43 protein-coding genes and 1 tRNA gene (1 of these 44 running past the window's edge) are annotated in these 57671 nt (G+C 41.7%); 32 read left to right on the top strand and 12 right to left on the bottom strand.

Annotation, left to right across the window (positions count from 1 at the left end):
* On the bottom strand, window positions 1-183 hold the 5' portion of the coding sequence (locus tag F9K23_13820; protein ID KAB2914500.1) for a hypothetical protein. It extends 930 nt beyond the left edge of the window; the window shows 183 of its 1113 coding nt (coding positions 1-183); the start codon lies at window positions 181-183; its stop codon lies off the left edge, out of view.
* The gene (locus F9K23_13815; GenBank protein KAB2914499.1) at window positions 180-1343 is read right to left on the bottom strand and encodes a DUF2029 domain-containing protein; all 1164 of its coding nucleotides are present in this window, start codon (window positions 1341-1343) and stop codon (window positions 180-182) included. Before F9K23_13815 ends, F9K23_13820 begins: the two co-directional genes overlap by 4 nt.
* Before the next feature lie 534 nt (window positions 1344-1877).
* Here F9K23_13815 and F9K23_13810 point away from each other — a divergent pair.
* From F9K23_13810 to F9K23_13795, 4 genes are read left to right on the top strand one after another with little or no spacing between them, the layout of a single operon-like run.
* The gene (locus tag F9K23_13810; GenBank protein ID KAB2914498.1) at window positions 1878-2255 is read left to right on the top strand and encodes a hypothetical protein; all 378 of its coding nucleotides are present in this window, start codon (window positions 1878-1880) and stop codon (window positions 2253-2255) included.
* Between the two features lie 9 nt (window positions 2256-2264).
* Window positions 2265-3293, top strand: a complete 1029-nt coding sequence (locus F9K23_13805; protein ID KAB2914497.1) for a glycosyltransferase family 2 protein — start codon at window positions 2265-2267, stop codon at window positions 3291-3293.
* Window positions 3294-3344: 51 nt separating this feature from the next.
* The gene (locus F9K23_13800) at window positions 3345-4274 is read left to right on the top strand and encodes a YegS/Rv2252/BmrU family lipid kinase (protein ID KAB2914496.1); all 930 of its coding nucleotides are present in this window, start codon (window positions 3345-3347) and stop codon (window positions 4272-4274) included.
* The gene (locus F9K23_13795; protein KAB2914495.1) at window positions 4271-5134 is read left to right on the top strand and encodes an aldose 1-epimerase family protein; all 864 of its coding nucleotides are present in this window, start codon (window positions 4271-4273) and stop codon (window positions 5132-5134) included. Before F9K23_13800 ends, F9K23_13795 begins: the two co-directional genes overlap by 4 nt.
* Window positions 5135-5174: 40 nt before the next feature.
* On the opposite strand, the gene F9K23_13790 is transcribed toward F9K23_13795, so the two are convergent.
* Window positions 5175-6824 (bottom strand): transcription termination factor Rho, encoded by a 1650-nt coding sequence (locus F9K23_13790; protein KAB2914494.1) that lies wholly within the window; start codon window positions 6822-6824, stop codon window positions 5175-5177.
* A 192-nt stretch (window positions 6825-7016) separates the two neighbouring features.
* Window positions 7017-8336: a UDP-N-acetylmuramoyl-tripeptide--D-alanyl-D-alanine ligase gene (locus tag F9K23_13785; GenBank protein KAB2914493.1), complete on the bottom strand. Its 1320-nt coding sequence runs from the start codon at window positions 8334-8336 to the stop codon at window positions 7017-7019.
* A gap of 93 nt (window positions 8337-8429) precedes the next feature.
* On the opposite strand from F9K23_13785, the gene F9K23_13780 reads away from it, so the two are divergent.
* Window positions 8430-10790: a T9SS type A sorting domain-containing protein gene (locus F9K23_13780; GenBank protein ID KAB2914492.1), complete on the top strand. Its 2361-nt coding sequence runs from the start codon at window positions 8430-8432 to the stop codon at window positions 10788-10790.
* Between the two features lie 84 nt (window positions 10791-10874).
* Here F9K23_13780 and gldA read toward each other — a convergent pair whose 3' ends face one another.
* Entirely contained in the window at window positions 10875-11789 is a 915-nt protein-coding gene (gene gldA, locus F9K23_13775; protein ID KAB2914491.1) for a gliding motility-associated ABC transporter ATP-binding subunit GldA, read from the bottom strand.
* Window positions 11790-11994: 205 nt separating this feature from the next.
* Here gldA and F9K23_13770 point away from each other — a divergent pair, with 205 nt between their 5' ends.
* From F9K23_13770 to F9K23_13735, 8 genes are all read left to right on the top strand, one after another.
* Entirely contained in the window at window positions 11995-13059 is a 1065-nt protein-coding gene (locus tag F9K23_13770) for an acyl-CoA desaturase (protein KAB2914490.1), read from the top strand.
* A gap of 78 nt (window positions 13060-13137) precedes the next feature.
* Window positions 13138-16440, top strand: coding sequence for a T9SS type A sorting domain-containing protein (locus F9K23_13765; GenBank protein KAB2914489.1), 3303 nt, complete (start codon window positions 13138-13140; stop codon window positions 16438-16440).
* A gap of 111 nt (window positions 16441-16551) precedes the next feature.
* Window positions 16552-19905 carry a hypothetical protein gene (locus F9K23_13760; protein ID KAB2914488.1) on the top strand — a complete coding sequence of 1118 codons (3354 nt, stop codon included), beginning with the start codon at window positions 16552-16554 and terminating at the stop codon, window positions 19903-19905.
* Between the two features lie 8 nt (window positions 19906-19913).
* Window positions 19914-22811, top strand: coding sequence for a T9SS type A sorting domain-containing protein (locus F9K23_13755; protein ID KAB2914487.1), 2898 nt, complete (start codon window positions 19914-19916; stop codon window positions 22809-22811).
* Window positions 22812-22921: 110 nt separating this feature from the next.
* Window positions 22922-25879, top strand: a complete 2958-nt coding sequence (locus F9K23_13750) for a T9SS type A sorting domain-containing protein (GenBank protein KAB2914486.1) — start codon at window positions 22922-22924, stop codon at window positions 25877-25879.
* A 156-nt stretch (window positions 25880-26035) separates the two neighbouring features.
* Window positions 26036-28936 carry a T9SS type A sorting domain-containing protein gene (locus tag F9K23_13745; protein ID KAB2914485.1) on the top strand — a complete coding sequence of 967 codons (2901 nt, stop codon included), beginning with the start codon at window positions 26036-26038 and terminating at the stop codon, window positions 28934-28936.
* An 88-nt stretch (window positions 28937-29024) separates the two neighbouring features.
* Window positions 29025-31436, top strand: coding sequence for a T9SS type A sorting domain-containing protein (locus F9K23_13740; GenBank protein KAB2914484.1), 2412 nt, complete (start codon window positions 29025-29027; stop codon window positions 31434-31436).
* A 124-nt stretch (window positions 31437-31560) separates the two neighbouring features.
* Window positions 31561-33498: a T9SS type A sorting domain-containing protein gene (locus F9K23_13735; GenBank protein ID KAB2914483.1), complete on the top strand. Its 1938-nt coding sequence runs from the start codon at window positions 31561-31563 to the stop codon at window positions 33496-33498.
* Between the two features lie 21 nt (window positions 33499-33519).
* Here F9K23_13735 and paaJ read toward each other — a convergent pair whose 3' ends face one another.
* Genes paaJ through F9K23_13720 form a run of 3 tightly spaced genes read right to left on the bottom strand, consistent with a single transcriptional unit; the run spans window position 33520 to window position 35223 of the window.
* Window positions 33520-34011, bottom strand: a complete 492-nt coding sequence (gene paaJ / locus F9K23_13730; protein ID KAB2914482.1) for a phenylacetate-CoA oxygenase subunit PaaJ — start codon at window positions 34009-34011, stop codon at window positions 33520-33522.
* A gap of 58 nt (window positions 34012-34069) precedes the next feature.
* Entirely contained in the window at window positions 34070-34828 is a 759-nt protein-coding gene (gene paaC / locus F9K23_13725) for a phenylacetate-CoA oxygenase subunit PaaC (GenBank protein KAB2914481.1), read from the bottom strand.
* Window positions 34829-34839: 11 nt separating this feature from the next.
* Window positions 34840-35223 carry a 1,2-phenylacetyl-CoA epoxidase subunit B gene (locus F9K23_13720; protein ID KAB2914480.1) on the bottom strand — a complete coding sequence of 128 codons (384 nt, stop codon included), beginning with the start codon at window positions 35221-35223 and terminating at the stop codon, window positions 34840-34842.
* 280 nt (window positions 35224-35503) lie between these two features.
* Between F9K23_13720 and F9K23_13715 the strand changes: the two genes are divergently transcribed.
* The gene (locus F9K23_13715) at window positions 35504-36001 is read left to right on the top strand and encodes a DUF4065 domain-containing protein (protein KAB2914479.1); all 498 of its coding nucleotides are present in this window, start codon (window positions 35504-35506) and stop codon (window positions 35999-36001) included.
* Entirely contained in the window at window positions 35982-36359 is a 378-nt protein-coding gene (locus F9K23_13710) for a hypothetical protein (GenBank protein ID KAB2914478.1), read from the top strand. Before F9K23_13715 ends, F9K23_13710 begins: the two co-directional genes overlap by 20 nt.
* 88 nt (window positions 36360-36447) lie before the next feature.
* Here F9K23_13710 and F9K23_13705 read toward each other — a convergent pair whose 3' ends face one another.
* On the bottom strand, window positions 36448-38688 hold the full coding sequence (locus F9K23_13705; protein KAB2914477.1) for a carbohydrate binding family 9 domain-containing protein: 2241 nt from the start codon (window positions 38686-38688) through the stop codon (window positions 36448-36450).
* Between the two features lie 62 nt (window positions 38689-38750).
* Window positions 38751-39398, bottom strand: coding sequence for an alpha/beta hydrolase (locus F9K23_13700; GenBank protein ID KAB2914476.1), 648 nt, complete (start codon window positions 39396-39398; stop codon window positions 38751-38753).
* 147 nt (window positions 39399-39545) lie between these two features.
* On the opposite strand from F9K23_13700, the gene metG reads away from it, so the two are divergent.
* A complete protein-coding gene (metG, locus tag F9K23_13695) occupies window positions 39546-41633 on the top strand; it encodes a methionine--tRNA ligase (protein KAB2914475.1) in 2088 nt (695 codons plus the stop codon).
* A 23-nt stretch (window positions 41634-41656) separates the two neighbouring features.
* Entirely contained in the window at window positions 41657-42079 is a 423-nt protein-coding gene (locus F9K23_13690; GenBank protein KAB2914474.1) for a hypothetical protein, read from the top strand.
* Window positions 42080-42095: 16 nt separating this feature from the next.
* Here F9K23_13690 and F9K23_13685 read toward each other — a convergent pair whose 3' ends face one another.
* Window positions 42096-42638, bottom strand: a complete 543-nt coding sequence (locus F9K23_13685; GenBank protein KAB2914473.1) for a hypothetical protein — start codon at window positions 42636-42638, stop codon at window positions 42096-42098.
* 119 nt (window positions 42639-42757) lie between these two features.
* Window positions 42758-43702, bottom strand: a complete 945-nt coding sequence (locus F9K23_13680; protein KAB2914472.1) for an NADP-dependent oxidoreductase — start codon at window positions 43700-43702, stop codon at window positions 42758-42760.
* A gap of 109 nt (window positions 43703-43811) precedes the next feature.
* Here F9K23_13680 and F9K23_13675 point away from each other — a divergent pair, with 109 nt between their 5' ends.
* The 15 genes from F9K23_13675 (at window position 43812) to F9K23_13605 (ending at window position 57658) form a co-directional block, all read left to right on the top strand.
* Entirely contained in the window at window positions 43812-44120 is a 309-nt protein-coding gene (locus F9K23_13675) for a helix-turn-helix transcriptional regulator (protein ID KAB2914471.1), read from the top strand.
* A gap of 90 nt (window positions 44121-44210) precedes the next feature.
* Window positions 44211-44561, top strand: coding sequence for a heavy-metal-associated domain-containing protein (locus tag F9K23_13670; protein ID KAB2914470.1), 351 nt, complete (start codon window positions 44211-44213; stop codon window positions 44559-44561).
* 52 nt (window positions 44562-44613) lie between these two features.
* Window positions 44614-45345, top strand: coding sequence for a hypothetical protein (locus F9K23_13665; protein ID KAB2914469.1), 732 nt, complete (start codon window positions 44614-44616; stop codon window positions 45343-45345).
* A 79-nt stretch (window positions 45346-45424) separates the two neighbouring features.
* A tRNA-Arg gene (locus F9K23_13660) sits at window positions 45425-45496 on the top strand.
* Between the two features lie 758 nt (window positions 45497-46254).
* A complete protein-coding gene (locus F9K23_13655; GenBank protein KAB2914468.1) occupies window positions 46255-47961 on the top strand; it encodes a multicopper oxidase domain-containing protein in 1707 nt (568 codons plus the stop codon).
* Window position 47962: 1 nt separating this feature from the next.
* Window positions 47963-48754 (top strand): T9SS type A sorting domain-containing protein, encoded by a 792-nt coding sequence (locus F9K23_13650; protein KAB2914467.1) that lies wholly within the window; start codon window positions 47963-47965, stop codon window positions 48752-48754.
* A 27-nt stretch (window positions 48755-48781) separates the two neighbouring features.
* Window positions 48782-49168 (top strand): hypothetical protein, encoded by a 387-nt coding sequence (locus F9K23_13645; protein ID KAB2914466.1) that lies wholly within the window; start codon window positions 48782-48784, stop codon window positions 49166-49168.
* Between the two features lie 12 nt (window positions 49169-49180).
* The gene (locus F9K23_13640) at window positions 49181-50302 is read left to right on the top strand and encodes a hypothetical protein (protein KAB2914465.1); all 1122 of its coding nucleotides are present in this window, start codon (window positions 49181-49183) and stop codon (window positions 50300-50302) included.
* Between the two features lie 40 nt (window positions 50303-50342).
* Window positions 50343-50903, top strand: coding sequence for a hypothetical protein (locus F9K23_13635; protein ID KAB2914464.1), 561 nt, complete (start codon window positions 50343-50345; stop codon window positions 50901-50903).
* Window positions 50904-50914: 11 nt separating this feature from the next.
* Entirely contained in the window at window positions 50915-51493 is a 579-nt protein-coding gene (locus F9K23_13630) for a DUF3347 domain-containing protein (protein KAB2914463.1), read from the top strand.
* Window positions 51494-51537: 44 nt separating this feature from the next.
* Complete coding sequence (locus F9K23_13625; protein KAB2914462.1) at window positions 51538-52044, top strand: hypothetical protein; 507 nt, start codon at window positions 51538-51540, stop codon at window positions 52042-52044.
* A 21-nt stretch (window positions 52045-52065) separates the two neighbouring features.
* Window positions 52066-53340, top strand: coding sequence for an efflux RND transporter permease subunit (locus F9K23_13620; protein KAB2914461.1), 1275 nt, complete (start codon window positions 52066-52068; stop codon window positions 53338-53340).
* Complete coding sequence (locus F9K23_13615; protein KAB2914460.1) at window positions 53340-55259, top strand: efflux RND transporter permease subunit; 1920 nt, start codon at window positions 53340-53342, stop codon at window positions 55257-55259. Before F9K23_13620 ends, F9K23_13615 begins: the two co-directional genes overlap by 1 nt.
* A complete protein-coding gene (locus tag F9K23_13610) occupies window positions 55246-56505 on the top strand; it encodes a TolC family protein (protein ID KAB2914459.1) in 1260 nt (419 codons plus the stop codon). Before F9K23_13615 ends, F9K23_13610 begins: the two co-directional genes overlap by 14 nt.
* Window positions 56480-57658, top strand: a complete 1179-nt coding sequence (locus tag F9K23_13605) for an efflux RND transporter periplasmic adaptor subunit (GenBank protein KAB2914458.1) — start codon at window positions 56480-56482, stop codon at window positions 57656-57658. Before F9K23_13610 ends, F9K23_13605 begins: the two co-directional genes overlap by 26 nt.
* Window positions 57659-57671: the final 13 nt, after the last annotated feature.

Genomic DNA, 57671 nt, shown 5'->3' with positions numbered 1-57671 from the left:
GTCTATTTCACCGTCTATGGTATATAGTTTCCAAAACCCGTCGCGTTTACCGTCTTTATAGCTTTCGCCTTCAGCCAGCAAAACCTTATTTGCAGAGTACTCTTTCTCTTTCAGTACTTGTGCCCACCCGGGTATTGTAATCACAAAAAACAATATGGCTATTATGATTTTATTGATTTTCATGCGTTTTTATATTTCTTAAACATCATTTGGTAAATAAGCACCCCCCAAATAAATATGCAGGGTACTGCTTTTAATACATACGGCTCTATGAATTGCTTGCGCACAGGCGGCGGAAACAAATCGGTAGGTGATAGTGAGGTGAATATAAATGCTAACGCTATCATTACTAATGCGACCGTGTTTTTAGGCTGCATAAAATACCAGAGAGCCGCACCCGCAATGGCTATCACAAACGTTGGCGACTCTGCCTTGTGGTTAAATATAATTACCCATAGCAGCACTGAGGCTGTTAGCAGTAAACGGAAGGTGTAATCGCTGTATCGTTGCACTTTTATCAACGGAAGGCAAAATAATGCCACACCACCCAATGTTATCAATGTTTTGCTACCATTGTAGCCAAACCACGTTTGTAACCACCCCATAACTGATAATCCTACGGATGCGCTGTGGTCTTCTTTCAGCATCTTCCACCAACTTTGGTATTGTGCCAGCAGCCCGTCGTAACCACTTACAACAATTGGTAATACCAACAATAATAGTGTCCACGCTATGCTCCAAAGTATAAACTTCGGCTTCTGCTTGTATAGCAAAAACAGTGCAAAAGCTACTAAGCCAAACAGTTTTATAAATACGGTAAGGGTGATAAACAACGACGACCACCGTACATCTCCGTTTTCCAGTTTGTTAAATGCCAATAGTATCAATCCTGCTATCAGGCCGTTGCTTTGCGCGTTTTGTATGCTGGTGAGCAACTCAATAAATACAAAAAGCAGCATAAAGGTTTTTTGCCTGTTAGTGGCTTGGGGTATTGTGGCAAAACCATACCACAGCACCATAGCATTTAGCAGGTTCCAAAGAGTTAGCCCTGCAATATCGGGCAGCCATGCAAACACCCCCATAAACAAAGCAAAGGCAGGGCTGTATTTAAACAAGTCCCAACACTCAGCAGGGTACATTATATACAAATCTTTACCATCCAACAGGTGAAAAAAGGCCTGTTTAAAAATGATGTAATTATTGTAGTTGGTGTATTCTCCTGTTTGCGGCTTAAAATATTGCGCCACCGAGGCCAAAATAAAAGCAATACCGTACAGCAAGGCGATGCGGTTGGGCGTTAGCCAATCCCACAGCCGTTGCAGGGTGTTTTTTGGTTGATTCATTTAATAAAACACAGTGGTTGGTAGTGCAAATAACCGAAAAATAGTTGGTATGGGGTAGATGATTAACCATGCCGCAAGGTTGCAAGGGACTAATCTGCTAAAAAACCAATTACACTAAACAAAAGGTTATTGTTTGAACGATTGTATAGAGTTTAGGGAAATGCACGAAAGCCGCGTTGATTGCGTAACAAAAATAACACCGTAACTGCGTAACGGCATAACAGTGTAACATTGCTTGTGAAGCTTGTGAAATTTGTAGATGGGGTTTAAACCCCATCCTGTTAAGATTACAACCTGCACGGGACTTAAGTCCCGTGCAGGTTGTAATCACAAAAGCGGTGGTTTTTAACCCGCCACAAACAGGTTACGACAGGATATAAAATCCTGTTCTTTTAAGGGTTTGTTTCAGGAGGGTTTTAAACCCTCCTGAAACATCGAGCAAATAGCGACGGGTTTTATACCCGTCGTAACAATTTTACCCCGTTCCTTATTTGACAGCAAAAAAACATACAAAACCCTACCTTTGCAGCCGCTATGCTTAACCACACTTGGGAAGTACAACTGCAACAACTGCGCGCTGAGTTAATTTTGATGAAAGAATCCATCAAAGAAACTTCAAGCGATATTATTAAGGGTGGTTACTCAAAACACCCCATCTTTATTGCTCATAGAGAAGACATTGAAATTGGCGAGGTAATACTTGATAAAGACGATATGTCAACCCATTGGAGCATTAGTGCATCTACTTTGGAGGAATTTGTTGACAAAGGAGTAGTACAGGCTGATAAGTCGGACTACTTTAAAGAGAACTTCAAAGACCCGAAAGAGTTTATCTGTATGTTTGTGATACACGGCACCGAAGCCCGTTTTGTGTTTATCCCCTACCGTGCATCTGCATTAGATAATAACTAATCACTAAAAATGCCACAGCCAAGGGTAGCCGCCGTAATATTAAACTATAACACACGTAAATGGCTCGAGGCATTTTTGCCTGCGGCGCTGAAAACCCGTTACGATAATTTTGAGGTAATTGTGGCAGATAATGCCTCAACCGACGACTCGGTCGAGTTTCTACGCCAATACTATCCACAGATACGCGTTATACAACTACCCGTAAACTACGGTTTTGCCGGGGGGTATAACGAATGCCTTAAACAAGTAGAGGCGGATTACTTTATCCTGCTGAACAGTGATGTGGAAGTTACTCCAAATTGGGTGCAACCCGTTATTGATTTAATGGAAACCGACGCAGTCATTGCGGCCTGCCAACCTAAAATACTATCCTACCACCACAAGGAGCGGTTTGAATATGCAGGAGCAGCGGGTGGCTACCTTGATACGCTTTCGTACCCTTTTTGCCGCGGTCGTATTATTGACCATACCGAGGTTGATGCCAATCAGTACGACACTGTTGAAGAAGTGTTTTGGGCCAGTGGGGCAGCCATGTTTATCCGTTCTGAAAAGTATTTTGAAGCGGGTGGATTGGATGCCGACTTTTTTGCCCACATGGAAGAGATTGACCTTTGCTGGCGATTGAAAAACCACGGGTATAAAATTATGGTGCAACCGGCATCAGTAGTGCACCACGTAGGCGGAGGAACACTATCTAGGCAAAACCCGCGCAAAACTTTTTTAAACTTTCATAACTGCATGGCCATGATGGTAAAAAACATGAACGGCACAGGATTGTTGTGGAAGTTACCGCTTCGGTTTTTAATGGACGATGCCGCCGCACTTATGTTTTTGGTGTACGGTAATTGGCGCGATACGCTGGCGGTGTTTAAAGCCCATACCACATTTACCCTGCAAATTGGTAAATGGATAAAACGCCGTAGTGAATACAAAGCCTATAAAACCCACCCCCACAACAATACAGGTGTTTATCACAAAAGCATCGTGTTCGATTTCTTTATCCGCAGGATAAAAGAGTTTTCTAAATTGGGTTTGTAGTTTAGCTACAACCTATGCTTTATAAAATTACTTTGGTGAGTCAGTAAACGAATTCCAAAAATCCCCGTATTTTTTCGCAAAGTTTTGGAACGCCGTACCCTCATATTCCACAATGCGTTTGCCGCTAAAGGAAAAAACCGCTTTGCACTTGCAAAAATTACCACCCTTTTGCAGCAAGAAGGTATTACCCACCGTGTAGTAGAAACCATTGCAGATGTAGAAGCCAACCGCTACAAGCTTACAAAAGCGTATGAAGAGTTTAATCCCACTGAAATTTGGGTAAGCGGCGGCGACGGTACCCTGCATTTATTTATAAACTCGCTGCCGGAAAATATGTGGCACCTGCCCGTAGCGGTAATCCCTTCCGGCACGGGTAATGATTTAATTAAGAATTATACGGGTAAACCGGCTTTTGAAAACTGTTTGGCCATTGCCCTAAACGGCAGCCCGCAACCCGTTGATGTATGGCAGTGCAATAACCGCTTATTCATACATGGGTTTGGGGTGGGGTTTGATGGTAGAATAGTTGAGAGCATGATGCACAGTCCTTCGTGGTTTAGCGGTTTCTTGGCCTACTATTACCACGTAATCAGGCATTTGTTTACCTACCGCGAGCAGGTATTTACCCTTACTGCAAACGGTAACACAGTTTCGTTTCCTTGCTTTATGGTTACCGTTGCTAATAGCACCACGTTTGGCGGCGGTTTTAAAATTACTCCAAAAGCTATTATTACCGACAATTTACTGGATGTTTGCGCTATTCATAAAGTAAGCATTATCAAACGCGGACGTTGCCTTAAAATGGTTGAAAAAGGAAAACACCTGCACTTACCCATCTTAAATTATTTTACTGCCGATAAGGTTGTGTTGAAGCTTCCGCAAACAATGCCTGCCCATATTGACGGAGAATTGTTTTACGATGATAATTTTGAAATAGCCCCCTTTGCCAAAAAGCTGCACATAAAAATGCCCACCCCATGATTACCATAAAGAATGAGTATTTAACAGCAACAATTAACCCTTTGGGTGCTGAATTAAAAAGCTTGAAAAACTTAAAAACGGGCTTTGAATATCTGTGGCAAGCCGACCCTGCCTACTGGAATCGTAGCGCACCCATTCTTTTCCCCATTGTGGGGGAGGTGAAAAACGGGACTTACAGGGTTGATGGTAACGAATACTCATTGAGCAGGCACGGTTTCGCCCGCGATAGTGTGTTTGAAATAACTAAACACACCAACGATGAAGTTTTATTAACACTAAAAAGCAATCCTGAAACCGTAAAGAAATACCCTTTTGAATTTGAATTTTCTGTTAGTTATCTTTTACAAGAAAACAGCATACTAACCACATTTACTATTCACAATCCAAGCACACAAAACATATACTTTTCAGTGGGTGCACACCCGGGTTTTAACTTGCCTGCAAAGCAACTGAAAGACTATTACATTGAATTTGAAAAACCTGAAACACTTGAGCGTTGGCTGTTAAAAGACAATGTTTTTTCGGGCGAAACCGAAACGGTAGTTAGTAATTCAAACCGCTTACCATTAACGGCTTCTTTGTTTGATAAAGATGCTATCGTGTTTAAAAATATGGCTTCGAAAAAGTTGAATTTGAAAAGCTTTAGCGGTGATTTCACATTAACAATGGATTTTGATGGCTTCCCCTATTTCGGCATCTGGACCAAACCCAACTGCCACGAGTTTGTTTGCTTAGAGCCTTGGTGCGGACTGGCTGATAATGCCAACTTCGAGGGAGAATTTAAGGGGAAAGAGGGGGTTATTGTATTAAGCCCTAACAATACATTCACAAGGCAATTTTCTGTAGAAATAAACAATTAGCCAATCTGTAAATAAACAGATTGGCTAATTGAAAATATTGTTATCCGTTCATCGAAATCAGGAATTCTTCGTGAGTTTGAGTTCCGCGCATATATTTCAGCAGCGTATTCATGGCTTCTTCGGGGTTCATATCGGCCAAGTGGTTACGCAATACCCATATTTTCTGCATCACAGCTTTGTCAAGCAACAAGTCTTCGCGACGGGTACTTGAAGAAAGTATATCGATAGCAGGGTAAATACGCTTGTTCGATAGTTTACGGTCAAGCTGCAACTCCATGTTACCGGTTCCTTTAAATTCTTCAAAAATCACCTCGTCCATTTTGCTACCTGTGTCAATCAACGCAGTAGCTATAATGGTAAGTGAACCGCCGTTTTCAATTTTACGAGCAGCTCCAAAGAAACGCTTGGGTTTGTGTAATGCATTCGCATCCACACCACCCGAAAGTATTTTACCCGATGCCGGTTGCACCGTGTTATAAGCACGCGCCAAACGAGTAATAGAGTCAAGCACTATCACCACATCGTGTCCGCACTCTACCATACGCTTTGCTTTTTCAAGCACAATGTTGGCCAGTTTCACGTGTTTCTCGGCAGGCTCGTCAAACGTACTGCTGATAACCTCGCCACGTACGCTGCGTGCCATATCGGTTACCTCTTCAGGACGTTCGTCCACCAAAAGCACAATCAAATACACCTCAGGATGGTTTGCGGCAATAGCGTTGGCAATATCTTTTAGTAAGGTGGTTTTACCGGTTTTGGGCTGCGCCACAATCAAACCACGTTGTCCCTTACCAATGGGCGAAATCAAATCGATAATACGGGTGCTGTAATTTTTAGGGTCGTACACCAAATTTAGCTTTTCATCAGGGAAAAGCGGTGTAAGGTGTTCAAAACCCACACGGTCGCGAACATCAGCAGGGTCTTTACCGTTGATGCTCTCTACCTTTATCAGTGCAAAGTATTTCTCGCCTTCTTTGGGAGGACGAACGGTACCTTTAAGGGTATCACCTGTTTTAAGTCCCAGCAATTTTACTTGTGAAGGAGAAACATAAATATCATCTGGCGAAGGCATGTAGTTGTAATCGCTTGAGCGAAGGAAGCCGTAGCCGCCGTCTTGCACAATTTCCAACACCCCTTGTGAGCTAACCACCCCTTCAACTTCAGCATAGTTAATAAACGCATCTACAGCATTGCTATACCTTGCTCCACGCTCTTCGCGGGGTTGTTGGTGGCGTTGCTGGCGTTGCGGTTGTGCTTCGGGCTGTGGTTGTACTTGTGGTTGCGGAGCGGGTTTAGTTTCTTCATCAGCTACTAAATCCGGATCGTTTAATATAAAATCCAACGACATATCATCGCCGGTATCAATTACAAATTCTTGGGGTTCTGGGGAAGTAACGGGCACAGCATCAGTATCGGCGTCTTCATCGTCTTTCTTGCGTTTGCCACGTTTCTTAGGTTCCGGCTTTGTATCTTCAACAACCGCCTGCTCTTCTTTCTCTTGGGCAGGTTTTTTGCGCCCGCGGCGGGGCTTATCATCATCTTCAGCGGGAGTGCTTACCGCTTGGTGTTCAAGTATCTTATATATCAGGTCTTGTTTTTTTAGCTGCTCCGAATCTTTGATGTTGAATTTCCGGGCAATCTCTCTCAATTCGGATAAGAGTAAATCATTAAGTGTAAGAATGTCGTACATGAGGTGTTGCGGTAAAGTGTTGACAATACAAAAACAGGGTTCTGTTCTTTGGTATAGTAGTAAAGTTTAGTTGAAAATTAAATTGAAACAGTGAAATGGATAGATATATCCTGTTGCAATAATACAGGGTAGCATTGTAATGCGCAAGCGGTTTTTTTGATATACCCTGCACAGGGTAAGCAGGTTGCCGTTTTATTCAAACGCCGCGGCAGCTTTTTCAAGTGCAATACCTCGTGAAGCTTTGAATAAAATGTAGCTGTTTTGAGGCTTTTGCACCAAAAAATGCTCTCTTAACAGGGTCGAGTTTTCAAAATGCCGCGCATTAGCAATTTGTGCATAGGGTGCAAAAATAGGTCCTACAAAATAGACCGTTTCAAACCCAAGTTGTTTGCAAAGGGTGGCCATTGCCTCGTGTTCAGCAGGGGCAAAACTACCCAGCTCAAGCATATCCCCAATTACAACGATTTTATTTGGTGTTTCAAAGCCTGCAAAGTTCCTCAAAGCAACCTCCATGCTGCTGGGATTAGCATTGTAGCAATCCATATACAGCACATTACTGCCTCTTTTCACCACTTGCGAGCGGTTATTGGTGGGTGCGTATACTTCAACTGCAGCTTTTATTTGTTCTGCCTCAACCTCAAAATAATGACCGATAGAAGCCGCTGCCATAATATTCTGAAAATTATATTCACCGCTAAGATTTGCTTTTATAACCCCTGCACCATAGGGCAACACGGCTTCTATAAATGGATTAACAGATAATAATTCACCTTTATAATCAGCACTGGTTATTTTACGCTGCTCGGTATCATACCCATATTTATACTGGCGTTCAAGCCTGCTTGCCATACGTACCAACCATTCATCATTAGCATTTACAAACGCTAATCCGTTGTGGTGTAGCAGGTGCAGGTACAACATACTTTCTTCCTTTGCAACACCTTCAATACCACCAAACCCCTCAAGGTGTTCTTTCCCGATATTGGTAGTAATACCATAATTTGGCTCAGCTATTTGACATAACAATTCCATATCACCGGGCTGGTTGGTGCCCATTTCAATCACAGCAATTTCAACCTGCGGGGTGATAGAAAGTAGTGTTAATGGCACTCCGATGTGATTATTAAGATTACCTCCCGTAGCCAGTGTATTATATTTTTTTGAAAGTACTGCTAACAACAACTCCTTAGTAGTAGTTTTACCATTACTACCGCCCACTGCAATCACCGGAATATTCAATTGCCTGCGGTGGTAATTAGCAAGCTGTTGCAAGGCTTGCAAAGCATCATCGGTTTTTAGTATACGCTCATCGGTTGTTGCAATTTCTTCATCAACAACGGCATAGGCTGCGCCCTTCTCAAGAGCATCAGCAGCAAATAAATTGCCGTTAAAGTTGGCTCCCTTAAGGGCAAAAAATATGCTGCCCTCAATTATATTACGTGTATCGGTACACACCTTATAACTGCGGGTGTACAACCCGTATAAATGCTGTATGGAAGGTAATAACTGCATGGCTTAAAAACCCCGCTATATTAAGCTAAATTTAGCGCTTATCGTTTTTTTGTTACATTGGGGCAACATTTTACTATTTAACACTATCTAACTATGTACTTAAACCCACGTGTGCGCATGAGAAAAACGTTTACCCTTTTGGCGACATTGGCCTTCTGTTCTTTTGCCTTTGCGCAAAGTCCTAAATTTTATTTAGACAATTCACTGGTGTTTAATTCTGCTCCGCAACAAAAAATTCCTTTTCCTTTTGTGGGCGGTTTGGTTTCTCCCCAATTTTCAAACATTGATTTAAATGCCGACGGTGTAAAAGACCTTTTTGTGTTTGACAGGGGCGGGAACAAAGTACTGACCTTTATTCGTAATACAGGTAATGGTGCCGATTGGATTTACGCTCCTCAATATGAATTTGGTTTCCCTAAAATAAATTCTTGGGCACTGTTAGTAGATTACAATAAGGATGGCAAAGAGGATATTTTTACGGCCGCCGACCCCTATTATTACTCTCAATCGATAATGGTATATAAAAACGTATCAGCCAATGGCATTCCTGCTTTTGAGGTTGCTAAAGAAGTGCTTGAATACGACCAAAACGTGGACGGTTTACCATTAGCCTCTATTTACAATATTGATATTGATATGCCCGCAATTTTTGATGCCGACGGCGATGGGGATATTGATATTTTAAGCTTTGACGCTTCAGCGGCTTCTATCACCTTATACGGAAACGAAGCTGTTGAAGACACTTTACCAATGGATAGTCTTCGCTACCGTGCCTACGATTTATGCTGGGGTAATTTTAGGGAAAGTTTTATCGACCGTAGCGTTACGCTGGGTGTAGAATGCTGGGGCGGTAAGTATTATCCGAAAAAATCAGGAGCGCACTCAGGCTCTACCATGTTGATGCTTGACATGGATAACGATAACGACAATGATTTGATATTGGGTGACGCTTCATACGATGAGCTTACCCTACTTACCAACGGAAAAACCCAGTTTTCATGGTATTCTGATTCGATGGTAGCTTATGATACCGTATTCCCATCGGCTAACCGTGCAAAAGTATACACCTTCCCTGCTGCATTTTATGTAGATGTAACAAACGATGGGGTTAAAGACTTAATTGTTGCCCCAAATATGGCTTCAGGAGGTAAAACATTAAATCAGGTATGGTTCTATAAAAACAACGGTACCAACACTTTGCCTGCATTTGCATTAGTAAAACAAAACTTTATACAGGACAGCACCATTGATTTCGGTTCGGGAGCTGCACCGGCTTTCTTTGACGTGGATAATGATGGTGACAGCGATTTGATTGTGGCACACAGGGGCGATTATCAGGTGACTTTAAACGCCGCTGACCGCATGAATTTGTTTCTGAACACCGGAACCAAAACCAAACCCGTATTTGAACTGCAAAGCGGCAACGATTATTTAGGCTTGATTAAAGACGGTATTCGTGACATGAAGCCTACTTTCGGCGATTTGACAGGCGACGGAAAGCCTGATATGCTGATAGGCGATGCTGACGGTAAATTGTGGATGTACCAGAATAATACCTCAACAAGTCTATCGTTTACTACGCCTATAAAAAATTACATGAAAATTGATGTGGGCAATGCTGCCGCACCTCAACTTATCGACCTTGATAAAGACGGCCTGCTTGATATTGCCGTAGGTACTTCATCGGGTATAATCAATTTCTTCAAAAACAAGGGTACTGCTTCTGCTGCAAACTTTGACAGTATTCCAACTATCGACACTTTGGGCGGTGTATTTGTAAACGCTTGGTATTACTACTACGTACCCGACCCTAACACCGGTGAAATTATAGATACTACTGTAGTTTACGATACAAAAGGCTATGCTACTCCCCATTTTGGAGACTTTGACCTTGACGGTAAGCTGGACTTAGCGGTAGGTTGCTACAGCGGTAAACTTTGGATGTTTGACAGCATTACCGATAACCTAAACGGCGATTTTGTACCCAACGATACTTTCCTGTTCAATAACATTACCAAGCAAATGGGCGGCTACTCACCCGGTATGCGCTCTGTACCCGTAGTGGCAAAACTTAGCGATAGCGCAAAAGCTAAACCTATTATGGTAATTGGTAATTTTAGAGGAGGCATTAACTTCTTAAACGCTCTGGAGGATACTTCAAAAGTTCAAAACCCTATCGGGGTGCGTGAAATAAACCCTGAACTGACTGTATCTGTATACCCCAATCCTGCAAATACCAGTGTAAGCATTAGCCGCAGCCTGCAACAATACGATGGTGCGGTAGATGTTACTTTAATTGATTTATTAGGCAGGGAGGTATATGCCGGAGTTATTGCTGAAGGCAGTGCGATGCACACTATTAGCACCACGCATTTGCAACAAGGTATTTATTACATACAACTACACGGAGGATTGCACTACAAAGCAGTGCAAAAAATAACAATACTAAGGTGATGGGAGGTCAGGCTTAAACCTCTTAGACTACTTTTTCTACACTGAATGGCACTCTGCACTGGGTGCCATTCGTGTTTTCAGGCATTACATAGTCAATTGTTGGAACACGTCTTCCAAACGCTGTGTTTCCTGTGCCGATTCTAAGATTACAAGGTTATTATCCACCGCAAAACGGAACAACAACTCTTTTATCTCATCAGGGTTGCCTGCCAGCAATTGCCAGCGGTTGTCGCCCAAATGCTTTGCCTGCGAAACGCCTTTAATGGTTTTTAGCTGCTGTTCAGTTACGTTGCCCTTAAACACCACTTTAATAATTGCATTGCCGCCTTTCACAAAACGGCTCTTCAAAGTTTGGGTGTCATCATCGGCCACAATCTGACCTTTATTTATAATTATCACACGGTCGCACAATGCCTCTACCTCTTGCATAATGTGGGTAGAAAGTATTACCGTGCGGTCTTTACCCGTTTCTTTAATCAAATTACGTATTTCACTAATTTGGTTAGGGTCAAGTCCGCTGGTAGGCTCATCCAAAATAAGCACCTTGGGGTTGTGTAACAACGCTTGTGCCAACCCTACCCGTTGACGGTAGCCCTTCGATAGCTGCCCTATCTTCTTTTTACGCTCAGGGGTAATGCCTGTTTTCTCAATAATCTCATCTACCTGTACATTCACATTACCCGTCAAACCATGTAGTTTAGCAGTAAAATGCAAATACTCGCGCACGTACATATCCAAATACAACGGGTTATGCTCAGGCAAGTAGCCAATGTGGCGACGCACTTCAATGGGGTTTTCAGTCACATCAAACCCGCATACTTCGGCTTTACCCTCCGTTTGGGGGATAAAGCACGTTAATATTTTCATAGTGGTTGATTTTCCGGCACCGTTAGGACCAAGGAAACCAACAATTTCACCGGGGTTAACAGTGAACGAAATATCATTAACGGCCTTTTGAGTGCCGTATAGCTTGGTGAGGTTTTGTACTGAGATTGACAAGCGACTATCTTTTTTAAAGCGACAAAAATACAGTTTATAAACGCATAACGGCATTTTTTGGTGTGCAGGTTAAAATGCAGGGAAAGTTTTTAGGGTAACAATAATATCCACCCCTTCACCGGCTGATTTAAATCATAACTTGTGTATTAAAGTTTATAATTATCTTGCGAACATCTTACAGTAAACTTCCGTCCTCAAAATCAAGATGGCAAAAGTAACTTTCGCTAATAACAAAAGCCCTTTTTATGCGGCTCTCCACAAAGAAGTAGACGCATATTTTAAAGAAACCAAGCTTTCTAAACAAGGTAACTGGAAACTTTACATAAAAACATTTGTGTTTTTATCGGTAACGGTGTTGTTATACACTTGGCTGGTATTTTACACTCCGGTATGGTACGTGGCTCTTTTAGCTGCTGCTTTGCTGGGCATGAATCAGGCTTTTATAGGCTTTAATGTGATGCACGATGCCTGCCACGGAAGCTATAGCACTAAAAAGTGGGTGAATGATTTTTTTGGCTACAGCATGAATTTTTTGGGCAGTAATGCCTTCTTATGGAAAACCAAGCACAATGTAGTGCACCATACATTTACCAATATTGACGGGATTGACGATGATATAATGAAGATTCCCGTACTGCGCCACTGCGAAACCCAAAAGAAACTAAAAATGCACCGCTACCAACACATTTACGGTGTATTGGTGTATTGCCTCACCATCCATTTTTGGGTATGGCTGATGGACTTTATAAAATACTTTACAGGCAAAGTGGTAGTAACTCCGCTTAAAGATTTCACCGTAAAAGAGCATATTATTTTTTGGGTGAGCAAGGTTTGGTATGCTGTGGCATACATTGCTATCCCTTGGTATTTTTTAGGCTTTACCAACTTTATTATCGGGTTTATGGTAATGAATGCTTTGTTTGGCCTCACTATGTCGGTAGTGTTTCAATTAGCCCACGTGGTAGAAAAAGCGCACTTTGAAGAAGCCCTGCACGGTGATAAACTGATTGAGAAAGAATGGGCAGAGCATCAAGTGCTTACTACTTGTAACTTCTCATTAAAAAATAAAGCATTGTCGTGGTTCTTAGGCGGTCTTAATTTTCAAATTGAGCACCACCTGTTCCCCAAAGTAAGCCACATTCATTATCCTGCATTAAGCCCCATTGTGGAGCGCGTATGCAAGCAATACAACGTTACCTACAACTATTACCCAACCATGGGCGAAGCCATCGTTTCGCACTATAAGGTAATGCGCGATTTAGGGCGTTAACTTTTTAGACGAAACCCATACTCTCATAGGCAACAACCCATAGATATATGGGTTCTTTAGGTTATAACCTCATTGCGTATGAAAAGATTTCTTCTTGTTTTTATAATTGCGCTGCTTTGTAAAACAGTTCCCGGTCAAAATATAGTTGGCTCTTATATAGGTTATAAAGCTATCGACTCCGTTACCTACGAAGTATATTTAACCCTATACCGTGATTGCGCGGGAAGTTCTGTAAACACCCCCAACATAAAAGTTACAGGTAAATCATCAGGAATATATACAGCTAGCACCACCCTGCAATCAGTTAGAGATGTTACAGGCTCTTTTAACGGTTGTACTACCCAAACAACTTGTAACAGCGGTTCTTTCCCTTTAGGCATTCAAGAGCTTGTTTATAAAACCACCGTTGATGTTTCATCAGGTGCCTGCCGTTATTATTTTGAGTACGATACTGGCAGCCGCCCCTCTTATATTACCAATGGTGCTGCAAGCACCCCCCTATCAAACAGTGTATGGATTGATAAATGCCTGGGTGCCAATACCAGTGCTGTTTACTCCTTACCACCGCAATTCATACTACCATTAGGGCAAGATTTTATTCATAACCACGGCTTTTCCGATGATACCGATTCGTTAAGCTATAACCTTGTGGCTCCGTTGGGGGCAGCATCAAGCAATTGGCAAAAACCCGTTACGTTTCTTGGGTTCCCTAATGCCTCCCTTATCTTTCCGTCAGGGTTTCGTTTAGATAGTGTAAACGGTTCATTTATGTTCAGGCCCACAAAAAACAACGAAATTTCATCCTACTGTATACAAATTACTGAGTGGCGAAAATCAGGAAACAGCCGAACCGTAATTGGCCAAACAAGGCTTGAAGGCACTTTTTTTGTGATGTTAGACAGTATAAACAAAATGCCCAAACTATCCGGAAGCAATACTGTTGCCTGTGTGGGTAAAAAACAGTGCATTACCATTACTTCCTCAGATTCGGACACTAGTGACAGTACTTTTATCTCGTTTGCAAAACTATTACCGGGTGCAACCACTACCATTACTTACAATGGAAAAAATGCTGTTGCTGAAGTATGCTGGACAGCACAAACCAGCGATTTAGACAACACAAATTTTATTGTTGCTACTGTACGCGACAACAGTTGCCCCAAAAATGGCACCGCCGCAAGGAGTTTTATCTTCAGTGCAAAAGAGACACCGGATAGCAGCTACTTTGGTTTAGGGGGCAAGTCGGTATCGTGTAATACCGCCCGAATTAAGTTAATCACAAAAAAATCATTAGCCCAAGCTACTTTCCACTTTCAGCCCATTGATTCAGTGATAGCCTGGCAAATTAATGGCGACTCGTTGAGTGTTTCGTTTGCCGATACGGGTTGGAACAAGTTTTCGGTGCTGCTTCGTACAAGTGCCCCTTGCACCAGCGACCCGTTAGTTGATTCGGTATATATTCCTGCCACTTCGTACAAGTTTCAAATTTCTGCCACAAACGATACCACCTTATGTACGGGCGACTCGATACCACTGTTTGCAACACCCTTAAACGGTATTGCCCCGTTTACCTACAGCTGGAGTTTAAACGGCGCAGGTTTATCCAATAGTGCCTCTTTGTATAACCTCCCTGTTGCCACTGCTGCTTATAAAGTTATTGTAACTGATAATAACCGCTGTGTGGCATCAAAAAATATAATCGCAACGGTAAACAGTATCCCAACGGTATCGGCCGGAATGGCCAAAACGGTATGCCCCAAAACATCGTTTACCCTTGAGGCTGTTATATCGGTAATATCAAAAGCTCCCTACACTTTTATATGGAACGGAACCGACACCGGGCAAACCCTTGCACGCAGTCTTAACAACAGCAAATGGTTTCATGTAATTGCAAAAGACAGTAATGGCTGCTCATCATTGGCTGATTCGGTATATTATACTGTGTACCCTTTTAAGCTTACCAATTTCCCTGATACTACCATCTGTTATGCCACATCCGTTTCAATGGCTGCCACCGCAACCAACTTTAAAAACCCATTAAAGTATGAATGGATTGGTACTTCTAATATTTCAAACACGATAACTGCATTAAACCTTACCAAAGACTCTTTATTTGTACTAAAAGCTAAAGACGGCAACGGGTGTGAGTTGTATGACAGTGTACAAGTTACTGTACTGCCCAAACTGCTAATAAATGCAACCGCTGATACAGGTGTTTGTAAAGGGGGCGATATTACCCTTAAAGTAAAAGGGCACAACGGGGTTATGCCTGTTTCTTATTTGTGGGACACCACTTATACAACAGATACGTTGCGCGTTACCGTAAATGCTACCCAAACACATTACTTAAAAATAACCGATGCTTTTGGTTGCGTTGGATTAGATACTATTACAGTGACAGCCAACCCCAACCCATTGCCCAATGCAGGGGCTGATAGTGTTGTGTGCAAGGGTACCACCTTAACTTTTAAGGCTACCAATAGCGCAGGTACAGCACCGTTTAGCTATTTGTGGGATAATACACACGCCACTGATACCTTCAGCACGTTAGTTACATCACAAAAAAGTTATGTAGTAAAGTGTACGGATAGCAATAATTGTGTAGGCTTTGATACTGTAGCCGTTAACGTGCATCCAACAAGCAAAGCAACATTTACACCCCTTCCGCAGCTTTGCCAAAACGATACTCTGCAAACACTGCAAGTACTGCCCACTGGCGGCACGTGGTTGGGCAACGGGGTAAGCGGCAATGTGTTTAGCCCCCAACAAGCAGGAGCCGGAATACATATTCTTGCTTACTCTTTTACGGATACTTTCGGCTGTATTTCAGCAGACACCACCACCGCACTTGTTGATACAGTTCCCGTACCTTCATTTACAGTAGATATTGATACCGGTATTGTTCCTTTTACAATTAACCTTACCAACACAACCCCGCCGCCTGCAAACACATGGCAGTGGGAAGTACGAAATGAATTTGACACCGTTACGCATACCTCTACCAATAAAAATCCATCATTCACAATAACTACAGTAGGAAAGTATAGCATCCGTTTAACTGCGGGAGATGGTAAATGCTACGGGGAAACAACAGTGAACAATGCTGTAATTGGGCAACTGAAAGTGGGTATTAATGCAGATGAAAATCCTTTTATAATTTATCCCAACCCTGCCGCTACTAAAGTATTTGTTAAGGGTAGGGAAATAAATACCATTAAATTGTACGATATACAAGGCCGTGAAATTTCAATTAGTACTGAACATGAACAAACCGAGCATACGGTGTTCTTGCCCAATATTGAAACAGGCCTCTACCTGCTTCATCTTGAGTATAACGACAAAAAAAATTATGTATATAAATTGATTGTTATACATGAGTAAATGCCCTCTCTCACAAGGCATTGTTAAATAATTACAAATAAATTGCCCATAAATAAGCAACGTATAACCTACACCAACGTATCTTTCTTATACAAGCCTATACCATCTTTTATGAAAAGGAAATTTTATCAATTACGAGGTGCATTTATTTTTTCGCTTATTTTTTTAAGCCAGATTTATTCGGCATCAGCAAATGCAACCATGGGCTCACATATTACTTATAAAGCCATCGATTCAGTTAACTATATCGTTTACGTAACACTATACCGTGATTGCAATGGCTTAGTCCCTTCAAGTCCTGTACTTACAGTTACCGGAAAATCAACGGGTACATTTACCAGCACAACAACGTATATCAACAAAACCGATATCACCCATTTATATTCCCTATCAGGCTGTACGTTAGGCAGTCGTTGCACAAGCTCAGGAAATTATGGTATTGAGGCTTGGGAATTTGCGGATACAATTAACATTTCAGGCGGTGCGTGCGAGTATAGTTTTGCAATAACTGAGTGCTGCCGCAGCGGAGCCATTTCAACAGGCATGGCCACTACTGATATGTACAACTTTGCATGGGTAAATAAATGCGGCGGAAAAAATACCGCTCCCAAACTGGTACAACATCCCCGCTTTTTACTCCCCGTAGGAAAGGATATTACCATTAACCACGCCATGATGGAGTATGACGACACTCAAGATTCAGTGTCGTTTATACTGGCCCCTGCTTATACTGCAGCCAGTACTGTTGCTTCCTATGCCGGAAGTTTTAGCTACACAAAACCGCTTACATTTTTAGGCTTTCCAAACGTAAGCCTTTCTAACCCTGCCGGTTTTCGCATGGATAATGTTACGGGAGAAATTAATTTTAGACCAACCAAACAGAATGAAATAGGGATAGTTTGTATTGAAGCACGGGAATACCGAAAAGTAAACGGAACCGAAACGTTGGTAGGCTTTAGTAGATTAGAGATAATGGTTAATGTTGTTTCATCTGCAAACATGAGTATGCCGACAATTAGCACTGCCGATGAGTCTACATGCAGCGGTGTAAGCAAATGTATAAACATCACTACAGGTGGCGTTGACACTACCTTTTTTGCCGGCTGGAGCCAGAATATACCGGGTGCAACTATTACCAACGTAACCAATACACCCAACCCAATGGCCACCTTATGCTGGACCCCAACCATCGCGCAAATTAGAAGAGCCCCCTACTTGTATGTTGTAGGTACTATCAGCAATCAATGCGTTGCCAATGCTTATATGCAAAATACACATGCCATTTATGTAAGGAAGGGTTATGACAGCAGTAACCACGCTGTTGAAAAAGTGGTGGTGGGTTGCAACAAGGTAATTGTAAAGGCTTATAAGGATTCTTTTCCCGACCTTACGCTTGACTGGAAAATTGAAAACGGATTTTTTGATACCATTATCGGCGACTCGGCAATTATGTACTTCAACAAGCCGGGCTGGAACCACTTTGCCATAAGGAGTAAAAACAAGTTTGGCTGTTTTGGCAATTATGAGCGTGATTCTGTTTTTATTTCTCCGTTATACGCCCTGCAATTAAACACCTCAAACGATACTGTATCGTGCAAATTTGATACTCTGCAACTTAGCGCTACACCCTCAAACGGCAGCGGTCCGTATAAGTTTTGGTGGGATGACAATGCTACTGAACACAGCGGTATTGCAAGAATACCTATGCTGGCTACTAAGTACTACAAAGTAACTGCGGTTGACGGAGCAGGTTGCTTAGGTACTGATTCTATACGTGTGGCTGTTTCAGCGCCACTTGCTTCTATTGGTCCTGATACAACCGTATGCCGTTATACACAACTGCAATTAACCGCCAAACCCGTATCGGGTATTGCGCCTTTTAAATATGAATGGGTTGGCATTGACACTACACAAAGCATCACCCGACAGATAAACGACTCTGCCCGATTTAATTTAAAAGTAACTGATTCTACAGGCTGTTACGACATTATTACCCGAAAAGTAAATGTATTTAAGTTTAGCCTTGATTTAGGTGCCGATAGGGTTATTTGCCACAACAAATCTGCTACTGTAGTTGCCACTGCGGTTGACGGGGCAGGTCCGTTCTCGTTCCCCTGGCCTATTATTCAAACCAACAAAGCTTCTTATACTTATACCCCAACCGCTGACTCTGTGTTTACCATTTCTATAACAGACAGCAGAGGTTGTATTGCCTACGATACCTTAGTGGTAAAAAGCAATCCTGCCATCACTGTTTCGTTACCTGCTACAGATAGTGCATGCGTTGGCACAAAAATTACCCTTGATGCCTCAGCAAGTAGTGGAGGTAGCGGGCCTTTGACTTATTCATGGAATTCATTATCTCCCACATCGCCTATATTTTTGTTTACTGTTTCGCTTGCTACCCGCCAGATAAGGGTAACTGTAACCGATAGCGTTGCATGTTCAGCTACCGATACATTGTTTATGACTCCCTTCCAAAACCCAATGGCGTTTGCCGGTGCTGATTTTACGGTCTGCTACGGAGCTACCGCCGCACTAAAAGCAACCGCATCAATAGGCAAAGCCCCTTATACTTACAGTTGGGTTAACGGTGCTACTACTGATACTACCTCGTTTGCGGTTTATACAACCAACACTTATAAGGTTATTGTTACTGATAGTTTTGGCTGTCAAGACGATGATGATATCAGAGTTAGTGTACACCCCAGAAACAGGGCAACCATTACGGCACCCGCGCAGGTTTGCGCCAATGCTCAACCCGTTGCATTAATGGCATCGCCAAGTACAGGAAGCTGGCAAGGCAATGGCGTTACAGGCACTTCGTTTAACCCTGCCGTTGCAGGTAGTGGTAACCACAGTTTGTTCTACAGCTTTATGGGGTCAAACAGTTGCCCGATGACAGATACCGTAAACATACACGTTACCAATAACGTACCTGTTGCAGCCTTTACAAATAGTAATAACGTAGGCAACCTACCGCTTACCGTTCAGTTTCTTGACTTAACATCAGGAGGAGCCAGCAGCTGGAACTGGTTAATAACAAATGCTGCCAACACAATAGTAACCACATCAACCCAACAAAACTTTACGTATACGTTTACAAGCTTGGGTACCTACAATGTAAGACTGATAGTATCTAACGGCACTTGTTCAGACACCATTGAAAAGAAAGACCTGATAACTGTTACTAAAAATGTAGGAATACAATCCATTGCAAATTCACATTACAAAATATACCCCAACCCCGTTGCATTAAGCAATATGCTTACCGTAGAAGGTGAAAACATTGCTGCTATCCGTATTACCGACATTACAGGCCGCACAATAAACGCAGGAGTACCTGATATTGGTGCGCAAAAGGCAACAATTGCCACTGATGCTTTTGAAGCCGGTGTATATCATCTATTACTTACGGATATATTCGGGGTACAATATCAATACAGTTTTATTATTACTAAATAATATTGATTATGAAGAAGGCTTTTTACCAACTATTTTTTGCGATTGCATTTTTATGCATTGCTGCACAAGACACCAAAGCAGGGCACGTAATAGGTGCCGACATAACTTATGTAAACAAGGGTAACGATAGCTTATTGGTTACTTTACACCTGTACAGAGATTGCAATTCTATTGTTGCACCAATCCCCCCCATAAGTGTTACATCAGCCTGCAAAACTACCTACTTTCCTTTAACCCTAATTTCATCTACTGATATTACCGGTGTGGGGATTAACTGTAGTATGCAAAGCCGCTGCACAGGCAGCTACGCATACGGTGTTGAAGACCGCGTTTATACAACTACTGTTTATATTGGCGGAGATACCTGTTGTTTTTACCGTTTAGGCTGGAAGGATTGTTGCCGGGCAGCAAACATCACTACCGGCGCAGCAGGGAATTACTTTTATACAGAGGCTACCATAAACAAATGCCTTGCGCCAACCAATTCATCGCCGGTTTTTTCATCTACCCCACAGGTACTTCTTCCCGTAGGTCAAGATATTAGCCTGAATTTTAAAAACACCGACCCTAATTATGATATGCTCACCTATGAGCTAATTGACCCATACTCGGGTCTTGATACTATAATAAGTTATTCCGGTTCATGGTCTCCAACCAAACCTCTTACCTTTCTGGGCTTTCCAAATGCAAACCTTAGTCTTCCTGCCGGCTTCCATTTTGATAACTCTACCGGTCTTATTAGGTTTAGACCAACTAGACAAAATGAGGTTTTTGTTATTTCAGTTAAAGTTAGCGAATGGCGCATGATTAACGGAGTAAAAACCAAAATAGGTACGGTTATTAGAGATTTGCACCACATGGTTATTCCCTCGCCAAATAATAAAATCCCTTTATTTACAACCACATCTGATGATATTATGATGTGCGGTACTTCATCAACTTATTGTTTCAACATTACGGCTGATGATTACGATACTGATGATACTTTAACTTTTACGTTCGACCATTTATTGGATAGTGTTGTAATAACAAACATAGGCACTGTAAAAAGGCCGATAATGAAAGTATGTGTAACATTAGACTCGGCCGAAGTAAACTCAAACAAACCCTTAGAAATACTTGCAAAAGTATTTGATAACGTTTGCCCCCTAAGAGGAAGCAGCACAAAAGTGTATAAGCTGCGCATAGGGCCTCACATGCCCGATAGCTTTGCTTTAAACAAAGCACTAAGCTGCCGAAGGTTAGATGCTGCCTTTATAAATGGCTCATCCGTAACCTCTGGTTTTAATACTCTTTTCGAAATCAAATCGGCCAATAACACCTATACGGAGCCTACAGCCAATCTTCTTACTGTTAATGATGTGAAAGAATCGGGCTGGCACAAGATAAAAATGGTAGTTAGCTCTAATGCTTTTTGCGATACTCGTACTTACAACGATTCAATATTTATCCCACAATCCAATTTTATGTCGGTACAGGTGGGTAAAGACAGTTCGGTATGCTTTACTTCCGCTTATACGGTTTCATCAGCAATTACCAACGGAAACGCCCCATTTAAATACCAATGGAGCACGGGTGACTCAACCGCTGCTATTGCAAAAACATTGGCGTTGGGAACAAATACTTTCGGGCTTGAGCTAACCGACTCTGCAGGTTGCGTAGCAAAAGACACTGTGCTGGTAAAATACTATAATCCAACCGCTGTACTTAGCGGCGATACTGCTAAATGTGTAAACGACAGTATTACCCTTACCGCTACAGTAAGCAATACCATTAAACCTGTTTACCAATGGTCAGGTTTTGCGACAGGTCAAGCGGTTATCCGCACAAAATTAACAGCCTCAAAACAATTCGTTTTTGCATTAGCTGATAGTTCGGGTTGTTTACTTACCCAAACACATGATGTATTTGCTTCAGCTCCAATCGTAACCTTAACTCACGATCATACGCAATGTGTGGGCGATTCTATAAGGCTTTCATCCACCACCTCAGGAGGTTTAGGCACACACACGGTTGATTGGCCTATTTTCTCAAAAAGCGGAGAAAATATTGCCCTTAGCCCATCCGTTTCAGCAGGCAAAATATATTTTTATACAACTGTAACCGATGATTTGGGTTGCCAAAGCACCAAAACAGACTCCGTTACCATTAATGATTTGCCCGTTGTTAACCTAACTGCACCCGGCAGCCATTGTCAAAACACAGGACTGGTTTCATTAACGGCTTCACCAACAGGCGGTGCATGGAGCGGACCTTCTGTTACCGGTACTGATTTTAATACCAATACCAGCGGTGCAGGCAGCTTTACACTGAAATATTCTTATACCGACCCAACTACAGGTTGCTTGGGCGAAAAAACTACTCCGATAACCATTAATGCTACTCCTATCGCTGATTTTATGCCCAGCACTAATATGGGAAACAAACCTTTAATGGTGGGTTTGTTTAATACCACTGCTGATACCTCTGCAACGTGGAATTGGATAGTAAAAGACAGCACAGGCGCAGTAGTACATACCAGCACACAACGCCACACTACTTACACATTTACTACCGAGGGTAAATACACCGTTGTTTTAGTTGCTACCAAGGGCTCTTGCGCTGATACGGTTGAAAAAACCGATGTAATAGTGGTGACTTCGAATGTGGGTGTTGGCGAACTAATCCCAGCAAACGTAAAACTATACCCCAACCCTGCAAATGACTTTGTAGTTGTTGAAGCTGATGTTGAAATAAGTGCTGTAACAATAACTGACGCTTTGGGCAGGGTTTGGAATGCACCCATAAATATTGAAGGCAAAAAAGCTATTATAAATACTGAGGGTTTAAGTACTGCCACCTATATGATTAAAATAACCACCGTTGATGGTAAACAAGGGATAGCCCAAGTGGCTGTATTGCGCTAGCAACGTTTCATTTTAAAGTATATTGTAATTGCAAAACGGCCTCGTGTTTAAATACACGGGGTCGTTTGTTTTGTAATAATAGGTTCAAATTACCGTCATTGCCATGTCAAATGGTTATTTGGGGTAACAGCGGCTATTTATGTCTGGTATCTTTGCTATACCAACCACCTCGTGTTATGAAAAAACTATCATTACTCTTATTAGTATTTTTTGCTTCTGTTTCAATCTCACTTGGTGACCATTTGTTGGGCTCACAACTTGAATGCAAATCACTGGGAAACAAAAAGTATCTAATCACTCTAACCACCTATAGAGACTGTAACTCAATAAGCATAATAACAGGTCAATTATTTGCACTTTGCTCAGCAGGTTCAAAATCATTCAGCTTAACTCAAGTCTCAACTACCGATATTACCGGTACAAATAGCGCTTGTGGTGTATCAAGCAGTTGTTCGGGCAGTTTTTCCTATGGGTTTGAAAAACGTGTGTTTGAAAGTACAATTGATTTAAACAGCTTGAGTTGTTGCGAAGTAACCCTTAGCTGGGACCAGTGTTGCCGAAGCACATCCATAACTACCGGAGCCCAGGGTGCAAACTATTACACCGAAGCAATGATAAATACATGCATTGTTAGCAATTTTGAGTGGAGCAAAATAGACCCTGTTTTACTACTTACAGTCGGTACCGACCAAATTCTTAATTTTTCAGCTCAAGACCCTATAGAAAAGGATTCTATCAGTTATAAATTAATTAATCCGCAAAGTGCGCAAGGGAGCAATATTGCTTACGGAGGATCGTTTTCAGCACAAAAACCGATAACATTTTTAGGGTTTCCGAATGCTAACTTAAACAGCCCTGCCGGATTTCAGTTCGATGCCATTAGAGGAAACCTTACTTTTAGGCCCACCAAGCAAAATGAAATCACGGTTATTGTTGTAGAAGCTACTGAATGGAGAAAGATTGCGGGAACACCAACTATAATTGGAAGATATCGAAAAGAAGTTACTTTATTTGTTTCTCAATCATCAATAACGGGCGCTAACCGACCTCCGGTGCAAAAAGGCTCAGGGCTTTATGCCGCCTGCTCAGGTGATACCGGTATAGCAGTTATTGAAATTAATGAAAATGATGCTACCCAAGCTCTTACATTAAATCTTCAGCACAATCTTAAATGGGCATCTGCTAAACTTTTAGGCGGGGCTTACGGAAGAACTGTGTTTGTGCGGTACTTAACCGATAGTATGCCAATAGATGGAATTGAGAACGCATTTACGTTGGAGGTAAAAGATGATGCTTGCCCTGTTATGGGTAGGACTGTGAAAACATACGGCTTATGGAGATCCTATAATACGTTTACTGACAGTGCCACTATTAAAAAATCCTCGAGCTGCGGAAAAGCCCACTTTTCCTTAAACAACCGCCACCCGTCAGGGCTTGTAACATATACATGGGACATAAGTGCAAATGGGGTAGCCGCAACTGCAATAGCAGATAATATAACTGTTACTTTAAAAGATACCGGTTGGGTAAAAGCAGAAACGTGGGTAACCGCGGGATGCAGATATTATAAGTACGTTGATTCCATACATGTATCTAACTTAGAAATAGTAAAGGTGAGTGCAGGACGCGATACGATGTTATGCGGAGGTGCGGCAGTAACTATTGCTGCAAAACCTGTTTATGGTAAACCTCCCTATACCTACCAATGGTCAAGCGGTGCAACTACTGATACTACAACTATTATCCCCTTACTACACGGAAGAAATTACATGGTAGCTATGACAGATAGTAATGGTTGTGTTTCAAAAGACACTCTTTTCGTTAATTACATCTCCCCCACTATAACTCTTTCAGGAAATAAGGCAGTTTGCAAAAACGATAGTTTCCTTCTTTCAGCGTCCTTTTATGGCACAGCAAACCCTTCGTTTGGATGGAAGGGCTTTACAGCCAACACTTTACAAATAAAAACTGCTATAACAACTGCCACAACCTTTGTTTTTGAAGTGCAAGACAGTGGTTGTTTATTTAAGGATAGCATGACCGTACTTTCTTCGGCACCTACACTCACCTACCAGCACGACAGTGTGTATTGCATCGGGGATACTATGACGCTTACTGTAACTGCATCAGGGGGTGTTCCTCCTTATACGATATATTGGGACACTTACACATTAACGGGTACTTCTGTAAAGGTAGCTACTAAAAACAGTGCCCCGGGCTATACCTATTTTACAACAAGGGTCTCGGATTCTATAATGTGTAAAACCACAATAAATGGTAGAGCATTACTAAATCCCATACCTGCATTAACTCTTACAAAATTACCCCCCGTTTGTATTACTACTCCAAATGTAAACCTTGCGACAGCAGTAACTCCAACGGGTGGAATTTGGAACGGTAATGGAGTAACCGCAGGAAGCTTCAGTCCTTCTGCGGCAGGCACAGGCCTCCATTACCTGCAATACGACTACACCGACCCGCTAACAGGCTGCTCTAATACCACAAAAACGTTTCAACGGGTTATAAATCCACCGATTATAAATTTCACCGCTGACAGTAATACAGTAATACAAGGCACTGTATTGCAATTTGTAAACCAATCAACGGCAGATACTTCCTTTACTAATAAATGGGTGTTTGGATTACCTGAAACGCCTGCTAACACAAGAACAACAGGAGATGTTAAGTTTCCGTTCAACGATACAGGACTGTATACTGTAAAATTGGTGGTAAACGACGGCTTTTGTAAACCTGATTCTATTATAAAAACTAATTATATAAGGGTTTATGAACCCAAACAGTCCTCAATTGGAGTTGGCGATATAACTGCTGAACAACTAAAAGCATTTCCGAATCCTGCAAATAACTTTGTGATTGTAGAAACGGATACCGAAATAAGTACTGTAATAATAACTGATGTTTTGGGCAGGGTTTGGAATGTACCTGCTACAATTGACGGCCAAAAAGCAACCATAAATACTGAAGGTTTAAGCACTGCTACTTATGTAATCAAAATTACTACTGCTGACGGCAGGCATGGAACAGCACAAATAGCTGTATTGCATTGATAAATTTCATTCTATAAATGTCTTAACTGCAAAAGGCTTTGTGTTTTGTAAATACAACATCATTTTTGGGTCAACGTATTGTAATATTGGTATTTAACACACATTTATAATTTTTTATATTTTTAATTTTGAATTACAAATCTATCTGTGATTCCTATGAAGAAATTTATACTTTCAGCCATATTGCTATTCATCTGTTTTAGCGCAATTAAAGGTTCGCATATATTAGGGGGTGAGATTACTTATAAATACCTTTCGCAAAATAAATATTGGGTAACGCTTACATTGTATCGCGACTGTGGTAGTTCCTCGCAAATTTCAGGTGGGGTAATAGTCGCATCGTGCAATACCGACAGTGCGGCATTTACATTAACAAAAACCAAAGTTACTGATATTACCCAAACCAACCCTGCTTGTGGCGGGGCATTAGGGACCTGCGGAATAGGAACGTTTCCGTACGGGATAGAAGCAAATGTATGGGAAGGGGAAATAGACCTTTCCTCATTTAACTGTTGCGAAATAACGCTTAGTAGGCAAGAATGTTGCGGCGGCGGCTACTCAACCATTAGCGCATCATCTACCGTTCTTTATTTTGAAGCAAAACTTAATAAGTGCTTGCAAAACTCCTCGCCCGTATTTGATAAAATGCCAACATTTTTATTACCCGTTGCAAAGGATGCCTTCATCAGTTACCACGCAGTGGATAGCTTATCAGGTGATAGTATTTCTTATGAGCTGACTTCGCCCAGAAGAGATGCTTCAACAGCTATTACTTACAGCGGCTCGCACAGTGCTGCAAAACCCATTACTTTTTTGGGGTTTCCAAATGCTGCACTAAATCTTCCCGGTGGGTTTAGCCTTGATAATAGTAACGGTACAGGTAATCTTGCTTTCAGACCGGTTAAAGCAAATGAAAAAACCCTGCTTTCATTAAAAGTAACTGAATGGAGGAAAGTTAACGGGGTAATGACCATAATAGGGCAAATTAATCGTGTTCACAGTATCGAGATGTATTCTCCCTCAGGCAATGAAGGGCCTACTTTTCTTAAACCTGCGGCAAATGTTTTTAACATCTGCGATTCAATCGGTACGCATTGCTTCGAAATTTCCATTAAAGACAGTGATGCCGGTGATTCTGTTATTTTATCATGGCAGCATAACCTCAAAAATGCCACTTTCTCCAGAACCGGAAGTGCCAACGCACCCGTGTTGAAAGTTTGCTTTTTAGTAGATTCAGCAGAATACTTTTCGGGCACACAACGATATATTATGGTTACTGCTGAAGACAATGCCTGCCCGAAAGCAGTTTCAATCACCAAAACCTTCGTTATAGGGATGCGTTCAAAAAACATCCCCGACCTTTTTACCATTAACAAAGCAAATAATTGTACAAGCATTACTTGGAGTGCTAACAGTAACAACAACTACCATGTTGACTATAATTGGAATGTACAAGCACCCGATAGTACTTATAACAGCACCAACAGGTTTGTACTTACCAAACACCTAAACACTCCCGGCATTAGCAGGGCTAAACTAACTGTTAGCTCTCCTGATTATTGTAATAGCCAGACAATGTATGACTCGACGATTGTGCCCACGTCAATAAAAATCAAAGCCCGTTTAGGTGCCGATACTGTTTTGTGTAATGATTCCATCATTTCCATTCAGCCTGTAGTTACTGATTTTATAGCCCCGCTAAATTACATTTGGGGCAATGATACTGTAACAGGTGCTTACACTATCCACGTTCCAAAAGGCATTAATACCTACACGGTAAAAGTAGTTGACAGTGCCGGGTGTACCTCCACAGATACTATAAAAATTAGTTATGCCGCACCACAAGTAGTTGCTTCGGGAGCTTACGTGCTATGCAAGGGAGGCTCCATTAATCTCACTGCAGCTATGAACGATACTGTAAGTCCGGTTTACAGTTGGGATGGATATTCGTTGCAGCAACAAACAATCAATGATTTTCCGGCTTCTTCAAGGTTATATATATTTAAGCTAAACGACTTGGGATGCGAAACCTCTGATACTGTAGTTGTAACCGTTAACAATCCTAAAATAAATATAACCGGAAACACAGAAGCTTGCTTGCGGGATAGTGTTGTATTAACTGCAAACGTTAGCGGTACCGCATCGCCGTACAATATTGTTTGGAAGCCTTCAAACACCGGCAACAACAGCTTAATTGTTTATGAGACACAACAATTCGGTCCGCTGCAGTTTCTTGCCACGGTAACCGATAGCGTGGGCTGTAAAGACTCTGCAACGCATACCCTCTTATACAAACCCTTGCCCGCACTGCAGGGTATGTTTAGCCCCCTCGTGTGCATTACTATCGATACTATTGATTTAACAACTGCGATTGTACCAACCGGAGGCGTATGGAGCGGAACAGCCGTTACAGGCAATTATTTTATGCCCCCTGTGGCCGGAAGAGGATTGCACTATCAAAAATACCAATACACAAGCCCTTCATCGGGCTGTACAAACTCACTCAGTACATATTTTAGGGTCATGGCAACTCCTGCAATAGATTTCACAGCCAACAACACAACAGTAGCCAAAAACACTGAGGTAAGTTTTACTAACCTTACTACTGCCGATACTGCCTTTACAAGTAAGTGGGTATTTGGATTACCTGAAACAGCGTTGAACACCAAAACAGATAAAGACCCTAAATTTACTTTTGCCGATACGGGATTATATACCGTAAAATTGGTGATTAACGATGGCGTTTGCGAGCCCGATACTGTAATAAAAACTAATTATATAAGGGTTAGTCAGCCAACCAACGTTAACCTGATTGCAGGTAAACCCGAAGCGCTAAAAATATACCCTAACCCTGCGACTAACCAAGTTTGGCTGGCCTTACCAAAAGGTGAAAATATTGCTGTAATACTTCTTACCGATATTATGGGCAGGGAGATAAAAAATATTGAGGTTATCGGGGATAAATTACTACTAACTGATTTAAATACAGGAGTTTATATGCTGAGAGTGTTTACGGATGCAAAAAAAGCATACAGCGGTTCAATAATTATAGAATAATTATTTAATCGAAAAGCAGATAACACAGGCAACTAAACCGCTACAATACGGGTTCTTTTTCCTATTACACATAAAGAACCTGTATTGTATGCAAAATCTCTACAAAGTATTATTCGTTATTTTATTGCTTATTTTATCAAAAGCAGCTCTACAGGCAAACCTTATTGCAGGGGGCAATATTAGCTACCGCTCCATCGATTCGACAAATTACCTTGTTACTACGCGAATATTTGCTTTATGCGGGGATAGTACTTTTACCCCTTACGACAGCTTAACCATAAGCTATGCAAACACTACCTATAAAATGGGTATGGTGCTTCAAACCGTAACCGATGTTACGGGTACATACTACAATTGCCCAACGGGTAGCAAGTGTAACGGTACAGGCACTTATGGAATAAAAGAATACCTATATACCACCCTAATTAACCTAAGCGGCAGCAGTTGCGAAGTAACCGTTGGCTGGCAAGGGAATAACCGCTATAGCAATATCTCAACAGGCCAAGCCAATACTCCCACCTATATTTATGCACTGATAAACAAGTGTGTCGGTAATAACTCGGTACACCCAACCCTTACACCCCATTTTATTAATGTTGTTGGACAAGACCTTTCCATGTCAGTGGGTTTTATAGACACCATTGATAATGATTCTGTAGGATTTAGATTGGCTTTTCCTTTAATCGGACCAAATTCTGTTGCCTCGCACAGTGGAAGTTGGTCACCAAATAGGCCATTATCCTTTTTAGGATTTCCTAACACGACTCTCTCTTATCCCGCCGGTTTTCATTTTGACAGTACCACATCACAACTATCTTTTCGTCCCACAAGACAATACGAAGTTGCCATAATCAGTATTGAGGCTATTGAGTATAGGCGGATTAACGGAGTCATGACTGCCGTTGGAAAGACTCTTATGGAACATTTGGTGATGATCTTTCCTAGCCCCAACAACAAGACTCCTAGGCTAACCGGCTCCCCAACTTATAGCGTTTGCGCCGGCAAAGAAATATGTATTTCCTTTACGCCAACCGACCCTGATACCGATGACACACTTAGGATGGAATGGAACAACGGGATAAAAAATGCTATGTTTACCATTAACCAAAACGGAAAATACCCAACGGGTACTTTTTGCTGGACCCCTACACAAGCAGATATACGTAACTGGCCGCACTACTTTGAAGTGAGGGTTAATGATGACGAATGCGGGCCTAATGCAAAAACCACAAGGGTATTTGGTATTACCGTATATCCTGAGCCTGACTCTGCATTCATAGAAATTGAAAAGAAAGAGGTAAAATGCTCACAGTTCTTATTAAAAATGAAATTAGGAGCTAACAGCACCGTTAAACGGAAAATTGTTGCCACAGGAGGAACTATTTTGGCAATCAGTCAAGATTCTGTACTGATTAATTTTGACAGTAGCGGGTGGTTTCCGTACACCGTAACTACCACCTTCAACAACTCGTGCAGCTTTGTAACCAAAGATTCCGTTTTCATACAGCTTCCTTACCATCTCACCCTAAATAAAACAGCCGATACCAGCGTTTGCCCTGCCGATACCTTCACATTAACCCTTTCCCCCAAAATTGGTACACCACCATACATCCACCAATGGACATCCATTAATCACGTTGGCACAAGTTACCAAACAGCTATTACACAACCCAAAACCTATATCATCAATACTACCGACAGTATAGGGTGCTTAGTTATTGACACTATTAAAACTGGTGTTTTTGTAAAAGGTAAGGTTACTATTACTTCGCCTGATAGTGTTTGTAACAACCATACCCCGTACGTTATTACAGGCCTACCCGCAGGCGGGCAGTGGATAGCCCCCGCAGGCAGTATTGTTGGTGATAGTCTGTTGCCGCATACATTACCCATAGGACGCAGCAAAATACACTATGAAACGCCTGACAGTAACGGTTGTGCCATTAAAGACAGCACCGTAATAGTTGTCCTGCAAGCCCCTGTTGTTTCATTTACCACGGACACCTTGTACGGACATCCCCCTGTTCAGGTAAATTTTGAGGGAACAGCAACACCAAAAGCAATCCGCTGGCGTTGGGAAATCTTTACTGCCGATTCTGCTTTTGCCGATACAACCATAGTTGGCGACAGTACTTATACTCACACTTTTAACGATACCGGAAAATATAGCATGCGGTTAACAGCTTATACTGCAAACTGCCAAAATACAACATCAGGCACGCACCAAATTATAGTGGGGCCGTTAGCGTGGGTCGGATATCATACTAGTGAGCAACTAAAAATATACCCCAACCCTGCCAAAGATGTTTTTACGGTGCAGTTATTAAACGGTGAAACGGTGAAATCAATCACGCTAACAGATGTTACAGGTAAGGCAATCAATGGAGTAATGGTAACGGGTAACAACGTACATATACAGAATGTGGACGCTGGCTTTTATTTATTAAAAATAATTACTGATAACCACCATTTATACAAAGCCACGTTGATAGTAGAATAATACATTCGACGAAATAATTCAGATAAAAGCAACCCTTTTTCATATAAAGGCTTCCTATCCTTTAAGGAACCGGAGCCTTATTTGATTAATGCCTTATGGCATAACTAACCTAATTTAAATTTTTATGAAAAAGTTATTTGTTGCACTCTTTCTTTCATTGCTGCTCTCCGCAAAACTTTTAAATGCCACGCATGTAATGGGCGGAGATATTACCTATAAACATCACGCCGGAGACTCTTTACTCGTAACGCTTAAAGTATACCGTGATTGTAATGGTATAGCGCTATTAAACATTCCTCTTATTGTTACCTCTGAAAAAGGGGCAACAGCACAGGTTACACTCACACAAATATCTGTGAAAGATATTACAGGGGTATTGCCCAAATGCAGCTTGCAAAGCAAGTGCTCCGGCGGTTCTTACCCTTATGGATTTGAAGAGTATATTTTTACGGGTTTTGTTGTACTGCCAAACGATAGTAGCTGTAAGTATACCCTTAGTTGGGAGCAATGCTGCCGAAATTCAGCCATAACAACAGGTTCAGCAAATGCGCACTCTTACATCGAAACCAAACTTGATAAGTGTTTGGCATACGGGAACTCGTCGCCTGAATTTGTGCGTGAACCGATTATTGTGCTTGGTTATGGACAAAACGTAAGTCTTACCCACGCCGCAAGAGACGCTGACGGTGATTTGGTAACGTATGAACTAGTAAACCCGCTGTCGGGTGCTAACCAATCTATCGCTTACAGCGGCTCTTTTTCATCAAAAAAACCGTTAACCTTTTTAGGCTTTCCTAATACAAGTTTAAACCACCCCGCAGGATTCAGATTCGACAGCCTTACCAGTAACATGTCTTTCCGTCCCACAAAACAAAACGAGGTTACTGTAGTAAGTATCAAGGCCAAAGAATGGAGAAAAATTAACGGTTCTTATGTTCAAATTGGTGAGGTAATTCGCGATATACAATTATTGGTAGTGTCATTTCCTAACAACAAAGTGCCTCAAATTGGTGTACCCAACCAATCCAACATATTTGCTTGTACGGCAGGAAATCACTGCATAACCATTCCTGTAACTGACGGGGACATTGATGATACCTTAAGTTATTCGTATGCACACAACCTTAGCAATGCTGTTGTAACAGATACTACCGTAAACGATACGCTAAAGGTGACTATTTGCTTTAACGTGACGCAGGCGATGCTTGTTAGCGGAAACTATTTCTTCACATTATTTGTGCAGGATAATGCCTGCCCTATGGTTGGCAAAACCGAGAAAACCTACCATTTAAGGACATCGGCTTTGGTAAGTGCACCCCATCCCCAAAAATCCATTTATTGCGAGTCTGCTCCGTCGGTTACATTAGCCACACCCCCTTCAGGAAACTCCGTTTGGAGTGGAAACGGAGTACTAAAAATGGGAACTGTTTATACATTTAAACCTTATGATGCCCAACCGGGCTGGCACCAACTTAATTTCAGTTATATAGATTCTCTTAACTGCACTGCTAAGGATAGCTTGCTGGTAAGAGTAGTAGCGCGCCCTTCTATCGGCTTTACTGTTAATGATTCAGTAGGCTTACAAAACGATACGTTTTACTTTACCAATACATCCACTGCTGATACTACCTTTATTAGTCGGTGGAATTTCGGCGACTCAGGAAGTATGGTAAATACTTTTGGATACAATGCCCGACATATCTACAATAACTCTGGCGAGTATACGATAAGCCTCTCTATTAATAATGGAATTTGCCCTGCCGAATTATTGGTAAAAACCAATTACATAAAAATAGGCAGCAATTACCTTTCTGTACAATCGCCGGTTGAGTTAGGGCTACACATTTACCCCTCTCCTGCTTCGGAAACAGTGGTTATTGAAGCCGTGAGCGAACTGAAAGAAGTGTTGCTGGTAGATGTGTTGGGCAAAGCACACCGCTTTGCTGCAAACGGCAACAAAGCTGAATTAAACATCAGCGAGTTGGCCGCGGGTACTTACCTTATTAAAGCTATTGATACTCAAGGCAAACAATACACAGGAAAAGTATTGATACAACGGTAATCCTGAGGTTGGCGAAGGGGATTAAAAAACAGGTTTAAACTGCTCAAACGCTTGCAGGCAGTTATTGCAATAATGCAATGCCCTGCACAACGTAGGCCCGAAAGGAGATTTGAGAGTAGTATTGCGGCTTCCGCAATACGGGCAAGCCACATCGTTTAAAACATCCAGTTCAATATAACCGGGCTTGCGCTCCACAGGGGGTGCAAGCCCGTGTTTTAATAAGGCTTGTTTGCCTTTTTCAGTAATACGGTCAGTAGTCCATGCCACATCAAACGTAGTTTCTACTTCAATGCGGGGAATGTCCATTTTTTGCAATCGCTCGCGCACCATGTCTTCCATCACGCGCAAAGCAGGACAGCCTGAAAACGTAGGCGTCATGTGCACCTTCACGCCGTTACCGCCGTCCAGTACATCCACTCCGGTAATAATCCCCAAATCCACCATTGATATGGTTGGAATTTCAGGATCCATTACCTCCTCAAGCGCACTCCATATATCTTTTTCTTCTATCATGCTGTTGGCTTCTTTTTTTAGCGTTTAGAAACCCGATGATTGTTAATCAGAAACTCTCTTACCACTCTGCACCCGGGTCAATGCGGAATACTTCCGTCATTTCGTCCAACAGGGGTTGCAGGTGGGCACTGTGTTGGCCTTTACGTCCACCATATACAGGCTGCCAAGTATTTTCAGCAGGCAGGCGCAAGTTGGCCTTCAATATCACAGGAGTAATCGCCTCTAGCCAACGTTCTTGCAATGCTTTCTCGCCAATAAAAATGCCCTCGCCTATTAGTTGTTCCTCAGCATCGCCGGGCTCAAAAATGCCCAAAGCAAGGTTAAACGTTGCGTCAAGTGCATTTTGCATACGGGCATGACTTTCTTCGTTACCATTACCCAACTTCATCAAAAACGTATCGCCGTGAAACACGTGGTACTTCACTTCGCCTTTTACTTTACGGGCTACTTTAGCCAACGGTGAAAACGACGAAGTGGCCAACGATTCAAAACGCAACAAATCGGCATGGTCGTACAAAAAGTGGCGCACAAGGCTAAAATCATACTCGCCGTTGGGTTGCTCCACTAACTGGCTGCAGTGAAACTGGTTAGCGTTGCGCATAAACGCAATAGTATCGGGGTCTTGCTCACCCATTTGGTTCAAAATGGTGTACAGAGCCAATGCTTGGCCGATTTTGTCCTGCGCCATTGATGAAAAAGCAATATCCTCTTCCAACAACGGGCCAAAACCTGTCCATTCACCGTTTCTATGGCCTATAATCAACAGGTCGTCGGCCATTTTATACAATAACTCTTTTATGTGTAGTTGGTCGCTCATTGCAGTAAGTATTAGGCTTGTTGCGCTTGCTCTTCTTTAAATTTATTAATACGGTCAACCACTTTGTAAATGGCCGCCTCACGGTATTGTTTATCGGGTACGGTACTGAAAATATCTTCGTCATCGTAGTCCGTAGCAAACATATCGGCGGTTTTGGCCACCCACATATTTACGCATACACCTCGCCTGCCGTATTGCTCTTTGGCAAATAATAAGGCCATTTCAATATTGGGTGCGTGTAACGAACCAACGTGCACATGGTGTTCGCCGCGCTTTTTTTGGGCAAATACCTCGTAGGTTTCAAATTGGTCTAATTTTTCTAACGGATGCTCAAACGGCTTCTCATCATCTATCTGTGCCCTTGACACACGGGGGTCTAACGATTTGATAATCATAGTACAGTAGTATAAAACTAACGCAAGTTAGTTTAATGATTTTATATAAACAAATAGGAGCAATTTTGTGTTTAGATATGAGACTTTTACTGCTTGAAAAGTGTTGAAGATTACTGTCTAAGTGTCTCCAACGAAGACTAAAGAATAAAAATTAGTCGAATTGTATTACTTCCGCTGCACAAAATATGTTTTTGCACACTACTATTTAGAACAATTACAAACTATTTTTTGTATATTGCTGTTATATTTGACAGCGCAACATTGTTAAATTTTTAAACAAATGTATTCTTCTGAAGCTATATCAGCATGGTTTGTCAATAAAGGAATTGACACTTCAAATTATGTTACCCAAATGAAGGTGCAAAAAGTTGTTTTCTTTGCGCAAGGCTTATGTTTGGCTTTTCATGGATTTCCAATAGTAAATGAAGAATTTGAGGCTTGGAAATATGGCCCTGTTTTACCAAAAATTTACAGATTTTATAATCGTTGGGGGTCAATGCCGATAACAAAAAAAGCTGAGTTTGGACTTGTTCAAGACGGCAATGAAATATTCGGCATAGATGTTTTCCCAGATAACATAGAAAAAATATTAGATCTTACTTGGGAAGCAACTAAAAATGTTGACGCAGCAGTATTGTCTGGTTGGACACATATAAAGGGATCTCCTTGGGATAAACATTATATTGAAGGGAAAAACAACCGTATCCCAAACGAGGAAATAAAAGCCTACTTTTTAGAAAAAGTCATTAAGAAAAAAGATGGCTCTGACGGAAAATAAAAATGTTATCTCTTTTTTTAGTGAACAAGGGGATCTAATTCAGTTATCATCATTAGATGATGAAAAACAAGAGTTAGACTTAGAGGCGAAAAGATTAAAAAATGAGGAGAGTAAACTCAAGCTCACAGCTCTTAAAGAATATTTAGAGGCTCGTAAAGATTTTGCAAACCTTATATTCACTTTAGTATGCGTTTGGTTGTTTTTTATTCTTGTCATTGTTATTGCGACAGGTAAAGGCAATTTGGTATTGTCAGACACCGTTTTAGTCGCGCTAATTACCACCACAACTATAAATGTATGTGGGTTTTTATATGTAATTGCAAAATTTCTTTTTCCATCTAAAGAAAATCCAATTTAAAAATAAATCATCCTCAACGTGTTATAATATCCTAGTATTTAGTGTTCAATACTGCATTGTGCCAACTATAATTTTGATAGACAGCTGATTACACTCCCAACCAATACACCAGTTTCACCACCACGCCCCGGTCTTTTACTCTAAAGTCGGGCATCCTGCGTTGGGGTATGGGCGCGTAATTATCCCCGTACACAATAAACAAATCACTCATGGGGGCAAAACGCCATTGCAGGCGCGTGTTCAGGTTCACGTTATCAATCTGGGTATTGTATTGCACAAACGTGGTAAAGAACAAATTACGGCTAAACGTAAGCTCCACCCGCGGCCCTATCAGCGTAAGGCGGGTATAACCGTAGGGCTTGGGTAAATCCAATTCATTGGCTTCATACGTCAGGCTGAAATTACCCCAAGGCTGTGCCCTGTAGTTAATAGAGGCACTGTAACTGATACTTTTCCCGTTAAAAAATGTACCCATTGCAAACTCGGCCTTCCAGTTGAATAATTTGCGGGGGTTTGAGCTGTAATTCACATCAAAACTGCGGTATGTGTAACCGCCTGCGGGTAAAGGTGTATTGCCTGTTCCGGTAATGTCAATCGGGAAATACAGCCGGGTAAAATTTTCATTATACCCAAACCCGATAAACGAGCGGTCCATAAACTGAATGTCCAGATAAGGGCGGTACAAAATATCGTTTACTGTAATGGATGAATCAGCATAGCCGCTCACGTAAAATCCCGGTGAAACTCTGTAAATACGGCTATTCTCCGGATAAAAAGTGTGGGTAATTTCAGGTTCAATTCGCCAAAATGTCATCGGCACAAGGTTGTCTGTCGCTTCATCGTACACCGTTTGGCGGGGTACAAAACCCACATCGGCGCGGTAATTATTGCCTACGTACTCGTGGTTCCACATAATAAACCAACGCGGAGTATTGTAACTTAGCCAAGAAGCATGGGCATAGGCATTTTGCGGCTGATGGGGAGAAAACGAGTGATGAAAAAAGAACTTACCCATCCAGGTATTGTCTTTGCTGGCAAGGTCAAAATCAAAACCCACCACACGGTTATACGCCGTGGCTCCGCTATCGGGCCCGGGCACATTTTGCTTGTTCACCACAATAGCCGAAAGGTTGGAACGACTAAATACCTGCCGTTGCACTGCTGCCACGGTGTAGTTTTCAGCGTTTGCTTTCACCCCGTCTTTATCATACGCTCCGGTTTGTATATTCATCAACCCCATGCGCCAGTCTTTGTTTAACTTTCCGCTAAGGCGTGCGCCTGCAATAATGGGTATGGTAACACTGCTACCGTTTTTAAGTCCTATCCTTCTTGAAAAGAACGGACGTATCTGACTGAAACCGAAGCGCGAAAACAAATCGGAATTCTCGATAAAAAACTGCCGTTGTTCAGGGAAAAACAGGCTGAATCGCGAAAGGTTGGTTACCTGCCTGTCTACATCTACCTGCGAAAAGTCGGGATTAACAGTCAAATCAAGGTTTAGCGATGGGGTTACCGCTATTTTAGCATCCATGCCCGCGTTTGCTGTAAGCAGTCCTTTGGTATTGTTTTTAAAGTTTTCTGAATAACGGGTAATAGCGTAGGGTATCAACGAAATATTCTGACCTGCCGCGGGTGGTGGTGCATCCCACAACAGCTTACCTGTATAGGCCAGCGACGTTACGTTAAAGTTGCGGGGAACACGGCTCCAACTGGTGTTTTCGTTTATCTTTAAGTTATTGCGAGAAAAGTTGACCCCCCATTGCGTTATACCCTCTTTGTAGCGCAGGGTTTTAAAAGGTATCCTGAACTCTGCTACCCAATAACCCTCGTAACGTTTCACTTCTGAGAACCATTTATTATCCCAGTTAGTGGTAATATCAAAGCTGCCGCCGTTTTGCAGCAATCCCTCAAGTTGTGCACCGTAGGGGTTTACCCCAAAACAAAATCCGTTTATTTTATCATTAAAGGGGTCTATCGATACCATAAAAGCATCGTTGGTAGCGTAGGTAAAATCACGCTTTAGCGACGAAACCACAAAGTTTCCCCCAAAAGTATCGTAACAAATGGCCGCCACATATATATGGTGAGCATCGTACGTCATCATTATCTCCGTGCGGGTAACCGATGCCGAAGTATCGTAAGGAAATTGTTGCCAAAAACCACCCTCTTTTTGTGCTTGCTGCCAGTCGGGGTCGTCAAGTTTACCGTCAATTTTTATATGCTGGGTGCTTTTGCGAATATGGTAGGCGCGCGCAGTATCAGTTTGCCCTTGTGCAATAAGAGCTAAACAAAATAAGCAGATTATCAGTAGTATTCTCAGGGGCTGCAAAGCAGGGCAAAAGTATCATTACTTATGTCAAAAAACTACGCTTAAGGCTTTTAACCTTCGTATTATCCTTCATTTATTATCTCCCTCAACAGTGCCGAAACCTGTTTGGCGTGGGTTATCAGCATAAAATGTCCGCCGTTGGGTATGGTATGAGTGGGTTGTATAAAGCGGTAGGGTAAAATTCTGTCGTCAGTACCGTGAATATGAACTATCGGTGCTGCCTTTTGAGTATTTGCCCAAGTCAGTATGGCATTACCGCTCCAGCGGTACAGTTGGTGGTTGGTAGCATTAAATACGTCTTGCAACAGTTGCTTGTGTTCTTTTTCTTTTAAGCTAAAACACCAGTAAGTAACGGCGTTTGCCCGCAAAAACCAAGTGGTAGGCAACACGTGTTGCAGCCCTGTTTTACCCATCCACCGCAAATAAAAAGGGATTTCAGCCTTCCCTTTTGCAGAGGATATCAGGATGATTTTTTCTACCGCAATGTGTTTGGCAATTTCTACTGCCATCATGCCCCCAAAACTAAGCCCGATAATAATTGGCTTCGGGTGAGTGATTGCTGCCGCCATGCGACCTGCATATTCTTCAATACGTTCGGCAGGCAGTGGCATCAGCCACGGCAAATGCACCACTTTAATCCCCGTAAAATCAAGGTATTTAAATACTCTTTCATCGTTGCCGAGACCGGGAAGGAGATACACTTGTTGCATAGTTATCTTTTGCTGCGTTGCAAAATACTATTTCGGCTGGTTAAAAATGCCTTTCGGTAAGCTCAAAACAAATTCAAGTCACAGAGCCGTAACACTTTTCAATCCCTACTTAAAATATAGGCAAAACCGCCGTACTTTTGCACCACCATGACCACAAAACGTACTTTAGTAACCGCGGCCCTGCCTTATGCCAACGGGCCCGTGCATATAGGCCACCTTGCCGGTTGTTATTTACCTGCTGATATTTACGTGCGCTACCTGCGTGCCAAAGGCGAAGACGTATTGTTTGTGTGCGGCAGCGATGAGCACGGTGTGGCCATTACAATAAAAGCCCGCAAAGAGGGCATTACCCCGCAAGAGGTGGTAGATAAGTACAACGGCATTATCAAAAACTCGTTTGAGCAGTTTGGAATTAGCTTTGATACCTACTCGCGCACTTCGGCACCTATACACCACAAAACCTCGCAGGATTTTTTCAGGAATTTGTACGAAAAAGGCTCGTTTAAAGAAATTGAAACCGAGCAATATTTTGACGTGGAAGCCAATCAGTTTTTGGCCGACCGTTACATTATGGGTACCTGCCCCGTGTGCAGCAACCCCAATGCCTATGGCGACCAATGCGAAAACTGCGGTACCAGCCTTGACCCAAAGGATTTGAAAGATGTGCGCTCTACCCTTTCGGGCAGTAAACCTGAGTTGCGTAAATCTAAAAATTGGTTTTTGGATTTGGGCGAACTGGCCGAAAAGCCCGAATTTATTGAATACAAGAAACGTATTGATGGATGGCGCAGTAACGTAAAAGGTCAGTTTAACTCGTGGTTGACGCAAGGCTTGCACGCCCGCGCCATGACCCGCGACCTTGACTGGGGCGTGAATGTTCCCATTGAAGGCGCCGACGGCAAAGTGCTGTACGTATGGTTTGATGCCCCCATAGGTTACATTAGTGCCACCAAAGAATATTTTAAGAAAAAAGGCGATGCCCAAGCATGGGAAAAATGGTGGAAAGACGATGAAACTGCCTTGGTACATTTTATAGGCAAGGATAACATTGTGTTTCACACGTTGATTTTCCCGATGATGTTGATTGAACATGGGGGATACATACTGCCGACCCAAGTGCCTGCCAATGAATTTTTGAACCTTGAAGGCCAGAAAATCTCTACCAGCCGCAACTGGGCAATATGGCTGAACGAATACTTACAAGATTTCCCCAACCGCACGGATGAATTGCGCTATACCCTTACCAGCATAGCCCCCGAAACCAAAGACGCTGATTTTACTTGGAAAGATTACCAACTGAAGGTAAACAGTGAGTTAGTGGCCATATTGGGCAATTTTGTGAACCGCGCATTGGTGCTTACTCACAAAAATTTTGACGGCAAAGTGCCTGCCTCTGCTAAAACCGATGCCCAAATTGAGATAGAAAACCCCAAACTGGTGCTGGATAGCAAAGTGCTTGCCCAAGAAACCCAACGGGCGTTTGAAGCATTGGAGCAACACTTGCAAAACTTTGAGTTTCGTGAGGCACAGACCGAATTGATAAATATAGCCCGCGCCGGAAACAAATACATGGCCGAAACTGAGCCATGGAAACTGATAAAACAGGATGCCGACCAAACAGCGTATGTAATTAAAAATTGTTTGGATGTATGCCTTCAAATTGCTGTGGCAGCAGAGCCTTTGCTGCCCGTTGCATCGCGCCGAATAAAACAACAACTGAACGTTGAACACGAAGCACGCAGCTACAATGTGGCGGCAACCATGCGCACAGGCCATGCGTTGAACACCCCCGAACACTTGTTTAAAAACGTTGAGGATGCCGATATACAGGCACAGCTAAACAAACTGGAAACCAGCAAAGCGGCCGCTGCTGCTGCAACACCTGCACCTGCTGTGAAACCTGCCAAACCCGAAATCGTGTACGACGATTTTGCTAAAATGGACATTCGCGTTGGGACGGTGTTGGAGGCTGAACGTGTGCCTAAAACCGATAAGCTGATGAAGCTTACCATTGATACGGGTATTGATGTACGCACCGTGGTATCGGGCATTGCGCATTGCTACGAGCCTGAGCAGGTGGTAGGCCGCCAAGTAAGTATTTTGGTGAACCTTGCCCCCCGCAAGCTAAAAGGTATCGACTCGCAAGGGATGATACTAATGGCCGAAGACGCCGACGGTAAACTCAAATTCGTTGCCCCTGTAGAAGCTGTGGGCAATGGTAGCGGGGTGGCTTAGGTTAGATTAAAAAAACGCCAAAAATGGATACTATTAATTTAACAATCGCGCTTTTATCCTTGATTGTTGCTGCAATATCGCTACTCTATTCAAGGTTAACTTTGAGAAAATCAACGGCTTTTCACTTGGAGAGCTTGATTTTACAACTAATAGATATAAAAGCGTCTGAAGCTAATGAGGCTTACAGGATTAATAACTATAGTTTTGACACAAAAACCGCATCACACATTGTCTCTATTTTAATCAGTTTTAAGGAATGTGTTGAAGTAATGCTGGAACATAAAACTATCTCTATTGATGAAAGACGATTCTATACCATCTTATTTCTACAACTGCATACTGATATTCGGATTGGTATCAAGGAGGAAAAATTCACTACAAATGATGATTTCAGTAATATCTTCCGTCAACAGGTAAAGGATCTTCAAGCATTATTTACACAGTAAATTGAACTTATTCGAATTACACTTCCAATTCCTCTCTAATTATCTCCCCCACCCTTTTACGGTCTTTTTTAACCCTTTTTGATTTCGCTTTTCTACCGTATTTATTAATGTCGCTGTCAAATATCATTATGTCCTCTTCTAACCTAGAACCCCTCTTAATCATTACACCGGGACAAGGGCAGTTATAAAAGCCGCAGTCGTGTTTTGAGTAAACCCCGAAATTCCGGTGCTTTATTCGTTTATCCGCAAGAATTTTTTCTTGGTTTTTTCTTATGTCATCCCAAGCTTTCCTTTCATCTCCTTCTGTAAGTTCTTGCCCGAGGGTAGTTAAATCAAAATAGGTTTTAGGGTCTTTTAGCTGTAAAAAATTGAACGTCTTTTCAAATGTTTTATTGGCAACATCCCTCACATATATTTTATCTGCCAACTCCAGCTTATCGTTTTCAATAATCGAACGGTACAAGCCCAACGTATTAAAATCATCGTACTTCTTATAATGTTCAATAAAGTAGCAGTATTCTTCTACTGTTAACTCATTAAACCGCCTACCTATTTTCATTCGTGTCGTTATTGTATTCGTTAATAACAAATATAACCATAACTAAACTAAAGCCACCACCAAGGCACTAAGTCTCCAATTATCATTTTAGTTTCTTAGCGCCTTAGTGGCATAAATAATCACAGCTCGGATATACTCAAAACTATTTTTCCGTTTGTTTTTCCGCTGGGTGCCGATAAACTATGGTTGTAATTTTCTTTCAACCGTTCCCATGCTTCCACCCCTTTTTCAAGAGGATAGACAGTTGCAATCGCTGTAGTTAATTTACCTTCGTCAATAAGCCTCGCAATATGGGTTAAGCCCTCGCGGGTAGGTTTTTGGTGCATCATAAACGCCCTCACTCCGTATGATTTAGCCACATCTTCCTGCGGTGGCAAATTGGTGGCAATTAATACCCCATCTTTTTTCAGCATTTTGTATAACTGATGTTGAATTTCGCCGCCAATAAGGTCTATGGCTACATCAACCCCGTTAATAGTGCCATCAGCCAGTGTGTTAACTACGCTATCAGCACCTAAAGAGGTTAGGTAATTGTTGTATTTTTCATCTGCAAAAGCAATCACCTTTGCCCCATGCAGCTTGGCCAGCTGAATAGCAAAACCGCCCACGCTTCCTGCTGCACCGGCAATCAGCACCGTTTGGCTTTCGGTGATTTTTGCATGCTCAAACAACGCCTGATAGGCTGTTTCTGCCGATACCGGTATTGATGCTGCTTCCTCAAAACTCACTGTTTCGGGTTTCACTGCCAGCGCATTTTGGTTTACTGTAACAAACTCGGCATAGGCGCCACCGAGCACATTGTCGCCATATACAGCATCTCCCACTTTGAAAAGAGTTACAGCTTTTCCAATACCCACCACCACTCCCGCAAAATCACGTCCCGGTATCCACGGAAAGTTCAGCGGGTAAAACTGTTGCAAAACCCCTTCGGCTTTCAAATAGTCAATGTGATTTACAGATGCTGCATACACCCTCACCAATACTTCATCATTGGTGGTTTCGGGTAGTTCGGTTTCGCTTAATTGCAGTTGGTCAGTGTAATAGTTAATTAATAGTGCTTTCATAATTTTTATGCAAAACTGTCCCGATACTTTACTTTTGTCAAGTACTTACCTTTTAGTAGGGTACTTACTAAAAAGTAAAGTTCACTGAGTATTAACAGAAAAAAATTTTATGAAATACGTGGATGACGATTGCGGGATAAGAAAGGCCATGAATTTGGTAGGCAGTAAATGGAAGGTGATGATTATCCGCCAGATACGCGAAGAATATAAACGCTACGGCGAGTTAAAACGCTTGATACCGGGAATTAGTGAAAAAATGCTGATACAAGAGCTAAAAGAGTTGGTTAGTGTAGGAATTGTGAGCAAAAAGGCGTTTCCTGAAATTCCACCGCGAGTGGAATACCGATTGACTGAGAAAGGCATAAAAGCACTGCCTCTATTGGACAGCATTGTTGAGTTTGGCGAACAGAATTTTTAATCGTTTCAAAATTACTTATGTCCGTGATAAACAAATATGTTTTGAGGACACAATGCTGCGTTTTATTGTTCTGCTAATTATATTTGACTAATGAAACATTTTATCAGTTTTTGTGCCGTTGTACTTTTTGTTTTAGCTGCTAAAGTAACTATGGCCGCTCCGCAAAACACCGATACCCTTGTGGTAAAAACCAATATTTACTGCAGCCATTGCAAGCAGTGTGAAAGCTGCAAAGGCAAGCTGGATTTGCTAATGGAAGAAAAAGGGGTAAAGGATATGGCTCTTAATGTTGAGCTAATGACCATTACGGTGGTGTATAACAGCAAGAAAACATCACCTGACAAAATACGCACAGCTATATCTAATCTCGGCTACGATGCGGATAATGTGCCCGCCAATCCCAAAGCCTACGAAGAGCTTGACGGATGCTGCAAGAAGTAGCATCGTCTCCCCTATTATTTTGCATTGACTAACCAACTAACTACTATATCTGATGAAAAAGAGTTTTTATGCTCTTGCACTCCTCCTCATTGTTGTAGGGGCATGCAAAACAACGCAAACTAACAACCCTGCCAACTTGGCAAAATGGTACGAAAAAGCAGTTACAACCTCGATGTACCCTCCTGCTGAAACGCCCGACAGTAATTTGATTGCCATTACTAAAAGCAATCCTAATCTAACTTGGAAAACCATTAACGGCGAAGATTACGTACTGATGGTGAGCTGGAAATCTTCGGCAGGCTTCTACCCCGATTCAGGACTCTACAACACCAGTAAATGGCAGGTATGGGTTACTGCCTCTCCCGAATTAAAACAACGTTTCAAGAAAGAACATCCTAAGGATACTGCGCTAAGAATTAAGCAACTGTTAGGACTTCCTCCCACTGGTAAATATACCGTTTTTGTTGAGTTTTGGGTACGTCCGCAAGACCTGTTCCGTCCTTGTCCTGATAAAGAAATCACTGATACAATGTGTAACCTGTGCTTCACAGCAAAAGACTCGTTAGATACGGATTACATTAAGTGGGTGAACCAAACCCGTATCGACCGCTATTATACCTGCGGTTTGTACAATCAATATCCTTGGACACAGCTGGGCTATACTTACGATTGGAACCCTGCCAATAAAAGCCACATTGGGCTGTGTGAGTTTGTTATTGACGCGAACAAAAATGTGTACGTAAATAAAATATACACCACTACCGAATACCTGAATACGCCATAACTATTTACTAATAAGTGTTTTGCAACAATTTCAAAAGCATTGCGCGATTTGTTTTGTTTTTGTATTTTTGCAGCCCTTTGGCCTCGTAGTTCAATGGATAGAATAGAAGTTTCCTAAACTTTTGATACAGGTTCGATTCCTGTCGAGGCTACAAACTGTCACTCCGTGACAGAATTAAGAATTTGATAAACAATAAAGTCCTTGCGGTGCAAGGACTTTATTGTTTATAGTTCATAGCCTGTACTACTTTGATTTTTTGTAAGGCGCTGAAATACACACTTTACAAGGATTATTAGAGTCCGAATCTGGTATGGTTTTGTTTAACCCAAACATGACCACAATCATATTTTTTTACAATCATATTTTCTGTAGCTTTGTTCAGGTGAAAAAGCTATTTTCCATAGGGCTTCTATTATTCTACACAATCCTTGTATGCGGTTGTGCGTTTCAGTTGCATTACTGTGGTCAAAAGTTAGCTTCTGTAAATCTGTCTGTGTTTGCATCTGACGATGGTTGCTCCTGCAATAAAAAAATGGCAGGGGGGTGTTGCAAAAACCGGTTTGTTGAAGCAAAGATAAAAAGCGAGCACAAAACTCCTATAGGTATAAACGGGCAACAATACAATCCTGTACTTCTTATCATAACCTATTTTCTATCTATCGATTTCAAGCTCAGCACAACCGTTTATTCAGCAGTAGTTAATTACCATTCGCCTCCAAAAAAGTCCGGCAATGGATTATTGCTGAAAAACTGCATTCTAAGGGTATAATCCACCTGATTCTTATTTAATACATCCGGCAATTGTCTGATGTATCATTTCTATTGTGTTAACCCACAATTGTTTAGTGTCATAATGGCACGCGTCCATTCCCCAAAATATTCATTTTCTCTTATTTATTACGCTTTAATATGCTTCGCATTATAAGATTTAATATAGCTTTTATACTATTTGGTACGGCTATAATGGCTAATGCCCAAAATGCCTTATTTATTCCGCCTACCCTAAGCGGAACTAACTTTCAGCTTACTATACAACCGGGTACAAAAACATTTTTTGCAGGCTATAGTACGCCCACTTATGGCATCAACGGCGCATTGCTTGCCCCTACTTTAATTTTAAATCAGGGTGATGAGGTTACACTTAATGTTACTAATACCCTTAACACATTTACTACTATTCATTGGCATGGTTTACACGTTCCTGCTGAGGATGACGGTGGTCCGCACCAGGTTATACAGCCCAATGCAAGCTGGAGCCCCAGATTTAAAGTAATGAATGATGCGGGTACCTATTGGTATCATCCACACGGGGCCGAACGGACAGATTTACACGTTTCAAAAGGGATTGCCGGATTAATCATCATTAAAGACAGCATTGAGGCAAAACTTACTTTGCCCCGCACTTATGGAGTAGACGATATTCCGCTTGTCATTCAAACCAAAGCATTTGATGAGCTAAAACAGATCGCTATTTCAACTGAAATGGATACTGTTTTGATGGTGAACGGAACCTTAAATCCTTTTGTAAATGCTCCTGCCCAGGTTGTTCGCTTCCGCTTGCTCAACGGCAGTTCGAGCCGCAGCTATCAGTTCGGCTTTTCAAACAATATGCTGTTTCACATGATAGCAAGCGACGGTGGTTTATTGCAACAACCATATCAAACAACAAGGTTGAGATTATCCCCCGGCGAGAGGGCTGAGATATTGGTTGATTTAAGCAGTATGCAGGGCCAAAACATGTATTTAAAAAATTATGCTTCTGAATTGCCAAATGGAATTCATGGGGCTAAAAAAATAAATAATGGGATGGTAACCCTGCCCGACTACGAAAACAACTTTTTGAACGGAACCGACACAAATGTCCTGCAGATTAATGTAACAGCCCCAACCGTAAATCCTGTAACTACTATCCCTGCCCAACTTGTAAATTTCAATAAGCCCGATTCAAACGTCGTAGATGCCAAACGTGATATTGTGTTTGCACCGAAAGAAATGGGCATGTTAGATATGATAGAGGGCCCGTTTACCATTAATGGAAAAGTTTTTAATATGGATTCCATTAATATCAGAACCAAACTGAACAATGTAGAAGTATGGAGACTGGTTAACCAAACCGGGGTAGCCCACCCGTTTCATATCCACGATATCCAGTTTTATGTGTTGAGTGTAAACGGCAACCCGCCAACTCCTGACCAGGCCGGTAAAAAAGATGTGGTTTTGATACAACCCAACCAAAGCGTGAGTATCATTACCAAGTTTGAAGATTTTGCTCATGCATCAATACCTTATATGTACCACTGTCATGTATTGCACCATGAAGACGATGGAATGATGGGGCAGTTTTTGGTAATGCCTGAAACAGGCACGGGTATTTATGAAATGGATGCGGATAATTTCAGCATTTACCCCAATCCTGCCTCAGGGTTCATTACAATTACCGGCAGTACGGATAAAATACACATTGATTTATTTACAGTTACCGGTGTAAAGGCGCTCACTGATTATGAAAGCGGTAATCAAAAGCAGGTGGATATTTCAACATTTGCACCCGGCATTTATTTTTTAAAAATCTCTACAGATAATCAAATAACAATTAAAAAAATAATTATTAAATAAAATGAAAAAACTACTACTCACCACTGTGGCTATTCTTGGAGTAATTACCACACAAGCCCAAAAAGATACCGCCATGAATTTTACTAAAACCGATTGTGATGGCATAAGCCATACTCTTTTTTCGGAATTAGACAGTGGCAACGTTGTAATTCTTGAATATGCAATGTTGCCAAGCTGCCAGTCCTGCATTACCGCCAATCACGCAATGGAACCCATGGTGGATGCATACAAAATATCACATCCGGGAAAAGTTCGTTCGTATGCCATAGGCTTTAACAATACATATACCTGCCCCACTATGCAAAGCTGGAAAACCAGTAACAATATCAAATCTGTTGCATTTACAAACGGCGCAAGCGAAGTAGCCTATTACGGCGGTTTTGGTATGCCTACTATAATTGTGGTTGGTGGCTCCCAGCACAAAGTATATTATACAGGTATTGGCTTTGCCATGGGCGATACTTCCCAAATACATAATGCTGTTAAAAAAGCAATGGGCATAACAACCGGTATTGATAAAGTAAACAATGATATTATTTCTTTCAATGTATTCCCAAATCCGGCGGTAGCAGGCAAGCTGAATATATCGTTCACACTAAACAAAAAAGACAATATTACTTTTAAGATATATGATTTAACAGGCAGAAATGTATATGAGAGTAACAGCCAGGCTTTGGCTGCCGGAGAAAACCTCTTTACCATCAATACCCTGAATCTGAAAGCAGGAAATTATTTATTGAAAATAGAAGGTGAGACATTTTCGTCATCACAAAAAATTTCCATTGCTGAATAATTCATTAGAATATAGTAAACCCTGCGCATGAATGTGAAAGCCCGTATTCCTATTGTCATTATTGGATTTGTTGTTTATTTAGGTGCATGCAAAAAAAACAACGATACCCAAAATAAACCACAAGTGTCGGTTAGTGATTCTGTTTGTTATGACGAGCATATAAAAGCTATTATAGATCAAAACTGTATGCCTTGCCACTCAAAAGATAGCGCAACAGAAGAAATCATTTTAGAAACGTATGACGATGTAAGGTTGTTTGCTATTCCGGGTATGCTTGAAAGAAGCCCTCTTTATCAAATGATCACAGATACTGTTTCACAAAATAGCATGCCACCGTCAGGCAGAATGAAACAAGAATACATTGATTTGATTGCCAAATGGATAATGCAGGGCTCAAAAAAAAGTTGTAAATAATTTTAATAGTGTATGAAAAATAAAAAAATAATTCCACTGATAGTTTTTGCGCTGCTTATTGTTGGAGCATGTAAAAAAGAACGTAATACAACTCCCGAACCGGCGAAAGTGAACACAGTGCCTGAATTTTTCAGTGAAAATACTGTAGATAAATATGGGGAAACATCCCCTGTTTATACACTGATTGCAAACAATAGTTCAAAAATCAGTAGCCCACAAGACCTTGATTTTAATCCTACCCGCCAAAATGAACTTTGGATTATAAATAAAGGAATTGAAGCTATTGGAGGCAGTACAGTAATGATAACCCAACCCGGAACACCCGGCCAGCAATATGATTACAGACAGGATGGTAATGCATGGCATTTTATGTCACTGCCGTCTGCTATATCATTCAGCAATAATGGAAACTGGGCCACGAGCCCCAATGTATTGGATGCTAACCATAACGGCGGTACTTATACAGGACCAAGCCTTTGGTCGGGCAATCTTACTATTTATGCAAAACCATCAGGCGGTAACGGAAGTCACCTCGATATGCTGCACGGAAGCCCTTTTGCAATGGGCATTGCAAATGAAAAGGATAATATTTACTGGGTTTTTGATGGTTATAATAAATATATATGCCGCTATAATTTTAACGGCGACCACGGCCCAGGTAATGATGACCACTCTAATGGAAACATACACCGTTATACTGAAGTAGTAGTAAAAAGAAATCCAGCTGTACCCAGCCACCTTGCCTTTGATAAGGATAAACGCTGGCTGTATATAGTGGACGGGGGAAATAAACAAATACTCCGGATGGATATTACAACAGGCAATAAAACTGCCGATTTGCCTTTGAAAAATGAACCTTTGGCCCAGCATTGGAAAATTGAAGGTGTAAATCGTGAGATAGTAATAAACGAAGGCCTAAAACAGCCTTGCGGTATTGAAATAAACGGAAACCGTTTGTTTGTGACTGATTATGAAACCGGCGATATTATCTGCTACGACATTGCTACAAAAAAGGAACTTGCACGGATTAATACTGGAAAACCGGGGATTATGGGAATAAAACTTGGGCCGGATAACAAGCTGTGGTTTGTAAACGCAAACAGTAGCGAAATATTCAGGGTCGACCCTAATTAATTGGATAAAAGGAAAAGGAGCTTGCAAGATGAATTATAAAATGAATAAATCAATAATACTGCTTATACTTTTTCTATTAAGCGTAGAATTGGTTAAAGCACACAACGGGCATTCCCATAGTGATACTTCATCGGTAACATTACCCGTAGGTATAAATGAGTTTCCAACATTACACCCGTTAATTGTTCATTTTCCAATTGCATTACTTATTGCCGCATCCCTTCTGCAGTTTTTTTCACTTCGTAAAAAACAAAAAGAACTTCACGTTATAATAGTGTTTCTCACAGTTTGCGGAACAGCAGGTGGATTTTTGGCATCTTATAATTTTCATCCTCATACAGTTGCCCTAAGTCCTGTAGCATCCGATTTACTTAAAAAACACGAACTATATGCCACTATCACAATTTGGCTTGCCGGTGGTGCTGCGCTGTTAAAGATTTTTTCCTTGTATAGAAAGAAAAAAGGCATGGAAATAATTACAACCCTGCTGCTTTTGGCTTCTGCCGTCACCATAAGTATTACTGGGCATCACGGTGCTGAACTTGTTCACAAGTTTGGAATTGGCCCAAAAGGAAATTATTTAGAAAATCATAACCCTTAAAAATTAATAATATGAATAAAATAATAATCGTTAGCATTACCGTTGCTACAATACTATTAGCCGTTGCCTGTGGCAATAAAAAAAGCAACCAAAATGAAAGTACTGATACTCCTGCCGTGAGTTCTACAACCTTCAAAAATGTTGACAACACCGTAGCTGAACAAATAAATGCGGTTTTTCAGCATTATTTTCATCTAAAAAACGGATTGGTTGCTGCTGACCAAAATGAGGCAAAAGCAGGGGCGCAAGGTATTTTGAGTACTATTAATGCCGTGGACGTATCAAAACTTACGGCTGAACAAAAAACTATTTTTGATACCCAAACCGGAATAATAAAAGAAAACGCACAACATATTGCTGAAACAGGCGACATAAAACACCAGCGCGAACACCTTGGGGGACTTACCAATGGGGTGTATGCCCTTGCCAAAGCCTTTGGCGGTGAAAAAACACTGTACTATGATTACTGCCCGATGGCAAACGCCGATAAGGGAGGTTACTGGCTGAGCGAGAAGGAAGAAATAAGCAACCCTTATTTTGGTGACGAGATGCTTAATTGCGGTGAGACTAAAGAAATAATAAAACGATGATGCCCCTCTCCCCTTGCGGTTAAATAACTTTTTGTCGCTTGTGAATGAAAACTATAAAAAAAATAATGAATTACACTGCCCCGCCTGAAAGGGTATTCCGGGTTATTGACGATTTAGGCGTAACAGGAATGCACATGACCCAATCATCAGGTATGATGATGGGCAGTAAGTTCGATTTGAGTTTCCTTACACAAAACCATACCGGTTTAGGAACAAAATATCGCTGGACCGGGAAAATGACGGGAATGAAAATGGATTTTACTGTTGAGGTTACCAAATGGATTCAGGGCAAAGAAAAAACCTGGGAAACCATTGGCGAAACAAAACTCATTATTTATTCGTGGTTCAGGATGCACCTGGATGTATCACAAACCAATCAAGTGACACAAGCTGAATTATCCATCAGCTATGAAAAACCAAAAGATTTTTTTTACCGCATACTTTCTTTTTTGGCAGCAGATTGGTATGGCAGGTGGTGTCTCAACAGTATGCTTACCGATGCCAAAAAAACACTGGCAACACCCGATGCAGAATTTACGCCACATAGGTAATATAACTACATAACACGACAAATGATTGAAAAAATAATATCATGGTCAATGCACAACCGCTTTTTTGTGTGGGCAGGCATTGTTTTAATTGCCGCAGGCGGTATTTACGCAATGATAAATACACCTGTTGATGCCATCCCTGATTTATCGGAAAACCAAGTTATCATTTTTACCGAATGGATGGGTCGCAACCCACAGATTATGGAAGACCAGGTAACTTTTCCGCTGGTCTCCAATTTACAGGGCATTCCCCAAATTAAGGCCGTTCGTGCAGCCTCTATGTTTGGCATGAGTTTCATATTCCTGGTGTTTAATGACGATGCTGAAATATACTGGGCGCGTACCCGTGTATTAGAACGGTTGAATTATGCCCAGCGTTTTTTACCGCAAGGGGTTACCCCTTCACTTGGCCCTGACGGTACTGGTGTGGGCCATGTTTTCTGGTACACATTGCAGGGCGATGGCTATGATGCAGGAGAATTAAGGGCCGTACAAGATTGGTATGTAAAATTTGCCCTTCAGAATGTGGAAGGAGTGAGTGAAGTAGCCTCCTTTGGAGGTTTCCAAAAGCAATACCAGGTAAGCCTCAACCCGCACAAACTGGTGTATTACGGTATTTCAGTTATGGATGTTTCAAATGCACTAAAAGCCAATAACCGGGATGCCGGGGGAAGCATTTTTGAGATGAACAACACGGGCTACATGCTGCGTGGCTTAGGGTATATTAAAGATATACGAGACATAGAAGAAATTGGAATCGGGACTTATAAATCCATACCGCTGAAACTGAAAGATATTGCCACTGTGCAAATGAGCAGTGATTTGAGGCTGGGTATTGCAGACGAGAATGGAGAGGGTGACGTAGCCGGTGGAGTTGTTGTAATGCGCTATGGAGAAAATGCAAAAGATGTTATTGACAGGGTGAAAGAGCACCTGGGCGAGGTTGAAAAAGGCCTCCCTCCCGGTGTTAAAATAAAAATAGCATACGACCGCAGTAACCTGATAGAAGCTGCAATTGCAACACTACAGGAAGCCCTTTGGGAAGAGATTATTATCGTTTCTATAGTGGTTCTGATTTTTCTTTTTCACGTACGCAGTGCAATGGTGGTTATTATCACCATCCCTCTCTCAGTATTAATAGGTTTTGCATTGGTTAAAATATTCGGGATAACACTTAACATAATGTCGTTAGGGGGTGTTGCATTAGCTATTGGTGATTTGGTAGATGCCGGAATTGTAATGACAGAAAACGCCTACAAAGACCTTGTAAGAGCGGTTGTAAAAACAGATGAATAATGAGGAAAGCAAGAATAGGACACACACGCGAATTACCTGAAGAAGAACGCCTCAAAATTATTGAGCGTTCATCACGTATGGTTGGGAGGGCTGTTTTTTTCTCCATACTGGTCACCCTCATTTCCTTTGCACCCATTCTTTTTCTTACCGGGCAGGAAAAAAAACTATTCTCACCGCTGGTTCTCACCAAAACCTTTACTATGATAGGCTCGGCAATAGTGGCCCTTTTTGTTGTCCCTATGCTGCTTCGCACCCTATTAAAAGGGCGCTTGGTGCCCGAAAGCCGAAATCCGGTATCCAATTTTTTTATCCGGTTATATAGCCCGGTGCTCCGCCTTTGCCTGCGCTGGAAAAAAACTGTGCTAACTATTACAGCCATAATAATGCTGGGCAGCATTCCTTTTGTGATGAGCCTGGGGTCTGAATTTATGCCCCCGCTGGATGAAGGATCAATATTGTTTATGCCCGTAACGCTGCCCGATGCATCCAACACCGAGATAACCCGTATTTTACAGGTACAGGACAGGGTACTTAAATCGATACCGGAAGTGGAAAACGTGCTGGGAAAAGCCGGGAGGGCCTATACAGCAACAGACAATGCTCCGTTAAGTATGATTGAAACAATTATACTGCTGAAACCTAAATCGGAATGGCGGGCCGGAATGACCAAAGAAAAGCTGATTGCCGAAATGAATGAAAAAGTGCAGATACCCGGAGTGACCAACGGGTGGACGCAGCCCATTATTAACAGAATTAATATGCTTTCTACCGGGGTGCGTACTGACGTAGGAATAAAAATTTATGGCCAGAACCTCGATACGATATACAATATTTCGTTACAGGTTGAAAAGGCACTAAAGGGGATTGAGGGCCTTGCGGATTTATATGTAGAACAGCTTACCGGCGGCAAATACCTGGATATTGAAATAAGCCGCGAAAAAATAGCCCGATACAACCTTAGTATTGACGAGGTGCAGATGATTATTGAAACGGCATTGGGCGGAATGCCGCTTACAAATACCGTAGAAGGCCGTCGCCGTTTCAGCGTGTCGTTGCGTTTTGCACAGGATTTCAGAAACGATATTGAAGAATTAAAGCGCATCCCGCTGAAAACCCCTGAGTATGGCGTAATTCCGCTTTCAGCCGTTGCAGATATAAATATTAGCGAGGGGCCGCCTATGATAAATTCTGAAAATGCCATGCTAAGGGGCACCGTGCTTTTTAATGTACGCGGAAGAGATTTGGGTAGCGTAGTAAAAGATGCCAAAGAAAAAATTGATGCGCATTTTAAAAAACTCCCCAGCGGATATTATATCACCTGGAGCGGGCAGTATGAAAATAAAGTGCGGGCTGAAAACCGGCTTAAAATAATTATTCCCATAACACTATTAATTATAGCTTTTGTTCTTTACTTCACTTTCCGATCTGCAAAAGAAATGCTCATAGTGCTCACCAGTATTCCTTTTGCCCTTATTGGCGGGGTATATTCACTTTATTTTTTTAACGTTAATTTTTCAATCGCAGTTGCAGTAGGGTTTATTGCCTTGTTCGGCATAGCTGTGGAAACCGGTGTGCTTATGCTGGTGTATATGAACGAAGCTATCCGAAATAAAACTGAAGATAAAAAATCAACCGCGCTCACAAAAGATGAGCTCAGGGAAGCAGTTTTCTCTGGTGCTGTAATGCGTGTAAGGCCAAAACTGATGACAGTAATGGCAGATATGATAGGATTGCTCCCTATATTAATATCCACAGGGGTGGGCAGTGATGTGATGAGGCCGATTACTATACCTTTTGTATTCGGCTTAATATCGTCGACTCTGTTTGTGCTTATTGTTCTGCCGGTCATCTACCAATTGGTAAAAGAGCGTGAATTGAGAAAACATGGAAAGTTGGTCATACTAAATGTTAAAGAATAATATGGCAAAAATATTAATACTCATATTTTCAATAATTGGGGCTTGCCCAATCACAGGGTTGCATGCACAGGATACCGGTTTATTAACATTAGATTCATTAATCATCCGCGTAGAAACTACCTATCCCGATGTGCTGAAATACGAAAACAGGATACAGGCTTATGCTTCAAAAGCCGAAGGGGCAACCGCCCTTATGCCGCCAACATTTTCAGCAGGCATTAGTCGTTTTCCATACAATTTAATGATGCTGAACGAGGAAGGCCCTATGAACCAGTCCGGGTTAATGTTTACACTGGAGCAGATGATAACTAACCCGCAAAAAAGAAATGCGAAAAAAGAATATTATCAATCGTTGGGAGCGGTGGAGCAACAGAGGGCTGAATGGACAAAAAACGAGCTACGCACGGCTGCCAAACTATATTATTACCAGCGTCAAATAGCAGCAAGCAAGCTGAAAATATTAAACGAAAGCGAGCAACTGCTTTCGCTGCTCATAGTAACTGCCGAAGACCGCTACACATATAACCAGACTGAGCTTACCACTATTTATAAAGCAAGGGCGAAGATGGAAGAACTGAAAAACATGCGGCTGATGCAGGAAGGGATTATAACTGAAAGCAATATTGTTATAAACACGCTTTTGAACCGGGATATTAATACCACATTTTCTATAGATACGGCTCTTGTGCTTAAAGACTATAAGGCGGTTCAGGATACATTTTCAAGAAGTGATATTAAAGCTATGACTGGCCTTATAGAGACTATGCGAAACGAACAAAAATATATGGCCAGCTTCTCCAAGCCCGATTTTGGGGTGCAGGTGCAGCACATGCAAATGTTTGGTATGGAAAACCAATTTAGCATTATGGGTATGATAACTATACCTATTGCGCCGTGGTCGTCAAAAATGTATAAATCAGGCATTGCATCAGCACAGTATGAAATCAAATCCATGCAAAAAGAAGTGGAGAGTATGCAACTGATGGCACAACGGATGCAGGCCGAAAAGCTGGCCATGTTGCAATACACAGTGCGGCAGCTCACTAATTACCAGGACAATATCATCCCTTCGTTTGAAAAAAATATGGATGCCAACCTGCTTGCATACCGGCAAAACAAAGGAGACTTTTTTGTGCTGCTGGATGCATGGGAAATGCTCTTGATGAAAAAAATGGAAAAACAGGACGTATGGGCTCAGGTATTAAAACTACAAGCAGAATATGAATATGAAACAGAGCGGAAATAGGGATTTCATAATTATTATTTTCCTTTTTGTTATTTTGGCTTGTATTGCCTGTAATAACAAAAAGGAAAACCATTCTGCGCATCAAAACCCGGTTATGCCTTCTGCTGTAAATGAGCTGCCGGGCAAAGCCGTGGTTTCTTCACAACGTACAGTACGCCCAATCATTGATTCAATAAATACAACCAAAAATATAAACGGTTATATTGTGCCTGATGAACGACGGACAAATAAAATTATCTCACGTATTGGCGGACGAATTGAAAAGATACATGTAAAATATATTTACCAGTGGGTAAATAAAGGGCAACAGCTGCTGGAATTATACAGTCCTGAAATCAGCAAATACCTTGAAGAATATCTTTACCTGGCAAAACAAAACGAAACTTCACTTCTTATTAAAGCAAAAGAAAAATTATTGCTGCTTGGCTTAACAGAAAATCAGATTTCGGCAATTGAAAAAAGCGGAAAAGTACCGCATACATTATCTGTTTATGCACCCCAAAGCGGCTATATATTGCCTGCTGATGAAACCAATGAAAGGTTAAACAAAATGTCTCCAACCAGCCCCGTAGCGGGAGGTATGGGCAATATGCCATCAACTAACCAGGATGACCGGGTAGCAGTAAATAACCGGTTGAGAGAGGGAATGTATATTAATAAAGACCAGGTATTATTTACTATAAATGACTTGCAAAAAGTTTGGGGAATAATGATGGGCAGTGTTGAAGAATTAAGCACTGTAAAACAGGGCGATGCTGCTATATTGAAAGGAATTGGCAATAAGCAAATTAAGGCTAAGGCAGATTTTGTGGAGCCGTTTTTTGATAAAGGACAAAAATTTACCCGTATTCGTTTGTATGTTGATAACGCAGATAATGTGCTGCGGCTTAATTCAATAATTGAAGCAGAAATAAATATACAGGGAAAACCGCTGATGACTATCCCGGCATCTTCAGTAATTGATTTAGGCCAGCGTAAAATAGTTTGGATAAAAACAGGGAATTCAGGCAAAAACAATATTTTCAGTGCAAGGGAAATCAAACCAGGAGGAAAAGTTAATAATAAGATAGTAGTGCTGGGCGGTATTACAGGCACGGATGAAATTGCAGAACAGGCCGGTTATATAATTGATAGTGAAACGCTCCTTAAATAAATATAATATGATT

The sequence above is a fragment of the Bacteroidota bacterium genome, from assembly GCA_008933805.1.
Lineage (GTDB): Bacteria > Bacteroidota > Bacteroidia > UBA8524 > UBA8524 > SB11.
The sequence above is the reverse complement of the archived record's forward strand: the minus strand, read 5'-3'. Positions and strand labels throughout refer to the sequence as shown.

What these genes read in the sequence shown, in the direction of transcription:
- F9K23_13815 (KAB2914499.1), bottom strand. Translation starts at nt 1,343, where the DNA reads ATGAATCAACCAAAAAACACCCTGCAACGGCTGTGGGATTGGCTAACG.
- F9K23_13810 (KAB2914498.1), top strand. Translation starts at nt 1,878, where the DNA reads ATGCTTAACCACACTTGGGAAGTACAACTGCAACAACTGCGCGCTGAG.
- F9K23_13805 (KAB2914497.1), top strand. Translation starts at nt 2,265, where the DNA reads ATGCCACAGCCAAGGGTAGCCGCCGTAATATTAAACTATAACACACGT.
- F9K23_13795 (KAB2914495.1), top strand. Translation starts at nt 4,271, where the DNA reads ATGATTACCATAAAGAATGAGTATTTAACAGCAACAATTAACCCTTTG.
- F9K23_13790 (KAB2914494.1), bottom strand. Translation starts at nt 6,824, where the DNA reads ATGTACGACATTCTTACACTTAATGATTTACTCTTATCCGAATTGAGA.
- F9K23_13785 (KAB2914493.1), bottom strand. Translation starts at nt 8,336, where the DNA reads ATGCAGTTATTACCTTCCATACAGCATTTATACGGGTTGTACACCCGC.
- F9K23_13780 (KAB2914492.1), top strand. Translation starts at nt 8,430, where the DNA reads ATGTACTTAAACCCACGTGTGCGCATGAGAAAAACGTTTACCCTTTTG.
- F9K23_13770 (KAB2914490.1), top strand. Translation starts at nt 11,995, where the DNA reads ATGGCAAAAGTAACTTTCGCTAATAACAAAAGCCCTTTTTATGCGGCT.
- F9K23_13765 (KAB2914489.1), top strand. Translation starts at nt 13,138, where the DNA reads ATGAAAAGATTTCTTCTTGTTTTTATAATTGCGCTGCTTTGTAAAACA.
- F9K23_13760 (KAB2914488.1), top strand. Translation starts at nt 16,552, where the DNA reads ATGAAAAGGAAATTTTATCAATTACGAGGTGCATTTATTTTTTCGCTT.
- F9K23_13755 (KAB2914487.1), top strand. Translation starts at nt 19,914, where the DNA reads ATGAAGAAGGCTTTTTACCAACTATTTTTTGCGATTGCATTTTTATGC.
- F9K23_13750 (KAB2914486.1), top strand. Translation starts at nt 22,922, where the DNA reads ATGGTTATTTGGGGTAACAGCGGCTATTTATGTCTGGTATCTTTGCTA.
- F9K23_13745 (KAB2914485.1), top strand. Translation starts at nt 26,036, where the DNA reads ATGAAGAAATTTATACTTTCAGCCATATTGCTATTCATCTGTTTTAGC.
- F9K23_13740 (KAB2914484.1), top strand. Translation starts at nt 29,025, where the DNA reads ATGCAAAATCTCTACAAAGTATTATTCGTTATTTTATTGCTTATTTTA.
- F9K23_13735 (KAB2914483.1), top strand. Translation starts at nt 31,561, where the DNA reads ATGAAAAAGTTATTTGTTGCACTCTTTCTTTCATTGCTGCTCTCCGCA.
- paaJ (KAB2914482.1), bottom strand. Translation starts at nt 34,011, where the DNA reads ATGATAGAAGAAAAAGATATATGGAGTGCGCTTGAGGAGGTAATGGAT.
- paaC (KAB2914481.1), bottom strand. Translation starts at nt 34,828, where the DNA reads ATGAGCGACCAACTACACATAAAAGAGTTATTGTATAAAATGGCCGAC.
- F9K23_13720 (KAB2914480.1), bottom strand. Translation starts at nt 35,223, where the DNA reads ATGATTATCAAATCGTTAGACCCCCGTGTGTCAAGGGCACAGATAGAT.
- F9K23_13715 (KAB2914479.1), top strand. Translation starts at nt 35,504, where the DNA reads ATGTATTCTTCTGAAGCTATATCAGCATGGTTTGTCAATAAAGGAATT.
- F9K23_13710 (KAB2914478.1), top strand. Translation starts at nt 35,982, where the DNA reads ATGGCTCTGACGGAAAATAAAAATGTTATCTCTTTTTTTAGTGAACAA.
- F9K23_13700 (KAB2914476.1), bottom strand. Translation starts at nt 39,398, where the DNA reads ATGCAACAAGTGTATCTCCTTCCCGGTCTCGGCAACGATGAAAGAGTA.
- metG (KAB2914475.1), top strand. Translation starts at nt 39,546, where the DNA reads ATGACCACAAAACGTACTTTAGTAACCGCGGCCCTGCCTTATGCCAAC.
- F9K23_13690 (KAB2914474.1), top strand. Translation starts at nt 41,657, where the DNA reads ATGGATACTATTAATTTAACAATCGCGCTTTTATCCTTGATTGTTGCT.
- F9K23_13685 (KAB2914473.1), bottom strand. Translation starts at nt 42,638, where the DNA reads ATGAAAATAGGTAGGCGGTTTAATGAGTTAACAGTAGAAGAATACTGC.
- F9K23_13680 (KAB2914472.1), bottom strand. Translation starts at nt 43,702, where the DNA reads ATGAAAGCACTATTAATTAACTATTACACTGACCAACTGCAATTAAGC.
- F9K23_13675 (KAB2914471.1), top strand. Translation starts at nt 43,812, where the DNA reads ATGAAATACGTGGATGACGATTGCGGGATAAGAAAGGCCATGAATTTG.
- F9K23_13670 (KAB2914470.1), top strand. Translation starts at nt 44,211, where the DNA reads ATGAAACATTTTATCAGTTTTTGTGCCGTTGTACTTTTTGTTTTAGCT.
- F9K23_13665 (KAB2914469.1), top strand. Translation starts at nt 44,614, where the DNA reads ATGAAAAAGAGTTTTTATGCTCTTGCACTCCTCCTCATTGTTGTAGGG.
- F9K23_13655 (KAB2914468.1), top strand. Translation starts at nt 46,255, where the DNA reads ATGCTTCGCATTATAAGATTTAATATAGCTTTTATACTATTTGGTACG.
- F9K23_13650 (KAB2914467.1), top strand. Translation starts at nt 47,963, where the DNA reads ATGAAAAAACTACTACTCACCACTGTGGCTATTCTTGGAGTAATTACC.
- F9K23_13645 (KAB2914466.1), top strand. Translation starts at nt 48,782, where the DNA reads ATGAATGTGAAAGCCCGTATTCCTATTGTCATTATTGGATTTGTTGTT.
- F9K23_13640 (KAB2914465.1), top strand. Translation starts at nt 49,181, where the DNA reads ATGAAAAATAAAAAAATAATTCCACTGATAGTTTTTGCGCTGCTTATT.
- F9K23_13635 (KAB2914464.1), top strand. Translation starts at nt 50,343, where the DNA reads ATGAATAAATCAATAATACTGCTTATACTTTTTCTATTAAGCGTAGAA.
- F9K23_13630 (KAB2914463.1), top strand. Translation starts at nt 50,915, where the DNA reads ATGAATAAAATAATAATCGTTAGCATTACCGTTGCTACAATACTATTA.
- F9K23_13625 (KAB2914462.1), top strand. Translation starts at nt 51,538, where the DNA reads ATGAAAACTATAAAAAAAATAATGAATTACACTGCCCCGCCTGAAAGG.
- F9K23_13620 (KAB2914461.1), top strand. Translation starts at nt 52,066, where the DNA reads ATGATTGAAAAAATAATATCATGGTCAATGCACAACCGCTTTTTTGTG.
- F9K23_13615 (KAB2914460.1), top strand. Translation starts at nt 53,340, where the DNA reads ATGAGGAAAGCAAGAATAGGACACACACGCGAATTACCTGAAGAAGAA.
- F9K23_13610 (KAB2914459.1), top strand. Translation starts at nt 55,246, where the DNA reads ATGTTAAAGAATAATATGGCAAAAATATTAATACTCATATTTTCAATA.
- F9K23_13605 (KAB2914458.1), top strand. Translation starts at nt 56,480, where the DNA reads ATGAATATGAAACAGAGCGGAAATAGGGATTTCATAATTATTATTTTC.